56 protein-coding genes (1 of these 56 running past the window's edge) are annotated in these 56,576 nt (G+C 57.1%); 28 read left to right on the forward strand and 28 right to left on the reverse strand.

Going from position 1 to position 56,576, the window contains the following annotated elements:
• Positions 1 to 289: 289 nt before the first annotated feature.
• The gene (locus tag AC2FIP_RS19080; RefSeq protein WP_496787740.1) at positions 290 to 1,033 is read left to right on the forward strand and encodes a LytTR family DNA-binding domain-containing protein; all 744 of its coding nucleotides are present in this window, start codon (positions 290 to 292) and stop codon (positions 1,031 to 1,033) included.
• Between the two features lie 6 nt (positions 1,034 to 1,039).
• On the opposite strand, the gene pdeM is transcribed toward AC2FIP_RS19080, so the two are convergent.
• From pdeM to AC2FIP_RS19155, 15 genes are all read right to left on the reverse strand, one after another.
• Positions 1,040 to 1,702: a ligase-associated DNA damage response endonuclease PdeM gene (gene pdeM / locus AC2FIP_RS19085; protein WP_496787742.1), complete on the reverse strand. Its 663-nt coding sequence runs from the start codon at positions 1,700 to 1,702 to the stop codon at positions 1,040 to 1,042.
• A gap of 42 nt (positions 1,703 to 1,744) precedes the next feature.
• Positions 1,745 to 4,156, reverse strand: coding sequence for a ligase-associated DNA damage response DEXH box helicase (locus AC2FIP_RS19090; RefSeq protein ID WP_496787744.1), 2,412 nt, complete (start codon positions 4,154 to 4,156; stop codon positions 1,745 to 1,747).
• A 40-nt stretch (positions 4,157 to 4,196) separates the two neighbouring features.
• Entirely contained in the window at positions 4,197 to 5,504 is a 1,308-nt protein-coding gene (locus tag AC2FIP_RS19095) for a DUF8689 domain-containing protein (RefSeq protein ID WP_142637954.1), read from the reverse strand.
• 118 nt (positions 5,505 to 5,622) lie between these two features.
• Entirely contained in the window at positions 5,623 to 6,159 is a 537-nt protein-coding gene (locus AC2FIP_RS19100; protein ID WP_142637956.1) for a prepilin peptidase, read from the reverse strand.
• A 3-nt stretch (positions 6,160 to 6,162) separates the two neighbouring features.
• Positions 6,163 to 7,014, reverse strand: a complete 852-nt coding sequence (locus tag AC2FIP_RS19105; protein WP_496787746.1) for a tetratricopeptide repeat protein — start codon at positions 7,012 to 7,014, stop codon at positions 6,163 to 6,165.
• 29 nt (positions 7,015 to 7,043) lie between these two features.
• Positions 7,044 to 7,625 (reverse strand): tetratricopeptide repeat protein, encoded by a 582-nt coding sequence (locus tag AC2FIP_RS19110; RefSeq protein ID WP_185956705.1) that lies wholly within the window; start codon positions 7,623 to 7,625, stop codon positions 7,044 to 7,046.
• Between the two features lie 6 nt (positions 7,626 to 7,631).
• Positions 7,632 to 8,609, reverse strand: a complete 978-nt coding sequence (locus tag AC2FIP_RS19115; RefSeq protein WP_142637960.1) for a type II secretion system F family protein — start codon at positions 8,607 to 8,609, stop codon at positions 7,632 to 7,634.
• Between the two features lie 10 nt (positions 8,610 to 8,619).
• Positions 8,620 to 9,588: a type II secretion system F family protein gene (locus tag AC2FIP_RS19120; protein WP_142637962.1), complete on the reverse strand. Its 969-nt coding sequence runs from the start codon at positions 9,586 to 9,588 to the stop codon at positions 8,620 to 8,622.
• A gap of 11 nt (positions 9,589 to 9,599) precedes the next feature.
• Complete coding sequence (locus AC2FIP_RS19125; protein ID WP_282022130.1) at positions 9,600 to 11,042, reverse strand: TadA family conjugal transfer-associated ATPase; 1,443 nt, start codon at positions 11,040 to 11,042, stop codon at positions 9,600 to 9,602.
• A 24-nt stretch (positions 11,043 to 11,066) separates the two neighbouring features.
• Positions 11,067 to 12,302 carry a CpaE/TadZ family protein gene (locus tag AC2FIP_RS19130; RefSeq protein ID WP_281973278.1) on the reverse strand — a complete coding sequence of 412 codons (1,236 nt, stop codon included), beginning with the start codon at positions 12,300 to 12,302 and terminating at the stop codon, positions 11,067 to 11,069.
• A gap of 194 nt (positions 12,303 to 12,496) precedes the next feature.
• Positions 12,497 to 13,126: an OmpA family protein gene (locus AC2FIP_RS19135; protein WP_496697995.1), complete on the reverse strand. Its 630-nt coding sequence runs from the start codon at positions 13,124 to 13,126 to the stop codon at positions 12,497 to 12,499.
• 17 nt (positions 13,127 to 13,143) lie between these two features.
• Complete coding sequence (locus AC2FIP_RS19140) at positions 13,144 to 14,550, reverse strand: type II and III secretion system protein family protein (RefSeq protein ID WP_496697997.1); 1,407 nt, start codon at positions 14,548 to 14,550, stop codon at positions 13,144 to 13,146.
• Between the two features lie 194 nt (positions 14,551 to 14,744).
• Positions 14,745 to 15,626 (reverse strand): Flp pilus assembly protein CpaB, encoded by an 882-nt coding sequence (gene cpaB / locus AC2FIP_RS19145; RefSeq protein WP_496787749.1) that lies wholly within the window; start codon positions 15,624 to 15,626, stop codon positions 14,745 to 14,747.
• 143 nt (positions 15,627 to 15,769) lie between these two features.
• The gene (locus AC2FIP_RS19150) at positions 15,770 to 15,979 is read right to left on the reverse strand and encodes a hypothetical protein (RefSeq protein ID WP_496750772.1); all 210 of its coding nucleotides are present in this window, start codon (positions 15,977 to 15,979) and stop codon (positions 15,770 to 15,772) included.
• A gap of 81 nt (positions 15,980 to 16,060) precedes the next feature.
• Positions 16,061 to 16,264 (reverse strand): hypothetical protein, encoded by a 204-nt coding sequence (locus tag AC2FIP_RS19155; protein ID WP_496697999.1) that lies wholly within the window; start codon positions 16,262 to 16,264, stop codon positions 16,061 to 16,063.
• 352 nt (positions 16,265 to 16,616) lie between these two features.
• On the opposite strand from AC2FIP_RS19155, the gene AC2FIP_RS19160 reads away from it, so the two are divergent.
• Positions 16,617 to 17,486, forward strand: a complete 870-nt coding sequence (locus AC2FIP_RS19160; RefSeq protein ID WP_496787751.1) for a lytic transglycosylase domain-containing protein — start codon at positions 16,617 to 16,619, stop codon at positions 17,484 to 17,486.
• A 43-nt stretch (positions 17,487 to 17,529) separates the two neighbouring features.
• Here AC2FIP_RS19160 and AC2FIP_RS19165 read toward each other — a convergent pair whose 3' ends face one another.
• The 5 genes from AC2FIP_RS19165 to tldD form a co-directional block, all read right to left on the reverse strand.
• Positions 17,530 to 18,156, reverse strand: coding sequence for a CoA transferase subunit B (locus AC2FIP_RS19165; RefSeq protein WP_496698003.1), 627 nt, complete (start codon positions 18,154 to 18,156; stop codon positions 17,530 to 17,532).
• Entirely contained in the window at positions 18,156 to 18,860 is a 705-nt protein-coding gene (locus AC2FIP_RS19170; RefSeq protein WP_142637982.1) for a CoA transferase subunit A, read from the reverse strand. Before AC2FIP_RS19170 ends, AC2FIP_RS19165 begins: the two co-directional genes overlap by 1 nt.
• 91 nt (positions 18,861 to 18,951) lie before the next feature.
• The gene (gene topA, locus AC2FIP_RS19175) at positions 18,952 to 21,585 is read right to left on the reverse strand and encodes a type I DNA topoisomerase (protein ID WP_496787752.1); all 2,634 of its coding nucleotides are present in this window, start codon (positions 21,583 to 21,585) and stop codon (positions 18,952 to 18,954) included.
• A gap of 150 nt (positions 21,586 to 21,735) precedes the next feature.
• Positions 21,736 to 22,866 carry a DNA-processing protein DprA gene (gene dprA, locus AC2FIP_RS19180; protein ID WP_496787753.1) on the reverse strand — a complete coding sequence of 377 codons (1,131 nt, stop codon included), beginning with the start codon at positions 22,864 to 22,866 and terminating at the stop codon, positions 21,736 to 21,738.
• A 239-nt stretch (positions 22,867 to 23,105) separates the two neighbouring features.
• Positions 23,106 to 24,527 carry a metalloprotease TldD gene (tldD, locus tag AC2FIP_RS19185; protein WP_142637988.1) on the reverse strand — a complete coding sequence of 474 codons (1,422 nt, stop codon included), beginning with the start codon at positions 24,525 to 24,527 and terminating at the stop codon, positions 23,106 to 23,108.
• 176 nt (positions 24,528 to 24,703) lie between these two features.
• Between tldD and coxB the strand changes: the two genes are divergently transcribed.
• From coxB to AC2FIP_RS19240, 11 genes are all read left to right on the forward strand, one after another.
• A complete protein-coding gene (coxB, locus tag AC2FIP_RS19190) occupies positions 24,704 to 25,615 on the forward strand; it encodes a cytochrome c oxidase subunit II (protein ID WP_142637990.1) in 912 nt (303 codons plus the stop codon).
• Positions 25,616 to 25,702: 87 nt separating this feature from the next.
• Complete coding sequence (cyoE, locus tag AC2FIP_RS19195) at positions 25,703 to 26,659, forward strand: heme o synthase (protein WP_496787755.1); 957 nt, start codon at positions 25,703 to 25,705, stop codon at positions 26,657 to 26,659.
• The gene (locus AC2FIP_RS19200; RefSeq protein WP_185956706.1) at positions 26,656 to 26,817 is read left to right on the forward strand and encodes a cytochrome c oxidase system small membrane protein; all 162 of its coding nucleotides are present in this window, start codon (positions 26,656 to 26,658) and stop codon (positions 26,815 to 26,817) included. Before cyoE ends, AC2FIP_RS19200 begins: the two co-directional genes overlap by 4 nt.
• A complete protein-coding gene (locus AC2FIP_RS19205) occupies positions 26,817 to 27,392 on the forward strand; it encodes a cytochrome c oxidase assembly protein (RefSeq protein ID WP_142637994.1) in 576 nt (191 codons plus the stop codon). Before AC2FIP_RS19200 ends, AC2FIP_RS19205 begins: the two co-directional genes overlap by 1 nt.
• 22 nt (positions 27,393 to 27,414) lie before the next feature.
• Entirely contained in the window at positions 27,415 to 28,230 is an 816-nt protein-coding gene (locus AC2FIP_RS19210; protein ID WP_142637996.1) for a cytochrome c oxidase subunit 3, read from the forward strand.
• Between the two features lie 155 nt (positions 28,231 to 28,385).
• Positions 28,386 to 29,063, forward strand: a complete 678-nt coding sequence (locus tag AC2FIP_RS19215; protein ID WP_496703998.1) for an SURF1 family protein — start codon at positions 28,386 to 28,388, stop codon at positions 29,061 to 29,063.
• The gene (gene thrC, locus AC2FIP_RS19220) at positions 29,060 to 30,448 is read left to right on the forward strand and encodes a threonine synthase (protein ID WP_496787758.1); all 1,389 of its coding nucleotides are present in this window, start codon (positions 29,060 to 29,062) and stop codon (positions 30,446 to 30,448) included. The genes AC2FIP_RS19215 and thrC overlap by 4 nt, the downstream gene beginning before the upstream one ends.
• Positions 30,445 to 31,707: a M16 family metallopeptidase gene (locus AC2FIP_RS19225; protein ID WP_142638002.1), complete on the forward strand. Its 1,263-nt coding sequence runs from the start codon at positions 30,445 to 30,447 to the stop codon at positions 31,705 to 31,707. The genes thrC and AC2FIP_RS19225 overlap by 4 nt, the downstream gene beginning before the upstream one ends.
• Entirely contained in the window at positions 31,707 to 32,291 is a 585-nt protein-coding gene (locus AC2FIP_RS19230) for a GNAT family N-acetyltransferase (RefSeq protein ID WP_496787759.1), read from the forward strand. Before AC2FIP_RS19225 ends, AC2FIP_RS19230 begins: the two co-directional genes overlap by 1 nt.
• A 104-nt stretch (positions 32,292 to 32,395) precedes the next feature.
• Positions 32,396 to 33,214, forward strand: a complete 819-nt coding sequence (locus AC2FIP_RS19235; RefSeq protein ID WP_496787814.1) for an MBL fold metallo-hydrolase — start codon at positions 32,396 to 32,398, stop codon at positions 33,212 to 33,214.
• A 38-nt stretch (positions 33,215 to 33,252) separates the two neighbouring features.
• Positions 33,253 to 34,668: an FAD-binding oxidoreductase gene (locus AC2FIP_RS19240; RefSeq protein WP_496787761.1), complete on the forward strand. Its 1,416-nt coding sequence runs from the start codon at positions 33,253 to 33,255 to the stop codon at positions 34,666 to 34,668.
• 12 nt (positions 34,669 to 34,680) lie between these two features.
• Here the strand turns inward: AC2FIP_RS19240 and AC2FIP_RS19245 are convergent, their stop codons facing one another.
• The gene (locus AC2FIP_RS19245) at positions 34,681 to 35,220 is read right to left on the reverse strand and encodes an adenine phosphoribosyltransferase (protein ID WP_142638010.1); all 540 of its coding nucleotides are present in this window, start codon (positions 35,218 to 35,220) and stop codon (positions 34,681 to 34,683) included.
• A gap of 310 nt (positions 35,221 to 35,530) precedes the next feature.
• Here AC2FIP_RS19245 and AC2FIP_RS19250 point away from each other — a divergent pair, with 310 nt between their 5' ends.
• Complete coding sequence (locus AC2FIP_RS19250) at positions 35,531 to 35,704, forward strand: hypothetical protein (protein WP_281995766.1); 174 nt, start codon at positions 35,531 to 35,533, stop codon at positions 35,702 to 35,704.
• A gap of 4 nt (positions 35,705 to 35,708) precedes the next feature.
• On the opposite strand, the gene AC2FIP_RS19255 is transcribed toward AC2FIP_RS19250, so the two are convergent.
• The 3 genes from AC2FIP_RS19255 to AC2FIP_RS19265 all read right to left on the reverse strand — a co-directional run bounded on the left by AC2FIP_RS19255 (position 35,709) and on the right by AC2FIP_RS19265 (position 38,379).
• Complete coding sequence (locus tag AC2FIP_RS19255; RefSeq protein WP_496787762.1) at positions 35,709 to 36,338, reverse strand: LysE family translocator; 630 nt, start codon at positions 36,336 to 36,338, stop codon at positions 35,709 to 35,711.
• A gap of 51 nt (positions 36,339 to 36,389) precedes the next feature.
• Positions 36,390 to 37,406, reverse strand: coding sequence for a DUF418 domain-containing protein (locus AC2FIP_RS19260; protein ID WP_496787764.1), 1,017 nt, complete (start codon positions 37,404 to 37,406; stop codon positions 36,390 to 36,392).
• A 100-nt stretch (positions 37,407 to 37,506) separates the two neighbouring features.
• A complete protein-coding gene (locus tag AC2FIP_RS19265) occupies positions 37,507 to 38,379 on the reverse strand; it encodes an S-methyl-5'-thioadenosine phosphorylase (RefSeq protein ID WP_496692881.1) in 873 nt (290 codons plus the stop codon).
• Between the two features lie 302 nt (positions 38,380 to 38,681).
• Here AC2FIP_RS19265 and AC2FIP_RS19270 point away from each other — a divergent pair, with 302 nt between their 5' ends.
• Positions 38,682 to 40,316 carry a SulP family inorganic anion transporter gene (locus tag AC2FIP_RS19270; protein WP_496787765.1) on the forward strand — a complete coding sequence of 545 codons (1,635 nt, stop codon included), beginning with the start codon at positions 38,682 to 38,684 and terminating at the stop codon, positions 40,314 to 40,316.
• A 31-nt stretch (positions 40,317 to 40,347) separates the two neighbouring features.
• On the opposite strand, the gene AC2FIP_RS19275 is transcribed toward AC2FIP_RS19270, so the two are convergent.
• On the reverse strand, positions 40,348 to 40,986 hold the full coding sequence (locus AC2FIP_RS19275) for a CatB-related O-acetyltransferase (RefSeq protein ID WP_496787766.1): 639 nt from the start codon (positions 40,984 to 40,986) through the stop codon (positions 40,348 to 40,350).
• Positions 40,986 to 41,591, reverse strand: coding sequence for a flavin reductase family protein (locus tag AC2FIP_RS19280; protein WP_496707607.1), 606 nt, complete (start codon positions 41,589 to 41,591; stop codon positions 40,986 to 40,988). Before AC2FIP_RS19280 ends, AC2FIP_RS19275 begins: the two co-directional genes overlap by 1 nt.
• Positions 41,592 to 41,662: 71 nt before the next feature.
• Between AC2FIP_RS19280 and AC2FIP_RS19285 the strand changes: the two genes are divergently transcribed.
• The 5 genes from AC2FIP_RS19285 to AC2FIP_RS19305 all read left to right on the forward strand — a co-directional run bounded on the left by AC2FIP_RS19285 (position 41,663) and on the right by AC2FIP_RS19305 (position 44,693).
• Positions 41,663 to 42,157 (forward strand): GNAT family N-acetyltransferase, encoded by a 495-nt coding sequence (locus AC2FIP_RS19285; protein WP_142638024.1) that lies wholly within the window; start codon positions 41,663 to 41,665, stop codon positions 42,155 to 42,157.
• Positions 42,158 to 42,210: 53 nt separating this feature from the next.
• Positions 42,211 to 42,969, forward strand: coding sequence for an EcsC family protein (locus AC2FIP_RS19290; RefSeq protein ID WP_496750758.1), 759 nt, complete (start codon positions 42,211 to 42,213; stop codon positions 42,967 to 42,969).
• A gap of 96 nt (positions 42,970 to 43,065) precedes the next feature.
• Positions 43,066 to 43,524 (forward strand): NUDIX hydrolase, encoded by a 459-nt coding sequence (locus AC2FIP_RS19295; protein ID WP_496750756.1) that lies wholly within the window; start codon positions 43,066 to 43,068, stop codon positions 43,522 to 43,524.
• A 71-nt stretch (positions 43,525 to 43,595) separates the two neighbouring features.
• Positions 43,596 to 44,051 (forward strand): DUF1178 family protein, encoded by a 456-nt coding sequence (locus AC2FIP_RS19300; RefSeq protein ID WP_496787768.1) that lies wholly within the window; start codon positions 43,596 to 43,598, stop codon positions 44,049 to 44,051.
• Between the two features lie 3 nt (positions 44,052 to 44,054).
• A complete protein-coding gene (locus AC2FIP_RS19305; protein WP_496787769.1) occupies positions 44,055 to 44,693 on the forward strand; it encodes an SDR family NAD(P)-dependent oxidoreductase in 639 nt (212 codons plus the stop codon).
• Here AC2FIP_RS19305 and AC2FIP_RS19310 read toward each other — a convergent pair.
• On the reverse strand, positions 44,687 to 45,043 hold the full coding sequence (locus AC2FIP_RS19310; RefSeq protein WP_496787771.1) for a hypothetical protein: 357 nt from the start codon (positions 45,041 to 45,043) through the stop codon (positions 44,687 to 44,689). The two genes, AC2FIP_RS19305 and AC2FIP_RS19310, sit on opposite strands and share 7 nt — an antisense overlap.
• 164 nt (positions 45,044 to 45,207) lie before the next feature.
• On the opposite strand from AC2FIP_RS19310, the gene AC2FIP_RS19315 reads away from it, so the two are divergent.
• The 6 genes from AC2FIP_RS19315 (at position 45,208) to AC2FIP_RS19340 (ending at position 54,007) form a co-directional block, all read left to right on the forward strand.
• Positions 45,208 to 46,446, forward strand: a complete 1,239-nt coding sequence (locus AC2FIP_RS19315; RefSeq protein WP_496787772.1) for an aspartate kinase — start codon at positions 45,208 to 45,210, stop codon at positions 46,444 to 46,446.
• 46 nt (positions 46,447 to 46,492) lie between these two features.
• Positions 46,493 to 48,736: a phosphoenolpyruvate--protein phosphotransferase gene (ptsP, locus tag AC2FIP_RS19320; RefSeq protein WP_142638037.1), complete on the forward strand. Its 2,244-nt coding sequence runs from the start codon at positions 46,493 to 46,495 to the stop codon at positions 48,734 to 48,736.
• 138 nt (positions 48,737 to 48,874) lie between these two features.
• Complete coding sequence (gene zwf / locus AC2FIP_RS19325; protein ID WP_496787774.1) at positions 48,875 to 50,320, forward strand: glucose-6-phosphate dehydrogenase; 1,446 nt, start codon at positions 48,875 to 48,877, stop codon at positions 50,318 to 50,320.
• A gap of 2 nt (positions 50,321 to 50,322) precedes the next feature.
• Entirely contained in the window at positions 50,323 to 52,128 is a 1,806-nt protein-coding gene (gene edd / locus AC2FIP_RS19330) for a phosphogluconate dehydratase (RefSeq protein ID WP_496787775.1), read from the forward strand.
• 5 nt (positions 52,129 to 52,133) lie between these two features.
• Positions 52,134 to 52,766 (forward strand): bifunctional 4-hydroxy-2-oxoglutarate aldolase/2-dehydro-3-deoxy-phosphogluconate aldolase, encoded by a 633-nt coding sequence (locus AC2FIP_RS19335; protein WP_496787777.1) that lies wholly within the window; start codon positions 52,134 to 52,136, stop codon positions 52,764 to 52,766.
• Positions 52,767 to 52,816: 50 nt separating this feature from the next.
• The gene (locus AC2FIP_RS19340) at positions 52,817 to 54,007 is read left to right on the forward strand and encodes a pyridoxal-phosphate-dependent aminotransferase family protein (RefSeq protein WP_496787778.1); all 1,191 of its coding nucleotides are present in this window, start codon (positions 52,817 to 52,819) and stop codon (positions 54,005 to 54,007) included.
• Between the two features lie 126 nt (positions 54,008 to 54,133).
• Here the strand turns inward: AC2FIP_RS19340 and AC2FIP_RS19345 are convergent, their stop codons facing one another.
• Positions 54,134 to 55,249 (reverse strand): pyridoxal phosphate-dependent aminotransferase, encoded by a 1,116-nt coding sequence (locus AC2FIP_RS19345; protein WP_496787815.1) that lies wholly within the window; start codon positions 55,247 to 55,249, stop codon positions 54,134 to 54,136.
• A gap of 93 nt (positions 55,250 to 55,342) precedes the next feature.
• Between AC2FIP_RS19345 and AC2FIP_RS19350 the strand changes: the two genes are divergently transcribed.
• Both AC2FIP_RS19350 and AC2FIP_RS19355 read left to right on the forward strand, forming a co-directional pair.
• A complete protein-coding gene (locus tag AC2FIP_RS19350; RefSeq protein WP_496787779.1) occupies positions 55,343 to 56,413 on the forward strand; it encodes an SMP-30/gluconolactonase/LRE family protein in 1,071 nt (356 codons plus the stop codon).
• 66 nt (positions 56,414 to 56,479) lie between these two features.
• Positions 56,480 to 56,576, forward strand: the 5' end (the start) of a protein-coding gene (locus AC2FIP_RS19355) for a crotonase/enoyl-CoA hydratase family protein (RefSeq protein ID WP_496787781.1). 686 nt of this gene lie beyond the right edge of the window; 97 of the gene's 783 nt are visible here — the first part of the coding sequence; the start codon lies at positions 56,480 to 56,482; its stop codon lies off the right edge, out of view.

Consider the following 56,576-nt stretch of genomic DNA (forward strand, 5'->3'; position numbering starts at 1 on the left):
ACAATCGCATGCCTGCTGGCCAACACCCTGACCGCCGCATGCCGCGCAAACAAACTCCCAGAACCAGAAGGCCTGACTGTGTGACCCATAGCGGACAGTCGTGCATGTAGATTTTCAGGGCCGGGGTACTCTCCGGCCTAAAATTTGTTAATATGTAAACTAAGTGTGAGATTACGGGCATTGAATGTGCCTGTATTGGTGATAAACTTTCTATTCCAGCCGGTTACGTTGTAATATGGCAAGTCCCCGGTAGTATTGGCTGGACCCGGAGAGTTGTTGTCGAGTGTTTATGTTCACGAAACTGCGCCCAGTTTTCGCCGAAATAGTAGGGTACCGGTTGATTGCCGGACTGGTTTTCCTTCTGCTATTGTCCTTCGTATTCCAACCATTTCAGGCCATCGAAGTAACCTTTCCTTGGCGCTTGGCCTTCTGGATCGGGGTGATGGCGCTGGCGCTAGGAGTGACCTGCGTCGCAAGAAGATTGTTGCGTAGGTTATTCGCTGAGACCGAGTTTTCTGGGCGCGACCTTGTGCTGATATCCTTGGTTTTCGTCCTTTTTGTTCCAAGCCTTTGGTTGATGGTCTGGTTGCTGTTTTCGGCCAACGGACTGCCGTGCCCGGATATGTTATCTGTAACATCTTATGGCGCCTTGCTGTCGGTGGGCTTGATCCTGGTGCGGCGTGAGGCATCGAAACCTCAATCCGAAAATGCTGAAATTCCGCTGCCGCGCATCTACAAACGGTTGCCGGGATCCTTTCAGGGTCGGGTCTATCGCCTGACGGTCCAAGACCACTATGTGGATGTGGTGACTTCTGAGGGCACGTTTACGATCCGGTCGCGTTTTACCGACGCCATAGAGGAAATGGAACCTATACCGGGCCATTGCACGCACCGATCGCATTGGGTTGTCGATGACGCCATTGCTGGGGTCGAACGTAAGGGTGGCAAGACCATGTTGCGCCTGAAGAACGACGAGCTTGTTCCGGTCAGCAGGAAATACCGCCCGTTCCTAGAAGAAGATGGCCTGATCTGAGCCGCCCTATCTGGGCATTGGGATCATTTGCGGGATTTTCCCTGTCAGGATCGCCATTGCCTGATCGCTCATCAAGGCGTCCAGAACGTGATCCGAGCTAAAGAGCCCACCAGTATAAGTCCCATAGGCAGGCAGGATCAGACGCGCCTGATCCATCAGGAAAGCGGGGCGGGTGATCGAACGACCGCGGATCCGCACGCGCGCCTTGGGGTGGTAATGTCCCGAAACCTCAGCCTTGCCCTTGGGTTGCGCAATATGACGAAAGACCAGAGGGTCAACCGCATATTCGGCCAGATGGCTTCCGCCCAGATCTACCGGGCCGGGGTCATGGTTGCCCTCGATCCAGACCCAGCGGCGACCGGCCTGCATCGCCGTAATCTGCAGCCTGTCAGGCACACTCAAGGCGTTTAGGGCATCAAGATCATCAAAACTATCCCCAAGGCAAATAACGATGTCAGGCTGAGTGTGCTCGATATCTGCGGCCAATCGGGCCAGGGTGTCCTGGCTGTCATAGGGGGGTAATGTCGTGCCGCCCCGGCGCGCCAAACGCTCGGATTTACCCAGATGCAGATCGGACACGCAAAGCACGCTTTTGTCGGGCCACCAAAGGGCACCAGACCCAAGCGCCAGCAGATTTTGCCCGGCTAAACAGATCGAAACTTCGTTCATGTTACGTTCTTTGCGACGTTCCGCTACCGCGCGCAAGAGCTTTTAGCAGGATTTCAGCCCTGCCTCTTGCAATAGGCGCGCGCTTTCTTCCGCCAGCAGGCGTTCTTCAGCAGCACCTTTGACGGGTACCTTGCCAACCTCAAGAAACAGTGGTGCAGCCAGAGGTGAAACCCGATCCAATCGCATCAGATCTATGCGTCCCCCGATCCGCTCGATCAGTGCCTCGATCCGCCCGAAATCGACGAGACCGCGCACGGCCTCTTCTCGGGTGATCTGCATTAACAGGTGATCGGGATCGTATTTCAGCAAAGTATCGTAGAGGATATCTGAGGAAAACGTGGCCTGCCGACCACTTTTGCGCTGACCGGCCATGTTCCGTTCGATCAGCCCTGCAATCGTGGCCGAGGCACGAAAGGTGCGCTTCATTACGGCATTGCCCGCCAGCCAGGTTTCCAAGCCGTTGCGCAGCTCGTCGGGCTGAAATAGCGGACGCGGGTCTATCACCGCGTCCAACCCCCAGATCAGGGTTGCATAGTCGGTGGCAACAAAGCCCAGCGGTGCAAGGTCCGTTTCTTCCATCCGTTTGGTCAGCAACAGCCCCAGCGTCTGCTGGGCGTTGCGACCCGCAAAACCATAGACACACAGGTTTTCGCGCCCATCGTTGGGGAAACTTTCGATCAGTAACCTGTCACGTTGAGGCAGGCGCGAGATATCGCGCTGCAACGCCAGCCAATCCGCGGTATGCGCGGGTAACTGGGGCCAATCGGGCTGTGCAAACAGCCGCAGGATACGGTCGCTCAGCTGCGTCGAGGTCGCAAATTTGGTGCCTGAAAACGTTGCGATCTTGGGCTTCTTATCCGCTCGGCGGCTGACTTCGACCGTCATCTCGCGCAATCCCTCATAGCGCACGATCTGGCCGCCGATCAGAAAGGTATCTCCGTGGGTCAGCGAGGCAGCAAAGGCTTCCTCGACCTCTCCCAGAGGTTTGCCCCCTCGATTGCGTTTCAGGCGGACTTTCAACGTATCTGTGTCCTGAATCGTGCCAAGGTTCATTCGGATACGCTGCGCAGCACGGGGGTCACGCAGCTGCCATTGCCCATCTGGCCGTAGCTGCAGCCTTTGCCACCGATCATAGGCGCGCAGGGCATAGCCCCCGGTTGCACAAAAGTCCAAACAGGCGTCGAACTCTGCTCGGGTCAACTCGGCATAGGGGCCCGCTGCGGTCATTTGCCGGAACAGGTCATCGGCCAAGAATGGCCCGGATGCTGCGGCAATCAGGATATGTTGACACAACACATCGCGTGGACCTGCGCCGCGGGGATCACCGTCCAGATCATGAGCTTTCACAGCCTCAAGTGCCGCTATGCATTCCACAACTTCGAAGCGGTTTGCGGGCACTAACAATGCTTTGGAGGGGGCGTTGTATCTGTGATTTGCGCGCCCGATGCGCTGAACCAGCCTTTTGACGTTTTTGGGCGCTCCGATCTGAATGACCAGGTCGACATCGCCCCAATCAATACCAAGATCCAAGCTGCCAGTGCAGACAATCGCGCGGAGCTCACCGCGAACCATTGCGGCCTCGACACGTTCGCGTTGCTGCCTGTCCAGACTGCCGTGATGAATGCCAATCGGCAGCCCGTCTTCGTTGGCAAGCCAGAGGTTGTGAAAGAAAATCTCGGCCTGTGCGCGGGTGTTGTGAAAGATAAGCGTCGTCTTATGCTTCCGGATCTGGTCCAGAACGGCAGGGATGGAATAGGCCGCGCCACCGCCCGACCACGGAGGCATTTCCGGCGTTTCCAACATTTGGATATCGGGGTCAGGCCCAGGATCGGCCTCAACGATCCGGCAGGGATCAGGGTGACGTGCCAGAAATCGGGCAATCGCGCTGGGGTCTTCAACCGTTGCAGACAGGCCCACCCTGCGCAGGTCCGGGCAGAGCCCCTGCAGACGGGCCAGCGCCAGCATCAGCTGGTCGCCACGCTTGCTCTCGGCCAGGGCGTGGATTTCATCGACAACCACCCGTTGCACGCCCTGAAACATCCGCCCGGCGTCTTCATAAGAGGTCAGCAGGGCCAGGCTTTCAGGTGTAGTCAAAAGGATCTGCGGTGGGTCAACCCGCTGACGCTTTTTCTGTGTGGCTGAGGTATCTCCGGTGCGGTCCTCAATCCGGACAGCCAGGCCCATTTCCTCGGCTGGGCCACGCAGGTTTCGCCGGATATCTGCCGCCAGCGCCTTGAGAGGGGAGACGTAGATTGTATGCAGGCCATCATGGTCCCGCTCTGCCAGATCGGCCAGCGTGGGCAGAAATCCGGCCATTGTCTTGCCCCCGCCGGTGGGGGCGATCAGCAACGTCGCCGGTTCAAGGGCCCGGTCGTACATGTCCTGCTGATGCGGGTGGATGGACCAACCTTTGTCGTCAAACCAGTCAGTAATCCGGGCGGGAATCTGCGTCATAAAGGCAGATTACCCGGCCCGTCAGCGAAATGGCATTAGGTTATTTGACGATTTTCTCATCTTTGACGAACATGTTGGCCCAAGCGCGTTCAATTAGATCGGGGCTCATCTGATAGGGGATGCCCTCGAATTCGCAGATCGAGATCATCTGATCAATCAGGAATATCGGCTGATAGTTCGCATAGATGTTGTCGATGGTCGGGTATTTGACCTTTAGCAGGTGGACCAATGCGGCCTCGTCCAGAGGCATCCCGCGTTTGCGGGCCACCATGGCGAAGATTTTCAGGAAGTTCTCTTGGTTCGGACCGTCAATCTTGATCTTGAAGAAGATTCGGCGCAGAGCGGCTTGGTCAAAGATCTCGTTGGGGTGAAAGTTGGTCGAAAAGATGACCAGCGTGTCAAAGGGCACTTCGAATTTTTCACCCGATTGCAGGCCAAGGATATCCTTGTTCTCTTCCAGTGGAACAATCCAGCGGTTGATCAGGGCCTGTGGTGGTTCCTGCTGACGGCCAAGGTCGTCAACGATAAAGATGCCGCCCGTCGATTTCAGCTGCAGCGGGGCCTGATAGGTCCGCGCCGTAGGGTTATAAACCAGATCGAGCATGCTGAGTGACAGTTCACCGCCAGTCACAACAGTTGGTCTTTCACATTGGACATAGCGCGAATCGAACCGCTTGCGGCGGCGCAAGCTATTGGGATCATCAGCTTCTTGTTCGATGGCTGTGTGTACAATCGGGTCATACACCGTGATCACCTGACCAGCGTATTCGATGGCATATGGGACATAGACATTATCGCCCAAAGCATCCCGAATACCGTTCGAGATAGAGGATTTACCATTACCCGGAGGTCCATACATCAGGATTGATCGGCCTGCACTGACCGCGGGTCCAAGGTGGTCCAGCAGGCTGTCAGGCAGAACCAGATGGCCCATTGCCCCGGTCAACTGGTCGCGGGAAACCTGGATATTCCGGATCGACTGGCGTTTTACCTGCTCGCGGTACACATCCAGCGGGACGGGCATGGCGCCGAAATATTCGGACTGGCTCAGCGCATCCAATGCACGCGCTTTGCCCGCATCGGTCAATTGATACCCCATCTCATTGCCGCTGTTGGCGTTCAAAGTACCGGTTGCTTCCAGCAGCTTTTGTTCGCGGGCAAGGTCGATCAATTCCTGTGTGACAGAACCCGGCAAGCAGATCGCTTGGGCAACTTCGGAAACTGTATCTACGGTTTTACGAAAGATAGTTTTCAGCAGGATATCCCGCATCATAACAATAGGAAGCTGCATATCGCCCAACCCCTTTGGGGTAGGGGGGGCCATTACCGAGGTTGTCTGCATATTCATGAGCGTTGCCCGTCTAATTCAGTATTCACGCCAATAGCCCTGAAAAGGGCCCTTTGACGAAAATTTGGCCGGGCTTTGTGTCAGTTCCAAGGCGGGGACAAGGCGGACTGATGATAGTTTACGAGCCGTAAACAGTTCCAAGTATCAGGTAGATGGCCAGGGTTGCACCAAGCGCAAAACCCATTGGAAATTGTTTGTCCCGACGCCAGCTTTCCCAATCTGGGGCAATAGCTCTGAGGGCGGTATGTTTGGCCAACCGATGCGTGACAAAGGCCGCCAAGGTGGTCGACATCAGGATCAACAATACCAATGTGAAATCGCCCATCCAAACAAAGGCTGAGGCCGCGGCTATGAACTTTGCGTCTCCGGCTCCCATAATGCCGGCTGCGTTGAGCAGAATGCCGATGACCAGCATTACAACTATATGTAACAGCTGCCACAAATAGGGTGGGAGGGACACAGAAAACGGGCCGGTAATCCAACCATCCGACCAGGGCGGCAGGACAAACAAACCGATGACCGCAAATACCGAAGCCAGTGCTACTACGGCGTGATTCTTGATGAGCATGTCACGCAGGTCGGTGAAGGCCACGTAATAGCAGATCGGCAGTACGAACGGCAAAAACCAGGCCGCAGCACCCGCTGGAATATGCATGTATCAGGCTTCCTCAAGCGCGCGCAGGGATCGAACTGCTTCGTCGTAATGTTGCGGATGGGTGGCGATCGCTTCGCGGAACAGGTTCTTGGCCGTCGCCACATCACCGCGTTTCACCGCCGAGATGGCCATTGTGTTCAACAACATCGCTCGTTCGACCTGAGACATGGGAACGACAGGCATGCTGTAATTGCCCTGTGCAGCCCGGGAGAGGACCAGATTGTTCTTTGCCGTGAATAGAGAGTTATCCTGTCGAATGGCCTCGGTGAACAACCGTTCGGCTTCGTCGTACTGGCCGCGTGTCAGTTTGGAATATCCCCAGTTGTTCATCACACCACCGGGGCGGGTCGTCAGACCCACGGCGGTTTCATAGAAATGATCCGCGCGTTTCCAGTCTTTTTGTGAATCCGCGACGACGGCTTCCAGGCGGTAGCGTTTGAAAGATTCAAAAGTCGGCGGGACCGAATCCAAAGTGGACTTGGCTTTTGCCCAGTTCCCGGAACGTACCAGAGAATCTGCGTATTCGACCTTGTCTACATTGGTCGTACCGCTCATCGTGGTGACTTTTTTCCAGGCGGCGGTTGCCTCGGTCGTCCGTTTGGCGCGCGCCAGTGAAATCGCCAGCCCACGTTGCAGGTCTATACGACCTGGGTTCTTGGCGGCGGCACCCTGGAAATAGGTAACGGCTTCGTTTGGGTCGGCGGCCGACAGAAGAACGTCGTTCAGGTTGGTCTCGTCAATGACGTTCACCTCCTGAAATGTACGCTCGACCTTTTCTTCTTCGGACTCTTTTTCACAGGCTGAGAGGATCAGCCCGCAGATTGCGATAGACGGAATCAAGAATTGTTGGCGCATTTTTGCGTCCCTTACTGCTCTTGCCTATGTTACGGGAGCTTGCGCAGCATGAATTGCCCGTCGCCTTGCTGCTCCAGTGTGTATTCTTGTTCTTGAGGGGTATTATTATCAGTATTTTCCATTTTTGCGAGAGCTAACCGCAGATTGTCCCGGATTGCGTCACTTTCGCCATTATCGAGAGCATAGGCCCGGCGAAAGACCTGAGCGGCCTCGGGATATTCTCCGATTTCCATCAGCAACACACCCAGATTGTTCCAGGCGACAGACCATTCGGGGTCATCTTCAACCGCACGGCGCAGCAGTGTTTCCGCCTGTCCAAGCCTCCGAAGGCCCAGATTTGCCGTCCCCATCGAGGTCAGGATCTGCGTTGTCATTCCCTGATTGAGCGCTGCGCGGATAAAGGCATCCAACGCAAGCTCGTATTCACCCGAAGCCATCAGCCGGTTACCAACTGCGATCTGATCCTCGGCCGGGGCTTTACGATCAATGCCAGGTGCATCCAGATCCCCAGAGGACCCCGTTTCCGTGCAAGAAGCCACCGTGGCAAGAACCACGGTGGCCTGTAACACGCGGCGTATCCCCGTTTGGATGCACCTGGGTTTCAATTTCATAGGCTATTAGCCTCCGCCGAATTCAGCGATGCCTTTGGCCGAGGGTCCAACCAGAATGACCAGCAACGGTGGCACCGTCAGCATCATAGTGGCGAGTGTCATTTTGGTTGGCAACTTGTTAGCGGCCTCTTCGGCGCGCATCACGCGCTTATCTCGCATCTCGCCGGCGTAAACCCGCAAGGCTTCGGCGATGGATGTACCGAATGTTGCCGATTGGATCATCACCGTCACAAATGAGTTAACATCCTGAACGCCACAGCGCGTACCAAAATCGCGAAGAACCGTATCCTTGTCCTTACCGGCCTTCAATTCGTGGGCGACGACTTCAAATTCAAGCGAAATCTCAGGGTAGGAGGCTTTCATTTCGCGTGCGACGCGAACGATGGCCTGGTCCAGCGACTGGCCAGCCTCGACACAGACCAGCATCAGGTCAAGAGTATCGGGGAAGCCTGCGGTGATCGCTTCTTGCCGTTCTGCGACCCTTCGGGTGATCCAATAGCGCGGCAGAAAATACCCGGCGGCCGAAGGGACAAGAACTCGTATTATCATCTGCTGCGCGGTAAATTCCTGACCATCGGAAAGGACAGTGACCAGCAAAACACCAATCACAATTCCGATGATGCCCAAGGAAAATTGAGCGAAGTGGAAAAACCGAACTGCGTCCTTTGACTGGTACCCCGCCTGCCGCAGTTTCAGCTGCATGGCAGACAGTTCTTCCTTATTCTGTGGCTCAAGGAAGTTGGCAAACTTCTCAAGCTGCTCGTTTCGCCCGCTGGTTCTGAGCTTGTCCTTTTTGACCTTCTTATCCTGTCGAGGGGCTGCATTAGAACGCTGCAGTTTCTTCAGGGGATCTTCTGGCTGGCTCAGGATCAAGGGGACTGTGATCAAGATCATGAACAGTCCAAGTACACCAACCACGATCAGTGGACCGAAGGGGCCAAGGAGCTCGGTTAGAAAGTCATTTATTTGGGTCAGGATTTCCATGGTGGTGTCCTCAGACCTTGATGTCGGTTAGAATGCGCATGACGATCAGGTTCAGTGTCAGCATGATACCGACAAAGAAACAGGCAGGAATGAACCATGGGTGATCCATAACTTCGTCATAGTACCCGGGGTCGTTCACCAAAATGAATCCCAGGCAGAACAGTGGAAATCCGGATAGGAATTTTCCTGACCATTTTGCCTCGGCTGTGATGGCGTTGACGCGCCGGAAAAGTCGAAAACGGGCCCGGATCACCTTGGCCAAACCGGCCAGAATTTCGGCCAGGTTACCACCGGATTGCTGTTGGATGCCGACGGCCACTGCCAAAAACCGTAGATCCTGCATATCCAGTCGTTGTGCCAGATCTTTGAGAGATTCACCGACGTCACGGCCATAGGCACATTCATCAGCGATAACCCCGAATTCAGTGGCGAGTGGATCCTGGACTTCATTTGCGACGATTTGAATGGTGGACACAAAAGGGTTCCCGACGCGAAGCGACCGAACCATCAATTCCACAGCATCTGGCAACTGTTCTTCCAGCATTGCCATACGCTTTTTGGCCTTGTTGTTTACCCACGCATAGACACCGCCAACACCGATTGCGACCGAAATAGCGGCCCGCATTATGGTTTCCGTTCCCGTTGCAATGCTGAGCCCCATAAAGGCAAAGCCTGTCACCAACACCATAATCAGGATCAACTGACGGGGTGTGAAGGCGATGGCGGCCTTCTGAGCCTTGTCCGCCAACAGGGAATAGAGCGGAATGCTCTGGGACTTCATATGCTGCTGCATTTCCTTGCGCAGCTGTTCCAGAACTTGTTCGCGCCCGACGCCTTTATCCAGCATGTCCAGACGGCGGTTCACGCGGCTGTTCAGACTGATGGATTTTCCGAAGGCAACCAGATAGATTCCTTCCACCAACGCAAGTACGCCTACGAAGATCGCGACGTAGATCAGTGCCTCCATAGGCAGTTGCATTTCAAGATCTCCTACATAGTCGTTGGTTCGTAAATCGAAGGGGGCAGATCATAGCCCCACAGACGGAAGCGTTCGGAGTAGTGGCTGCGAACGCCGGTCGCGGTAAAATGGCCAATAATCTTGTTGTCGGGCGTTAATCCAACGCGTTGAAAACGAAAGATTTCCTGCATGGAAATCACATCGCCTTCCATACCAGTGATTTCGGTGATCGAAGTCATACGCCGCGAGCCGTCCTGCAGGCGGCTTGCCTGAACGATCAGGTTCACAGCACTGGAGATCTGGCTACGGACGGCCTTGATCGGCATTTCGATCCCGGCCATCGCGATCATGTTTTCAAGACGCGAAATCCCGTCTCGGGCCGAGTTCGCGTGGATCGTTGTCATCGAGCCATCATGGCCAGTGTTCATGGCCTGTAGCATGTCGATAACTTCCGAGCCCCGTGTCTCACCCACGATGATACGGTCGGGACGCATACGAAGGGCGTTTTTCAGACAGTCGCGGGGGCTGACTTCACCCTTGCCTTCGACGTTAGGCGGGCGGCTTTCCATCCGGCCAACATGAGACTGTTGCAGCTGGAGTTCCGCTGTATCCTCGATGGTCAGAATACGCTCGGCGTCGTCGATAAAGCTGGACAATGCGTTTAGCGTGGTTGTTTTACCGGAACCGGTACCGCCCGAAACGATCACATTTAGGCGTGTAGATACAGCAGCCTGCAGATAGGCGGCCATTTCTTCGGTGAAGGCACCAAAATTCACCAGGTCATCAATGGCCAGCTTATCTTTTTTGAACTTACGAATGGATACCAGCGAGCCGTCAACGGCAATCGGTGGCACCATGGCGTTAAAACGCGAGCCATCCGCCAGACGGGCGTCCACATAGGGGTTGGATTCGTCAACACGGCGGCCCACGGCGGATACGATCTTGTCGATGATCCGCATCAGGTGCTTTTCGTCTTTAAAGGTAACGTCGCTAATTTCTAGCTTACCGAACCGTTCAACGAAAATTTGCTGTGGGCCGTTGACCAGAATATCGCTGACAGAGTCGTCCTGAAGCAAGGTCTCGAGAGGGCCAAGACCGGTTACTTCGTCATACAGTTCTTTGTTCAGCTGCTGCCGGTCGTCGCGGTTCAGAACGATGTTGCGGGATTCCAGAACCTCACTGGCAATCGCACTGATTTCCGAGCGCAGCTCGGATTCTCCAGCTTTCTCAAGGGCCGCTAGGTTCAGGTTTTCAAGAAGCTCGCGGTGGAGTTCGATCTTGATTTCGCCCAGACGCTCTTTGCGCTTGCGTTCCTTGTCCGCCCCTACAACCTCGGCCGCCTTTTTGGGGGTGGGCCGCCGGGCAACTGCAGTAGCGGTTGATGCTTGCTCCGCTGCTGGTGCAGGTGTGGCCTCGGGCGATTTAGCCGGTGCCTGGACCGGTTGTGCTTCGGGTTTTTTATATCTTGAAAACACGGCGGCTCTCCCTGTGGGATTGTGTTATGCGGCTTCGGCGCTACTGCTGCCCAGGCTGTGCAGCGACTTCGCAAGCTTTGCGATTTCCTTGCGCAGTGGGTTCTTGGCCGCAGCGTTGGCCAATGGCAGACCGTGATCACCGCTTTGCATCACGGGTTTGCCGCCATCCGGCAGTTGAAGATCAATAGAGATGCCCAGGCTTTCACCCATGCGCTTGACCCGGCCCTTACCATTCAGATCGGTAAATTTCGGGGCGCGATTGAGAGCGAAACGCAACTTATTGAAGGGTAGTTCCTCGGCCTGTAAAGCGCGCTTGAGGCGCAATGCGTTCTGAGCCGAACGCATGTCCAGTTCTATCAGGGCAAAGTAAACATGGGCGGCCTGCAGTACAGTTTCCGACCAGTGAACCAATGTCGTTGGCATGTCGACGATCACATAATCGAAGTGTTTTCGCGCCTTTTCGATCACCCGTTCGATATCTTCTTGCGTAATCAGATCCAAAGGCACCATATCCGACGGCGCAGTTAGCACCTGCAGCTTGTCCTCATAGGACTGAAGCGCCTGGTTGAAGACGTCATCATCCATTGCCGCCGTATCAGACAGCATCTCGAATACAGTTTCTCGACGGGGAAGATCCAGATAGGTCGAAACCGTTCCGTATTGCAGGTCCAGGTCAATCAAACAAACCGAAGGGGCCTCTTTGTCAGAGACCGTTGCCAGTTCCCAAGCTAGGTTGACGGCCATAGTCGTCGACCCGACCCCACCGGCAAGTCCCTGAATCACAAACAAAGCACCCTCTTTAGAGTCGCCAGCTGCACGTGCGGCATCTGATCCCGGGGCAACGGCGACGGGTTCGGGTTTGTTCATCCGGTCGATTGCTTCTTGCAATTCACCTTCTGGAAGAGGGTAGGGGACGAATTCGTCCGCGCCCTTGCGCAACAACTGATGCAGCGAAGCCGGGGTCACGTCCTCGGCGATCAGAACTATTTTGATATTTTTGTCTTTGGCCTGTGTGATGATTTCACCCATCAGTGACAGGTTGTCTTCATCCTCACCGTCAATGGCCAACGCGACAAATTGCAGTGAATTCGCCTCGGGTTGGTTGAAAAATGTCAGGGCTTCGGCAAAGCCGAGATCGCCCCAACGCTCACCCAAAGCGCCTTCCATATCTTCTATAAGCAGATCGAAATTCTGGACATCACGACTGATCGTGCAGGCCAGAATTGCGGTCTCTTCGTTTTGCGGCGTGGCGCTTGTCATTAACACAATCCTCGTCGAAGGGTAGGCGAACCATCCTGGCCCAGAGGACAGGATTGGCTTGCTGTCACCCTATTGCGGCCATTTTCGGACGCAGGTCACCCAATTGTTGAAAATGTGGCTTGGAACTTAGGCAAGAATTAGGCGCAAAAGAACCAATTGTAGGGAATTGGGCGACGATGTCGCCCAATCACAGTTTATTGTTCGCTTGTATCGCCAATAGCGGTCTCGCGGCGCAGCTGGGTTTCATAAACGGCGCTCTCCACGTACTCACGATTGACGATGGCGGCGTATTTGCCATCGAGTAACTGGGGTGCACGATCAACGAAGCCTGATACTTCGGTCACGGTGCGCCTGTTGCGACGGTCTCGATCCGGCGTAGCCACAAGAGGTCGTGACTTACCGAATGAAACAACCGCCTCCAACCGCGAGCGAGAGATACCCTGCCGCGTAAGGAACGCAACAGCCGCATTCGCGCGCCGCTGGCCCAGGCTTTGGTTATATGCCGTTGATCCAACAGCATCCGTATGGCCATAGACCCGGAACCGTGCCTCGGGGAACTGTTTGATCCAGTTCGCCTGACGCAAGAGTACTCGCTGAGCTGTTTCGTCCAGTTGAGCGCTGTTGAAATCAAAGTTGATCTGGGTCGGCACTTCGGCTGCGAACCGTTGGCCCAGGATCTGGGCATATGTCAGTTCGCCATTCATTACTTGAATGTTATTCAGTGTCGCATTCCCGAACGCGCCCTGATCGGCTTCGTATCCGGCCTCACGCGTACATGCGGCGACAGCGACCGAAAGACCCAGTGTGATGATCCACTTCTGCATTGGTCCTATCCTCCTAATCAATCCAGGACGTAGCCGTACGAGCTACCGAAGTCCTGATTCGCGACTTCCGAAGCTGCACCGGCACCCAGACGTTCAGTCCGACCGACTTTGCCATTAACGAACAGATCAAATTCGCTGGGTGGTTTGACCCGATCCGTAGGCAGAGCCAGTGCCTCACCACGTGTCGGCGACACAAGGTGGGCTGTGATGATGATCACCAGTTCACTTTGCTGACGCTGATATTCCGCGCTGCGGAAGAGGGCGCCAAGAACCGGGACGTCACCCAACCAGGGAATTTGGTTACTCAGGTCGGTGAAGTCATCCTGGATCAGGCCTGCGATTGCAAAGCTTTCACCATCACGCAATTCAACCGTTGTACTGGTTTGGCGCGTGATAAAGGACGGGACATTATCACCCTGAATGGTGAAGTTCGAGGACCCATCGATTGCCGATACAGCTGCAGCCATTTCAAGGTTAATCAGATCACCATCCACAACGCGGGGGATAAAGTCGATTTCGACACCGAAGGCTTTGTATTCAATGGCAATTACGCCATCGTCCTGCGGTACCGGTATAGGAACTTCACCACCTGCGAGGAACGTCGCTTCCTGACCCGAAAGGGCAGACAGGTTAGGCTCAGCGAGGCTGCGTGCCAGCCCTTTTGATTCAAGGGCTTCCAGCAACAAACGCACTTGCGTTGACCCTGCGCCAAAGCCGAACAGGATCGCACCAGTATTCGTCTGTGAAACAGGAATGTTGTTGCCAAGAGCATTCGCCAGAGCAGCAGAGTTGTTCAGAGTGTTGATACCACCGGTTACGTCGCCGCCGCCAAAACCAAGCGATGCGGACAGGCTTTTAGCCACCGACCGATTCATCTCGGCAAAGCGCACTTTCAGCATGACCTGCTGAACGCCGCCAACCGACATGAGGTTCGATACGCGCTCCGGTGCATAGCGCTCTGCCAGCTCCAATGCCCGTGCCAACTTGGCAGCGCTAGAAATTGTGCCAGAAAGAACGATACCGTCATTGGCGGTGCGAACTTCGATAGGCTCGGTTGGCAAAATCTGGCGCAGACGTTCTTTAAACTCGGTAACATCCGGTGCCACACGGACCCGAACATTAGCAAGTAGATTACCTGCGCCGTCGAACAATGTCAGGGTCGTCAGGCCAGGAGCCTTACCCAAAACATAGATAGTACGATCCGAAAGCGACGAAATATCAGCGATGCCTGCATTGGCGATGCTGAGTTCGGCAAACGGTTGCTCACTTTCCACAACTATTGCGCGGTTCATTGGCACATCAAGCGTTTCCGCTGTACCCTTCTTTACCACGCGAAGTGTTTCAGCCCAGGCAGCATTGCCGACTGGGCCAACTACGAGCGCCAAGCCCAAAAGGGCTGCGCTTATCCAGGAACTTCTTTTCATGTGACCTGCCTCTCCGATCACGCCTCGTTTTTTGCGGCTACTGCCTTATGTCTGATAACACTGCGCGAATTGAGAATTTATTGCAATAATCAATGGTTTCTGGAAGTTTCCTTATGTGGACAATGCGCAACATGCGAACAAATTAGGGCCGCGCAATTCGCGCGGCCCTGATCATGTAACGCACTGATTTTCTGTTAATTTGTGCAGGGTGTTACTATTCCCGTGTCGACGATCTCGGCACCGCGGCGCGTCTTGACCGTACAGACCTCTTCCGCGATTTTGGGTGCCACGGGGACGACATCTTTAATGCCCAGAAGTTTTCTTTGGTCAACTTCGACCGCGCTGGCGATTGTGTCGTCTTGCACGCCAACCAGCGCCAATGACAGGCGGCCGGTGTTCTGAGCCTGAGCCAGCGCCGCGATTTGTTCCGGAGTAGCAGCGACCGTAACGGTGCGCGCGATCGTGGCTCCGGTCAGGTCTGACCCGGCGCTCTGGTCAACAGCGATCAACTCAATGCTGGTTTGAATCAGTCGGGTGATTTCGCCGCGCGATCCGTCGATTCCGCCACCATATGAACCGGTCCAATAAACATCGATACTGTCACCAGGGCGAAGGAAGCCGGATACGCCCGAGGCAACGTCCACGCTGATTGCAAAGGCGCGCTTACCTTTCGCGATTCGTGATGTCAGACCCGCTGCCTCGCCTGGTTTGGTTACTTTGATCTCCATCAGGGCTTCGTCTTTTTCCATGGTTCTCAGAACGAAGCGGTCGCCACTGGCGTCCTCTGGAAATAGGACGGCCATTTCAAGGAAGCTTCCTTCGGGAATTGCATCCTCAGGCCATTTCACAATCCGCACATCTTCGGCGGCCAGACGCTCACCATATTTAAGAGCACGGTTCGAAACCAGAACGTCCACCGTTGGGACGGATTTAACATTTGCCAATGCTTCCTGAGCCGCCAAACGTTCTCTGGCCAATTCCGCCTGATACTGAGAAATATAGTCCCGCGCCATATAAACGGCTCCTCCTGCCAGAGCCACCCCAACAATCAGGACAAGTCCAAATACTGCACGCATGCGCGTTCCCTCGTTTATTTGTAAGCGATGTCAGTCGTCATAGGGAATACGACTTCAACTGACTATTGATTACAGGAGAATTGTGTCGAAAAGGGGGACAATGAAGTATTTTTTTGACGCCCGTGTCCTTAGTGCCAGATTGATCAATCTGATTCCGATGCCTGTTCCTGAATTGCAGAATAGACCTCTATACCGCGAAGTGCGTTACCCGTCTCGGTATCGACGTGCTGAACCCCGCCCGTCAAGTTGAATACCGTGACTAGTCCAAGGCCGACCAGCGCAGCAGTAAGCACTACCCAATCAACGGTGATCGCGCCATGTTCCCCGGATAAGAATTTTGAAATACCCTTCATCGCAGGACCTCGTCTTTATTCTATAAAAAAGGGGGCCGCGATCTGACGAGCGCAGCCCCCTTCAAAATTCTATCTAAATTATTACGGGGTTGGGCCCGAGTTAGGTGCTGTAACAACAACGCCGGTCAAAGCGACATCAATGTCGCTGGCCAGATCGTCGACACCGTCGCTAACCTGTGTCCAAGCAACGGCGGCCAGGCCAACAACGGCTGCGGTCAGAACGACCCAGTCTACTGTTACGGCGCCGTCTTCGTCAGTGGTAAAATTCTTGATGAACTTGATCATGTTACGTCCCTCCTAAAGGATCTAAAAAGTCTAGTGAACCTCGGCGTCTTCCAGAGCTTCGTCTCTCAGTCCGCTCCCGATCGTCTCGGTATGGCATTATGTTTGCCTGTTGGGCGTGGCAGGAATTGGGCCAAACCCCAAATTTTTGTGCCTCAGCTTAACTTTTTGGTAGCTTTCCGTTTAACTAATTGAAATTAAATCAATAAAAATTCTCCCTCCGTGCGGACACCGATAAAACCCGATGCAAAATGGCGCCAAATGAGGCGAAATTGCCCCAATTCACATTGTTTTTCTGGCCTTACAGACAGATTCGGGGTTCAAATCGACGCAAAAGAGAACGTGAGGCAGGCAAATGAATCTCCGGAACGCAATAACTTGCGCCGGCTTGGCGCTGGCAGTGGTATCCGCACCTGTGTCTGTCCCCGCCAACGAGGTCGAACCGCGTGGCGTATATAAACGGATCAAAGCAGCCAAGCCTGGTCAGCGCCCGCGCATTACGGTTCAGATATCGCCTACAGAACATGCCTCAGCACCTTCGGCGCCCAGCACAGGGGCTGAGATCGTAGTTCCTGAGATTATCGCAAGGACACGTGTTACGCCTCCGGGGCTTCCGGGAATTACGCCGCAAAACAAACCTGTCGGGTCTTATAAAGCGTTCTGGGACAGGATCTCACCCGGGATAGATGAGGCCAGTTCGGGTCGTTTGCAGGACTCGATAAATGCGCTTGCCGCCATAAACGTAGCCTCGCCCCGATTGCAGACGCTTCAGAGTATTGCTCAACGGCAGGGGATCGACATTTTACGCTCGACCGTAGGGACAAATGTGTCGCCTGCGTTGGTGCTGGCCGTCATCTCGGTTGAATCGGCGGGCCGCGAAACGGTGGAAAGCTCGGCTGGGGCACAGGGATTGATGCAGCTTATGCCCGCGACCGCGAAACGATTTGGGGTCGAGGACAGCCTTCACCCGGGGCAGAACATCTCGGGCGGAGTGAAATACCTGAACTGGCTGATGGAAGAGTTTGGAAACGACCCGATCCTGGTCCTGGCCGGATATAATGCGGGCGAGGGTGCGGTTCGCAAACATGGTGGTGTACCGCCTTATGCGGAAACACGGGATTATGTGCCCAAGGTTCTCGCGGCTTTTCAGGTGGCGCGAGCGCTGTGTTCGACACCGCCCGAGTTGATTTCTGACGGGTGCGTGTTTCAAACCGCGCTCAACTGACCAAGGCCCGCACTGACGCGGGCCTTGCCGGTACATGACTAGATCAGTCGACGAGCGTCGCCTGTGTCGCGGCGCGCATCTCATCTTCGCTGACACCATCTGCGAGCTCTACGATCTTCAGGCCGCCATCGACCACATCCAGAACTCCAAAATTGGTGATGATGCGATCCACAACACCCTTGCCGGTCAGGGGCAGAGTGCATTCCTTCAGCACTTTCGATTCACCGTGTTTGTTGGTGTGATCCATAACCACGATCACACGGCCAACGCCGGCCACCAGATCCATGGCGCCGCCCATGCCTTTGACCAGCTTGCCGGGAATCATCCAGTTGGCCAGATCGCCTTTTTCATCCACTTCCATGGCACCCAGGATTGCCGCAGCGATTTTGCCGCCCCGGATCATGGCGAAAGACGTTGCGCTGTCGAAATAAGCAGTCCGAGACAGTTCGGTGATCGTCTGCTTGCCTGCGTTGATCAGGTCCGGGTCTTCGTCACCCTCGAAAGGAAAGGGACCCATACCAAGCATTCCGTTTTCGGATTGCAGGGTGATATCCTTGTCGCCAACATAATTTGCCACCAGCGTCGGGATACCGATGCCGAGGTTTACATACATGCCGTCTTCCAGCTCTTGCGCCGCGCGGGCGGCCATCTGATTCCGGTCCCAGGGCATTATGCGTCCTCCTTCTTGCGGGTGGTGCGCTGTTCGATGCGCTTTTCGTGATTGCCCTGAATGATGCGATGCACGTAAATTCCAGGTAGGTGGATCATGTCAGGGTCCAGAGAGCCACGGGGCACGATCTCTTCAACTTCGACCACACAGATCTTACCGCAAGTGGCGGCGGGTACGTTGAAGTTTCGGGCGGTCTTGCGGAACACCAGATTGCCGGTGTCGTCGGCTTTCCACGCCTTGATAATCGCCAGATCTGCAAAAATACCTTCTTCGAGAATATAGGTCTCGCCGTTGAAGTCTTTGTGTTCTTTGCCATCGGCAATAACAGTGCCTACGCCCGTTTTTGTGTAGAAACCCGGGATCCCGGCACCACCTGCGCGCATCCGTTCGGCCAGGGTGCCTTGAGGGTTGAATTCCAGTTCAAGCTCACCGCTGAGGTACTGACGCATGAATTCGGCGTTTTCGCCCACATATGAACTGATCATCTTTTTGACCTGCTTCGTTTGCAGCAGGATACCGATACCGAAATCGTCCACGCCCGCATTGTTCGAGGCAAAGGTCAGGTCTTTGGCACCCGAGGTCTTGATTGCCTCAAGCAGAAGCTCGGGAATCCCGCACAGGCCAAACCCGCCAGCGGCGATCAACATGCCATCCGAAAGCACGCCATCGAGCGCTTCGTTGGCATTGGCATAGATTTTCTTCATGGAAAACTCCCCCAATGAGATGGTGTTGGGCAGGTTGTGCCGTCACGTCACGGGGAAGTCAATGAAACCGGGCGAAGGGTGGTATTTCTACCTAACCGGCCTTCTTGGTTGTCTTCTTGGCGGCTTTTTTCTTGGGCGCCGCCTTTTTCTTGGTCCCTTTCAGGGCCGCGCGCTCATTGACCAGTTCGATGGCCATTTCCTGCGTTACGTCCTCGGGTTTGATGTCCTTGGGAATGGTCGCGTTGACCTTTTCCCACTTCACATATGGACCATAGCGCCCATCCAGAACCTGCATTGCGCCACCATCGGGATGTTCCCCCAGTTCTTTCAGCGCTTTGGCCGCAGCCCGGCGTCCGCGCCCCGGATTGGAGCGCTTTTCAGCAAGCAATTCGACGGCGCGGTTCATGCCGATCTCGAACACGTCATTGGGGTCTTTGAGGTTTGCATAAACCGGTTTGGCCTCATCCGCCAACTGGTGCATCAGATATGGTCCGAACCGCCCGAAATTCGAGCTGATCATACCGCCCTCAGGGTGCTCACCAATCTGGCGGGGCAGGGATAGCAATGTCAGCGCCTTGTCCAGATCCATATCATCCTTGCTCCAGCCACGTGGCAGCGAGGCGCGCGGAGGTTTCTTGTTCTCGGGCGTTGGCTCTCCACGTTGAACATAAGGTCCGAACCGGCCGGTCTTCAGCCAGATATCATCACCTGAATCTTCACCCAGCAGGCGCTCTTCACCCTCGGCACCTTCACCGGCGATAGGACGGGTATAGGTGCATTCGGGATAGTTGCCGCAGCCGACGAACCCGCCAGTGCGTGAAGTTTTCAGGTGCAACTGGCCCGCGCCGCATTTCGGACAGACACGCGGGTCAGATCCATCCTCGCGTGGCGGATAGAGCTGCGGTGCCAGTGCTTCGTCCAGTTTGTCCAGCACTTCGGAAATGCGCAGTTCCGATGTCTCGCCAATCGCGGCCGAGAAGTCGCGCCAGAATTTGCCCAACAGATCCTTATAGTCCCGATCACCTGCACTCACATCGTCCAGCTGTTCTTCCAGATTGGCGGTGAATTCATAACCGACATACTGACGGAAGAAGTTCAGCAGAAAAATCGTGACGATCCGCCCCTTTTCTTCGGGGATCAGCCGGTTCTTGTCCTTGCGTACATATTCCCGGTCCTGAATCGTTGTGACAATCGAGGCATAGGTCGACGGTCGCCCGATCCCCAACTCTTCCATCCGCTTGACCAACGTCGCCTCGGTATAGCGCGGCGGCGGTTGAGTGTGATGTTGCAGTGCCAGAACTGATTCATTGTCTGACAGAATGGCCTCTTTCGCGGCCCGGTCCGTGCCATCGCTTGTCGCTTTGGTGAACTGATCCCGCAACGTGGTTTTAGAGAACCGTGCAGGGTCGCCCTGCATGATCTGGGGCAGGCGTTTGTCATCCTCATCGGCGACATCATCGCGGCCTTCTTCATAGACACGCATGAACCCGTCAAACATCACCACCTGACCGGTCGCGCGCAGGCCAACCTGCCCATCTTCGCTTCCGATTTCGACAGTTGTGCGTTCCAGCCGGGCAGCGGCCATCTGGCAGGCAATGGTGCGTTTCCAGATCAGGTCATAGAGCTTGCGCTGATCGTCGTCCGTTACCTTCAGCGCTTTGGCATCGCGGGTCATATCCGTAGGCCGGATGCATTCGTGGGCTTCCTGCGCGTTCTTTGCCTTGTTCTTATAGATGCGAGGGCTGTCCGGCACATATTCCGCGCCATAGCGGTCGGCGATGGTCTCGCGCGTAGCCGCCACGGCCTCGGGGGCCATGTCGATGCCATCGGTTCGCATATAGGTAATGTAGCCGGCCTCATACAAGCGCTGTGCCACTTGCATCGCGTGACGCGCACCCATGCCGAACTTGCGGCTGGCCTCTTGCTGCAGGGTCGAGGTCATGAAGGGTGCGCTGGGATTTCGAGCGGCGGGTTTCGCCTCGACCGAAGTGACACTGAGCGCGCGGCTGGTGATCGCCTGCACCGCCAGTTCGGCCTGGGTTGAGTTGGACAGATCGTGCTTGTCCAGCTTTTTACCGGCTAGTGTGACCAGGCGTGCCTCATAGGTCTGACCACGGGGTGTTTCGAACAGGGCGCGCACCGACCAGTATTCCACCGGTTTGAACGCCTCGATTTCCATCTCTCTCTCGACGATCAGGCGCAGGCAGACAGACTGCACGCGGCCTGCGGATTTTGCACCAGGCAGTTTGCGCCACAAGACGGGCGACAGGTTGAACCCCACAAGATAATCCAGCGCACGGCGGGCCAGATAGGCCTCGACAAGTGGCATGTCCACCTGACGGGGGTTTCGCATTGCCTCGGTCACTGCGTCCTTAGTGATGGCGTTGAAGGTCACCCGGCTGACAGGCGTATCCTTATTGATCGACCGGCGTTTGGTCAGTGCTTCCTGCAAATGCCAACTGATCGCTTCACCCTCACGATCGGGGTCGGTGGCGAGGATCAGGGCGTTGTCTTCTTTCAGCGCGTCGGCGATGGCTTTGACATGTTTGCGGCTGTCGTTCCCGACCTCCCATTTCATCGCAAACTCATCCTCGGTATCGACCGAGCCATCTTTGGGCGGCAGATCTCGAACATGGCCGTAAGACGCCAGAACCGTGTAGTCCGGGCCAAGATATTTATTGATTGTTTTGGCCTTGGCAGGGGATTCTACAACAACTACAGGCATTTAAGGGGAAACCTCGCTCGACGGAATTGGCGCCTTCTATGAGTGTGCAAGATGTGTAGGGCAAGAGCGAATTGTCAATGCGTTCCTTTGAAAGCAAGGATTTATACGCGATTTCAATGGGATGCCTGTATAAGATTGGATATTCAACACTCAGGCGGTCAATGAAAGAAGACCCCCGGGTTGGCGTTGAATACGTCCGTCCAGTTCCAGATCGACCAAAACCGGGGCAATTTCACCCGCCGTTGCCTCAACATCGCGGATCAACTGGTCTTCGGCGATAGGAGAGGGGCCGAGCCGGGTCAGAATCAGGCGTTCCAGGTCATTGGTTGAGCATGGTGTGCGGGGTAAATTCTTTTGGAGCATTTGCTGGGGTTCGAATAGCTTCGCTTGCTGCGGTAGCGCTTCGATCACATCTTCTGCAGACCTTATCAAAGTAGCACCGTCGCGGATCAGCAGGTTGCAGCCAGCCGCGCGTGCGTCAAACGGGTGTCCGGGCACAGCGAGAACATCGCGCCCCTGGTCCAAGGCGTCGCGCGCTGTAATCAGGCTGCCGGATTTGGCGGCGGCTTCGACCACAATAACGGCCTTTGCCAGGCCCGAGATGATCCGGTTGCGACGCGGGAAATGGCGCGCCTGTGGCGTGATGCCCATCGGTTGTTCCGAGACGCGCAGCCCGGAACCTGCGATTTCAGCGGCAAGATCGGTGTTTTCGGCGGGGTAAACCACGTCGACCCCCCCCGCCATAACGGCGATGGTGCCTGTTTCAACCGTGGCCAGGTGCGCCGCGGTATCAATCCCGCGGGCCAGGCCAGAAACGATCACATAACCCTGTTTTCCCAGATCGGTCGCCAATCCGCGCGCCATTCGCGCGCCCAGAGATGAGCAGTTGCGGGCACCGACCATAGCGACCGAGGGGCGCTGTAAAAGAGAGAGGTCGCCGATTGCCCACAACATTGGTGGAGCATCATTCAGGTCATGCAAAGCGGATGGGAAATCGGCGGACCCTAGGCACAAAAGCCGCGCATTGGCATCTTTTGCGGCCTTGAGTTCCGCCTCAATCACGCCGGGCGGGCAGATTTCATACCCTTCTATTCCGGCAGCGCGTGCCATTTCCGGCAGCGCGGCCAGCGCATTCTGCGCCGAGCCATGTTCGCGAAGCAGCCGCCGAAACGTCGCCGGGCCCACTTTGCGAGAACGCAACAGACGAAGCCAGGAAAACCGATCCTCTTCCGTGGTGGGTGGGAGTGTGGGGTGATTGGAAGAAAGCTGCTCTTCGGTCATCCGTTGCTCCGTCTGATTGCAGAACTGGTTTACGGCTGCCAGGGTTAACAGCGTGTGAATCCCGTCAAATTTTCCGGATATATTTCGAGGCTCGGTTGTCTCAGTTGCGTAGGTTGTTGAAAAACAAAGGCAAAAAATACGGCCGAGTCGGAAGTCGGAAAACACCTCTCCGCAAAGTACCAATGCATATCCAAAGCGGGGCGTTAACCCTGCGCTTTGGAAGCAGTGACCGATTCTACTTAGGCCGCCGATCCTCCAATCGTCAGCCCATCCATCAGGACCGTAGGTTGCCCGACGCCCACGGGCACCCATTGGCCATCCTTGCCACACGTGCCCATTCCCGGATCCAAGGCCATGTCGTTGCCCAACCCGCGAACGCGTTTGAGGGCAGAGGGGCCATCGCCAATCAATGTTGCCCCTTTGACCGGCGCGCCGATTTTGCCGTTTTCAACCCGGTATGCCTCGGTGCAGGAAAACACAAACTTGCCATTGGTGATATCCACCTGGCCGCCGCCAAAGCCAACCGCCCAGATGCCATCCTTTATATCGGCTACCAAAGCGGCGGGATCGGCATCGCCACCCAGCATGATTGTATTTGTCATCCGTGGCATTGGTTTATGGGCATAGCTTTGACGCCGCCCATTCCCGGTTGGTGCAACACCCATCAGACGGGCGTTTTGGCGATCCTGCATATATCCGGTCAGGATGCCGTCTTCGATCAGCACAGTGCGCGAACTGGGTGTGCCCTCATCATCGACGCTGATTGACCCGCGCCGGTCTGCGATTGTGCCGTCATCAACGACCGTAACACCTTTGGACGCGATCTGTTGCCCCATCAGCCCGGCAAAGGCGGAGCTGCCCTTGCGGTTGAAATCCCCTTCTAGACCGTGGCCAATCGCTTCGTGCAGCAAGATGCCGGGCCAGCCAGGGCCCAGTGCGACCTCCATCACGCCCGCAGGGGCGGGAACAGCTTCGAGGTTGACCATGGCGATGCGAAGGGCCTCGCGGGCTTTATCCTGCCAGTCGGTTGGGTCGATCAGCCCGTCCAGGCCGATCCGGCCACCTCCACCGGTCGAGCCGCTCTCACGACGGCCGTTCTGTTCCACGATGACCGAGATATTCAACCGGGTCATGGGGCGGACATCGCGGACCAGAATGCCGTCAGGGCGTAGAATCTCAACCTCCTGCACCGCAGCAGCAATAGTGGCACTGACCTGTACTACACGGGGATCAAGATCACGGGCAAAGGCGTCAATCTCGCGCAATGTTTCGATTTTGACGGGGAAACTGGCAGATTCGATCGGGTCTTCGTCTGTATAGAGGCGCTTGTTGGTGGCCCGGGGGGCATCAGCTAGCGTTCCGCCACCATCACCGACCGCCAGCCGCGCGGTCTCGGCGGCCCGTTTCAGGGCAGGAATCGAGACGTCCGTTGAATGCGCATAGCCTGCCACTTCGCCCTGTACGGCGCGCAGGCCGAAACCTTCGGACGCGTCATAAGAAGCGGTCCGCAAGCGCCCGTCATCAAAGACCAGAGACTCGGATTTCCGGCGTTCAACGTACAGTTCTCCGTCCTCGGCCCCGGCGGTGGCGGATTGCAGTACCGCTAGCGCTTCGTCATGTGGAAGAGCGCTTTCAAACGGGCGAAACGGGTCGTTGGGCATCTCTTGGGACCTTTCGAGTTTGATCCAGATCAAAAATAGCGTCTGTTTGACGCAAGCATTTTGCTTTATCTACCCGCAGGAATATGGTTTTTAACGCGGCCAAAGACAACGGGTGAGGTGTGGCCGATTCACACCTTTTCGCCAGGGACGCAAAGATCAAACGATCAGGACAGAAAATGAAGAACGCTTTAAAGCTTTCGGGGCTTATGACAGCCCTCTCCAGCCTTCCCGCCATGGCTCAGGAGCTTGAGATTATTGGTCAGCCGGTTGACGGCGGCATAGGATTCCAGCCTGCAGCCACAAGCCTTGCCGAGGGGATTCATCGCCTGGATAATATGATTCTGGTGATTATCACCGCGATCTGCATATTCGTTGCGGGCCTGCTGGTTTACTGCATCATGCGTTATAACCAACGCGTCAACCCGACCCCAGCGCGATTCTCGCACTATACTCCGGTCGAGATCGTCTGGACGTTGGGTCCGATTCTGATTCTAGTATTCATCGGTGCTTTCTCTCTGCCGGTTCTGTTCAAGCAGCAGGAAATTCCCGAAGGTGATGTCGTTATCAAGGTTGTCGGCAACCAGTGGTATTGGACATATGAGTATGTCGATCACGATTTTGCATTCGACAGCTATCTGCTTGGCCATCCGGCCACGTTGGACGAAGGTACCCGCCCCGCCGATGCGGACGTGACGGCGTTTGTCCTGGATGACGCGATGCGGGCCAAGCTGGCAGACGCAGGGTATAGCGACGATGAGTGGCTGCTGGCCACCGACACAGCGGTTGTTGTCCCGGTTGGCAAGGTCATCGTGATGCAAGTGACTGCGTCCGACGTGATCCATTCCTGGACCATTCCGTCCTTCGGTGTGAAGCAGGACGGTGTACCCGGACGCCTGGCTGAGCTGTGGTTTGAGGCCGAAAAGGAAGGCATCTATTTCGGCCAGTGTTCGGAACTGTGCGGCAAAGACCATGCCTATATGCCGATCACTGTCAAAGTTGTCAGCCAAGAGGCGTATGACGCGTGGCTGAAAGGTGCGATCGACGAGTATGCGGGCCTGCCGCAGAATTATCAGGTCGCTTCGAACTGATTTCAGTAAGGGCGGGATGCGTCCCGCCTGCTACAAGATGCAGGCTGTGCGAGAGATCGCACAGCCTTCGCCCCAAAAGGACCCGAGATGAGCGACGCAAGCATCAATGCAAGCCAAACGACCGCCCAAGCGTATGCGAATGAGGCCAGCTTTGGCGATTACTTCGCCCTGCTGAAGCCGCGCGTGATGTCGCTGGTTGTATTCACGGCGCTTGTTGGTCTGCTGGCAGCGCCGGTACCGGTACATCCGTTCGTTGGGTTCTGCGCGATATTGTTCATTGCCATCGGAGGTGGCGCATCCGGCGCGCTGAACATGTGGTGGGATGCAGATATCGACCGCGTTATGAATCGCACCAAAGGTCGCCCAATACCGTCGGGCAAGGTACAAGAGGGCGAAGCGATGGCCTTGGGCCTGGCACTGTCCGGCCTGTCGGTGATCATGTTGGGTCTTGCAACCAACTGGTTCGCCGGAGCCTTTCTGGGCTTCACCATCTTCTTCTATGTCGTTGTCTACACGATGTGGCTCAAGCGCTCGACGCCACAGAACATCGTGATTGGCGGCGCAGCTGGGGCTTTCCCGCCGGTCATCGGCTGGGTCGCTGCAACCGGATCCATGTCCGTCGAACCTTGGCTGATGTTTGCCCTCACCTTCATGTGGACGCCGCCGCATTTCTGGGCGCTGGCCCTGTTTATGCGGTCGGATTACGACGATGCGGGTGTGCCGATGTTGACGGTAACCCATGGTCGGCGGGCGACGCGCTGGCATATTCTGGTCTATACCGTTCTGTTGGCAGTGCTTGCGATTGGAACCGGATTTTCGGCAATCGGCGGTCCGATCTATCTGACCGTTGCTATTGTACTGAACGCGTTGTTCCTGCGCGGAGCATGGGTAATCTCGCGTCGGAGCGAGGATGACTCCGAGGCTGATAACTTCAAAGTTGAGCGTGGCTTTTTCAAGCTCTCGCTGCTGTATCTTTTCCTGCATTTCGGCGCGATCCTTGCCGAAGCACTGCTGAAGCCTTTCGGGCTGGGAGGCTGGGCATGAGCCTGCGCAAAAGCCATGAGTTGCATCAACGTCGGTTCAGCCGAAATCTGGGCGTTGGCCTGACGCTTGCTGCATTCATCGTGCTGATCTTTGGGCTGACAATCGTCAAGGTCTCAGGGACCGATTTTAACAGGGCCATGCAAGAGGTGCAGAACTGATGGCGCTCACGGGGCCGCAAAAAACCGTCGTGCAAACCGTCGGCGTTGTTGTTCTGATGGGCAGCCTCGCCTGGGCTTCGGTACCGTTTTACGACTGGTTTTGCCGGGTCACCGGGTATGGCGGCACAACCGGAGTGGCTGAAGCCGCGCCAGAGGACATCCTTGAGCGCACTGTTACCGTTCGCTTTGACGCCTCAAAGGCGAAAGACATGGCCTGGGAATTTAAGCCGGTCGAGCGCCAGATGGAAATCCGCATCGGTGAAACGGGCCTGGCCTTCTATGAGGCATATAACCCCACGGACCGCCCGATTGCCGGTCAGGCGTCTTACAACGTTGCGCCTTATTCGGCCGGTGGGTATTTCCAGAAGATCGCCTGTTTCTGTTTTGAAGAACAGGTGTTGCAACCCGGAGAACGGGTTCAGATGCCGGTGAGCTTTTTCGTCGATCCCGAAATGGTCGAGGATCTGGAAGCCAAATATGTGCATACGATCACTCTGTCGTATACATTCTACGAAATTGACCTGCCCGAGGGCTATGCCGCCCTTGATGTTCAGGCTGATACAAACAAGAACTAACGCCTGTAGGTGAGGGACGCTGATGGCACACGCAAAAAATCATGATTACCACATTCTGACCCCTTCGATCTGGCCACTGATCGGCGCCGCGGGCGGCTTTGTGATGTTGTTCGGAGCCGTCCTCTGGATGCACGGCGTCACCTCCTACATGTTCTGGGCCGGTCTTGTCGCGGTTCTTTACACCATGTTCGCCTGGTGGTCCGAAGTGGTGGCCGAAAGCCGTGTAGGCGATCACACGCCGGTCGTGCGCATTGGCCTGCGCTATGGGTTCATCCTATTCGTGATGTCCGAGGTGATGTTCTTCTTCGCCTGGTTCTGGTCGTTCTTCAAACACCGCATGTACCCGATGTACGACTATGCGGGCACCGAGTACATCCAGCCGGATATCCACGCGGTTGACCCGTTCCACTTGCCGCTGATCAACACGCTGGTCCTGCTGCTTTCGGGCTGTGCCATCACCTGGGCGCACCACGCGCTGGTGCATGACAATGACCGCAAGGCGCTGATCAACGGCCTCGCTATTGGTATCGTTTTGGGCATCGCCTTTACCGCTCTGCAGGGCTTTGAGTACTACGAATTGCTGGCCCATGAGGGCTGGAAATTCGGTGGTGATCAGTTCTATTCGAACTTCTTCATGGCAACCGGCTTTCACGGCTTCCACGTGATTATCGGCACCATCTTCTTGTCGGTCTGTTTGATCCGGGCACTGAAGGGTGATTTCACGCCGGAAAAGCACGTCGGTTTCGAGGCCGCGGCCTGGTACTGGCACTTTGTTGACGTTGTCTGGCTGTTCCTGTTCTTCGCAGTCTATATCTGGGGACAAGCCCCTTTGATCTGACGCCGGACCGGTAACAAAATTGCAAAAGCCGCCCCCAAGGGCGGCTTTTTCTCTATCAGGGTGCAAGATTGCACCCGATACAAATGGGTGGTTGCAATTCAGTTCACACCGCCCTTAACAAGACGCCGGTTTCTGCAACAAGGTTTGACCCCGCCATGCGCCGCATAACTTTCCTGCTGATCTTCGGGCTCGCCGGTCTGGGCGTACTTGTGTCGCTGGGCGTCTGGCAGGTACAGCGGCTTGGGTGGAAACAAGACGTGTTGGCCGAGATTAACGACCGGATCTCCGCCGAACCTGTTTCCCTGCCGCAGCAGCCTTCCGAGACACGGGACAAGTACTTACCGGTTTTCGTCCAGGGTGAGATGCAGCCGGGTGAAATCCATGTTCTGGTTTCGGTGAAACAAGTAGGCGCTGGCTATCGAGTTATCCAAGCTTTCGATACTGGCGACCGGACTATTCTGGTCGATCGCGGTTTTATCCCAACCACTGCCAAACAGGTTGAAAGACAAACCGGGCAGATCGAACTGACGGGCAATCTGCACTGGCCGGATGAGATCGACGGCTATACGCCCGAACCCGATTTGTCTGCTAATATCTGGTTTGCCCGCGATGTTCCCGCTCTTGCCGCAGCTCTGGGAACCGACCCGGTTCTGCTGATCGCACGGTCCCAAACCGATCCGAATGTGACCCCTCTGCCAGTGGACACTGCGGGCATCCCGAATGATCATCTGGGATACGCGATCACATGGTTTGGCCTGGCTTTGGTCTGGGCTGCGATGACTGGTTATTTCCTGTGGCGCGGTCGCGCCCCATCAGAAAGTGAAGCGCAATGAAATATGTCTCAACCCGCGGGCAGGCGCCCGAACTGAGTTTTGAAGAGGCGATGCTGACCGGGCTGGCCCGCGACGGCGGCCTGTATCTGCCCGCCGAGATCCCGGTGATGAGCCAGGATGACATCGCTGCTTTGGCCAGCCTGTCCTATGAGGACATCGCCTTTCGCGTGATGTGGCCCTATGTCAGCGGATCATTTGGGGAAGATGAGTTCAAACAGATCATTGCCCGCGCCTATAAAGGGTTCGGCCATGACGCCCGCGCACCGTTGAAGCAGTTGAACGAGAACCACTTCCTGCTGGAGTTGTTTCACGGCCCGACACTGGCCTTCAAAGACTTCGCCATGCAGCTAATCGGTCAGTTGTTCCAGGTAGCGCTGAAGCGTCGCGGGGATCGGGTGACTATCGTGGGCGCGACCAGCGGTGATACCGGTTCTGCCGCGATTGAGGCGTTCCGGGGGCTGGATGCGGTAGACGTGTTTATCCTGTATCCGCATGGCCGTGTATCTGAGGTGCAGCGTCGTCAGATGACCACACCTGCGGACGGCAATGTGCATGCTCTGGCCGTCGACGGGGACTTTGACGACTGTCAGGCCGCGCTGAAAGATATGTTCAACGATTTCGACTTCCGTGACGGTGTGAAACTGGCGGGGGTGAACTCGATCAACTTTGCCCGCGTGCTGGCACAGATCGTCTATTACTTCTCGGCCGCCGTCAGCCTTGGCGCACCGCATCGCAAGGTCAGCTTTACCGTGCCGACAGGCAATTTCGGCGACATTTTTGCGGGCTATCTGGCCAAACGCATGGGCTTGCCGATTGACCGGTTGGTAGTGGCGACCAACCAGAATGACATTCTGCATCGGTGCCTGGCAGGCGAAGGGTATTTCAAGGGAAACACGATCCCTTCGATCAGCCCTTCGATGGATATTCAAGTCAGCTCGAACTTTGAACGGGCGCTGTATTATGCCTATGACGAGGATGGCAATTCTGTGGCTCAGCTGATGGACGAGCTGAAGACGGGCGGCTTCAATGTCAGCCAAGGCGCGATGGAAGCGTTGCGCGAAAGCTTCGACTCGGGCCGCGTGTCCGAAGAGGAAACACTGGCGACGATCACAGCCACGCTGGCCCACAGCACCGAACTGGTCTGCCCCCATACTGCCGTGGGTATCAAAGTTGCCGAGGAGCACCGCGACGCGAACGTCCCGATGATCACTTTGGCGACCGCACACCCGGCCAAGTTCCCGGCTGCGGTCGAGAAGGCGAGTGGCGTACATCCGCCTCTTCCCTCTCGCATGTCTGATCTGTATGAACGTCCGGAACGGGTGACCCGCATCGCCAATGATCTGGGCGCCCTTGAGGATCATATCAAAGGGCATATCGCCGAGTGACTGTCAGACAAGACCAACTGAAGAACGGCTTCCGTATCGTCAGTGAACATATGCCGGGGCTGCAATCTGCGGCCATAGGCATCTGGGTAACCGCCGGTGCGCGCAATGAGCGGATCGAACAGAATGGCATAGCCCATTTCCTTGAGCATATGGCGTTCAAGGGAACCAAACGGCGATCCGCGCTGCAAATTGCCGAAGCGATCGAGGATGTGGGCGGGTATATCAACGCCTATACTTCGCGCGAGGTGACGGCCTATTACGCGCGCGTTCTAAAAGACGATGTGGCGCTGGCGATGGATGTCATCGGTGACATCGTCCTGAACCCGATCTTCGATCCGCGCGAGATTGAGGTCGAACGCGGTGTGATCCTACAGGAAATCGGTCAGGCCTATGACACGCCCGACGATGTAATCTTTGATTGGCTGCAAGAGCAGAGCTATCACGACCAGCCCCTGGGCCGGACCATACTTGGCCCCACTGAACGCGTCAGCGCATTCTCGCGCGAGGATCTGTCGGGTTTCGTGGCCGAGCATTATGGCCCTGAACAGATGATCCTATCCGCTGCTGGTGCGGTTGATCATGATGCACTGATGAAAACGGCCGAAGAGATGTTTGGTCACCTGCAACCACGCAAGGGTTTGATCCCTGAAGTGGCCCGATTTACCGGTGGTGAGGCGCGGCAGGAAAAAGAACTGGAGCAAGCTCATTTCGCTTTGGCGCTGGAAAGCCCTGGCTATCGCGACGACGCGATCTATACCGCGCAGATTTATTCGACCGCGCTGGGCGGGGGTATGTCTTCGCGCTTGTTTCAGGAAGTTCGGGAAACACGCGGGCTTTGCTATACGATCTTTGCCCAGGCCGGCGCCTATGCCGACACCGGCACTACCACGATCTACGCGGGCACATCTGCGGATCAGATCGGTGAGTTGGCGACGATCACCATTGACGAAATGAAACGTGCCGCCGAGGATATGAGCCCCGAAGAGGTCGCCCGTGCTCGTGCGCAAATGAAGGCCGGAATGCTGATGGGGCTGGAAAGCCCCTCGAACCGGGCCGAGCGTCTGGCGCGTCTGGTGCAGATCTGGGGACGGGTGCCGTCGCTTGAGGATACAGTCGCCAAGATTGACGCGGTCAGCACCGAAGATGTCCGCAGCTTTGCCGAACAGATAGCAGCACAAGCGCCAGCGGCGCTGGCGCTGTATGGTCCGGTATCAGGTGCACCCACACTCGCGGACTTGCAGGAGAGGCGCGCGGCGTGATGCTTCTGGGCAGACGCAAGCTGAAACTTGAAACCGAGCGGCTCAGCTTGCGCCCGCCCGTGCACTCCGATTTTAACGACTGGGCGGCGCTGCGACGCTCGTCCAAAGACTTTCTGACCCGGTGGGAGCCGATCTGGGCCTCGGACCACTTGAGCCGGAAATCCTTTACTAACCGGGTCTACTGGGCGCAGCGCTCGGTTGCGAGTGGGACGGCGATTCCGTTATTTCTGTTCCGGCGATCTGATGACCTGCTGGTCGGTGCGATCACCCTGGACAATGTGCGCCGTGGCCCAGCACAGGCGGGGACCCTGGGCTATTGGACGGGCCAAGCCTTTGCTCGCAACGGGTATATGCGCGAGGCTATTGGCGCGGTGGTCCATCATGCCTTCACGCGTTTAGACCTGAGCCGGATCGAGGCGGCCTGCCTGCCCGAAAACAAACCCTCGCGCGGATTGCTGGAAAGCTCGGGCTTTAAATACGAAGGCGTGGCGCAGTCCTATCTGCAGATTGACGGGCGCTGGCGAACGCATGTGTTATATGCCTGTCTGCGGTCGGACCGGCGCGGGAAGACCGAAGCCGGGTAGGTGGCCTCGGTGAGGCCATTGGGGCTCTGCCCCAAACCCCGAGGTATTTTTGGCCAGATGAACTAGGGGCATGACTTGGCGGGCTCTTGCGCTACAATCACGTCATGCGCTGGGTGGTTTTTGCATTGATGGTGATCTCGGGCGGGGCTGTGGCGCAGGAGCGTCGGCCAAGCCATTGCATCGCCATTGCGGATGCGGCGCCGGGGATCGAGTACCTGCATAAAGCAGCCTGGCAGGATCCGGTGCCGGAGCATTCGGTTCGGATCAGCTATGTCGCGCATGCGTCTTTCCTGATCCAGACGCAGGGCGGGTTGAACGCCGTGACGGATTTCACCGGGTTCATCGGCGGGGCCAGTCTGATTCCCGATGTGGTGACGATGAACCACGCCCATGGCACCCATTGGACCGAATACCCTGATCCCGCCATTCCGCATGTGCTGGAGGGGTGGGGCGTGTTCGGGGAGGGGATCGAACATCATCTGGATCTGGACGAGATGCTGGTGCGCAATGTCTCGACCGATATCCGTTCTGTTTATGGCGGGGTCGAAGAACGTGGCAATTCGATCTTTGTGTTTGAGGTGGCGGGCTTGTGTATCGGGCATCTGGGTCATCTGCACCACGTCCCATCGGACGCGCAATTTGCGGCCCTTGGGCGGTTAGATGTTGTCATGGCCGCCGTTGATGGCGGGACGACCATGCCGCTGCCCGAGATGATCTCGGTTCTGAAACGATTGAAAAGCTCGGTCGTTATTCCGATGCATTGGTTTTCGGACTATTCGCTGGATCGGTTTCTGGCGGATGTCAGGGGCGATTTCCCGGTTGAGCGCGATGGCGTGTCGGAAATCACCGTATCCCTGCGCTCACTTCCGGACCGGCCAACGGTGGTTGTGTTAGAGCCGCAATACCTGATCGAGTTGGAATAGGGCTTGTCGGGACCCGTTGCCTTGGGCAAGGAATGGGCATGACCCTGAATCCCGCAGACGATCAATTCGCCCAATCAATTCGCGCCGCCTTGCCGGATGAAGTGCTGCGACCGGTCACCGCGCGATATCTCGAGGAGCCGCGCCGTCGGATTTCCGGGCAGGCGGGGGTGCTTGCGGTGCCCAGAACGGCCGAGGAGGTGGCGGTTCTGATCCGATTGGCTGCCGAGGCATCGGTCCCGGTGGTGCCATATGGGGGCGGCACTGGTGTGGTTGGCGGTCAGGTGACGTCGGACGGGCCTGCGCCTTTGCTGATCTCGCTAGAGCGGATGACAGCGATCCGGGCTGTCTATCCGACAGAGAATGTGATGATTGCAGAAGGTGGTGTGATCCTTGCAGATGTGCAGGCGGCTGCCGAAGGTGCGAACCGGTTATTTCCACTCTCCCTTGCCTCACAGGGGTCATGTAGGATCGGAGGGAACCTGTCGACAAATGCAGGGGGGGTTAACGTGTTGCGCTATGGAAACGCCCGTGACCTGTGTCTGGGCCTTGAGGCGGTTCTACCAAGCGGCGAAATCTGGCATGGGCTCAGCCGGTTGCGAAAGGACAATACCGGGTATGATCTGCGCAATCTTTTGATTGGGGCCGAAGGGACGCTAGGGATCATCACTGCGGCGGCACTCAAGCTGTTTCCCCGCCCTGAGGCGTTTGGAACGGCCATGGTTCAGGTCACCTCTGCCGAAGCGGCGGTTGATTTGCTGGCGCTGGCGCGGGACCTCATGGGGGGCAGCGTCAGCGCATTTGAACTGATTCACCAACAGGGGCTTTTGTTCCTGAGTGAGGTTCTGCCAGACACGCGGCAGGCTTTTGCCGAGCCGCCCGAATGGTCTGTACTGATCGAGATTGGCTTGTCGATGGGACAATCTCCTGAAACCGCGTTTGAGGTGCTGTACGAGGCCGCTGAGGCACGTGGGCTGGTCACCGATGCGGTGATTGCACAAAGCGAGGTGCAGCGGCAGGACATGTGGTCCGTGCGCGAGCGTATTCCGGATGCAAACCGGCTGATCGGGTCGGTCTCAAGCCACGATATCTCGGTGCCGATCTCGGCCATCCCAGAATTTATCCGGCGTGGTGCAGATGTTGTGGCCGCGCTTGGTCCGTATCGGGTGAACTGTTTTGGGCATCTGGGCGACGGGAACCTACATTACAATGTGTTTCCGCCAAACGGGCATTCCCGGTCAGAGTATGACGCCGAAAGTGCGAAGGTAAAAAGGGCCGTTCATGACCTTGTGCATGAGTTTCAGGGATCCGTCAGCGCAGAGCACGGTATCGGGCGATTGAAGACCAATGATTTGGAACGATATGGCGATCCGGTCAAATTGAGCGCGATGCGGGCGATCAAATCGGCGTTGGACCCCAAAGGGATCATGAACCCCGGCGCGGTCCTGCGGCTGTAACTGTGGGATCGATCAGAGTCCTTCGAATTCGCACAGGACATGAACATCCATGCCCATCTCTTCCAGAACCTTGCGCCCGCCCAGTTCTGGCAGGTCAATGATGAAGGAACATGACACGATCTCGCCGCCCAGCCGTTCGATCAGTTTGATCCCGGCGGCGGCGGTGCCTCCGGTGGCCAGCAGGTCATCCACGACGAGAATTTTCTCACCCGGTTGGATGGCATCATCGTGAATCTCGACGATAGCCTCGCCGTATTCCAGCGTGTAATCTTGGCTGATTGTTGTGCCGGGCAGCTTGCCCTTTTTGCGGATGGGGACGAAACCGACGCTCAGCTGATGAGCGATGGCGCCGCCCAAAATGAAACCGCGCGCCTCAAGCCCCACGACCTTGTCGATCTGTTCGCCAGCATAGGGGTGCAACATCTGGTCAATCGCCATGCGAAACCCGCGCGGGTCCGCAAACAAGGTGGTGACATCCCGAAACATGATCCCTTCGTGCGGAAAATCGACGATGGTTCGGATGTAATCCTTGACCGACTTGTTTCTTGACATGACCAACCCCTTCTGGCGTCAAAACACGCTGGGTTGTTTGGCCCATCGGGGACGGTCATGCAAGAACAGAATGAATGGCTGGCTTGCAATCTTCCTAGAACGTGCGATTGCCTATCTCACCGAAAAACCAGATAGGTTTCCCAAGACGTCGTCTTTTTTAGCCAATGCGTTGGTTCCGAAAAAGAATTACCTGAATTGAACACAGGCTACTTGCAAAGATTCCGCAAGGTTGTTAGCTGCCCATCATATGTTTTCTATATACTTAGTATATACGTTTCATTCCTTCTGAAGTCTTTTGGAGACAAAGTGCATGTCAGGGACAGATCGTAAGGTTTCAGCCAAAAAGGACAGCCAGCTGGTTCTGCGGCTGGATCGTGGCGAGCGCGATGCTTTTGTAGAGCTGTGCAGGGAACTCGACACGTCGGCGGCGCGAGAAATCAGGCGGTTTATTCGCGGATTTATGAATGATCACACTGCAGAATAGGCCCTCAGGCCGGGCGACGCAGGATTGATGTGGCGATCCCCATACCGATCAGGGTCAGCCCCCCGAAACGCGTCAATGCGCGAATGGTGCTTGCGCGGCCGATCATATGGCGCAGCCGATCTGCCAAAAGGGCATAGGCCAATGCGTTCAACCAGGCCAGCCCAACGAAAGTGCCTATCAGGATCGCGAATTGAGGGCCCAAAGGTTCGGTAGGGCGCAGGAATTGCGGCACGAAGGCGATAAAGAACGCAATCGATTTGGGGTTCAGGGCGGTTACAGCGGCCGCGTGACCAAAGACGCCTCGCGCAGTGATATCTGCGCCGGGTTCAACCGCCTGCAGCCCCGCCGACGGTGCGCTGCGCAGTAACTTGATGCCCAGCCAGACCAGATAGGCCGCGCCGACCCACTTTAGGGCAGAAAACAACGTAGCTGAGGCCAGAACCAATGCCCCCAATCCCAGCAATGAGGCCGTCATGGCCACCAAATCGCCAACCGCCACCCCGGTGGCCGAGGCTACGGCAACGCTGCGGCCTTTGGACAGCGCATAGCTGAGCACCAGCAGCACAGTGGGGCCGGGGATCAGCAGCAAAGCGGTGGATGCGGCCACAAAGGCCAGCCAGATGTCAAAGGGCATGTGATCTCCGAATAAGATACGCGGGTATCAAGCTTTGGTGACGAGCAAAGGTCAAGCCCCTGAGGGCCGGGTCACGCGGTGCATCAACGCCTCAAGTGGTCCGCGTCTGAAGCGCAGGAACCATAGCAGCGCAAATCCTGAGGACAGCACGCAGAAACCCAAGGCGTAGCCAACGATCTGTGGCGCGCTGAGCGATCCGTCCAGCAGGCCGGCCTCTTCCAGAATGCCCATCCCGATTACGATATGCGCAATATAAAGCGTCAGGCTTTGCCGTCCGGGCGCAGTCAGCGCCATCGCGGCGCCCAGCCCTTGAATCCGCGGCCAGAGCTTTAGCAACAGGCCGATCACCACGCAGGCGGATCCAGCCCCGGCCAAAATGTAAAACGGCCCGGGAGGGATGGATTGAGTGCCCAGATAGGCCACCAGGTCAGGATCGGTTGCCAGCTTTTGTGGAAACAGGGCCAGAACCGCTGCGCCAAATCCCCACATGATCAACCGGTGCTGAACACAGACCGTCTGTAGTTGCGATCGCCCAATCGCCATACCGATCAGCAAGAACGCTGCCCAAGGTAGAACGGGGTGCCAACCATTGAACAGCAAGTTTCGTACAAAGCCCGGTATCGTCCACAGGTCGGTATGGGTCAGGGAAACCCAGTCCCATCCCTGATCATAGTCAAAGATAAGATTGGCGAGAACGGCCAGGACAACGACACTGCATGCGCCAAGCCACAAACCAAAGATGGACGAGGACAGAAACGCCGCGCCGACAACAAAATACAATGCATAGAAATGCAGGATATCGGCCTCAAACATGGTCATGTTGATCAGGCCAAGTACGAACAGAAATGCAGCCCGTCGTGACAGAATTCCAGCAGAAGGGCTGGACAGGCTAATACCGATCCCGGCCAGAATGACAAACAATGCAGCAGCACGACCTTCCAGTGCATCGACAAGCGCCGATGCCCAGTCATCTGTCGGTTTGACCTGCGCCGCGATGCGAAAGTTCACCAGCACCATGCCGCAAAATGCCAGAAAGCGTGCGGCGTCCAGGGCCTCGAGCCGTTTCATTCCTATCCTCTTCGTTCCCTGCCGCCCGTACCGAACTTAAAAGGCTGCCTTTCGGTTAAGTACTGATGCGGCCGACCGGAATAGGCGCTGATACCAATCGCTAGAGCACCCGCCCCGCGACTGCGTCCAGTTTCGTCAGCAGCGCCGGATCACGTTTTTCTGGCGCGGTCAGGATCGCGTATTCCAGCGCCCGGTCACACCCGTGCGGGCAGGGCAGGCGCTCTGCCCCCAGCAACTCTGGCAAGCCCTTGACCAGGGCCCGGCCTTTTTCGGCGTTCCCGGTCAGGGTGGCGATAATGGCGGTCACGTCGACCTCTCCATGGTCCGGGTGCCAACTGTCATAGTCGGTGACCATCGCGATCGAAGCATAACAAAGCTCGGCCTCTCGGGCGAGTTTAGCCTCGGGCATGTTGGTCATTCCGATCACATCGCAGCCCCAATGCTCGCGGTACATTTTGGATTCCGCCAGTGTCGAGAATTGCGGCCCCTCCATCGCCAGATAGGTGCCGTCGCGATGAATGGTGATGCCGGCGGCCTTGCCAGCAGTCTCACAAGCATCTGACAAACGCGGGCAGGTTGGGTGTGCAACGCTGACATGGGCCACGCAGCCAGAGCCAAAAAAGCTCTTGTCCCGCGCAAAGGTGCGATCGATGAACTGGTCGACGACAACAAAATCTCCGGGCGCCATATGCTCGCGGAACGATCCGCAGGCCGAGATCGAGATCACATCCGTAACCCCCAGACGTTTCAGCGCGTCGATGTTGGCGCGATAGGGCACGTCCGTCGGCGAATGAATGTGGCCACGCCCGTGGCGAGGCAGGAACGCCATCTCGATGCCGTTCAGCGCGCCGGTCAGTATTTGGTCCGAAGGCTTACCCCAAGGCGTTTCAACCGAGACCCATTGCGCATTCTCCAATCCGTCGATGTCGTAAATGCCTGATCCGCCGATGACGGCAATCTTGGTCTGGGTCACTGGTTTTCTCCGATTTTGGTGCCTGTTCAGCGATTTGTGCGCTGCGCTGCATGGTTTGACAAGGGTGATCGCCCGGTGGTTCTATCACTTTTTTCGCAGGGATTCGGGTCGTTGCTATCCGAGCCAGGCAGAGCATCAAGCCAAGGTGTGACGGCAACGAACCGACATCAATTCACCTATTCGCGAGATATGTGCTATGCGTGCTGCGCATATCAGCCTCCCGCCTGATGCGGTGGCTCAAAAACCGGTTCACAGATAGAAGTCCCTTTTTCGCGCGAACCCATAAACCAACAGGACGCCCTATGCCCCGAGCTATGCTGGCAAGCTTTGCCAATCGTATCGCCAAACCTGATCTTCGTTGGGTTCCGGATGAGGGCCTGACCGTCTCGCGCCTTCGGATCGAGCTGCTGTCCGGCCTGACGGTTGCACTTGCTTTGGTCCCTGAGGCGGTGGCCTTTGCGTTTGTCGCGGGCGTGCATCCTCTGGTTGGTTTGTATGCTGCGTTCATGGTGGGGCTGATCACTGCACTGATTGGTGGCCGTCCGGGTATGATTTCGGGCGCAACCGGGGCGCTGGCCGTGGTGATGGTTGCCTTGGTGGCAGAACATGGGGTCGAATACCTCTTCGCTACAGTGGTTTTGATGGGAATACTGCAGCTGATCGCAGGGGCGATGCACTGGGGGCGTTTTATCAGGCTGGTACCACATCCAGTGATGCTGGGGTTTGTGAACGGATTGGCCATCGTGATTTTTCTGGCCCAGATGGGCCAGTTCAAAGTTCCCGGCAGCATGGAAAACACGGGCCATGGCATGAGCGGTGGCGAATGGCTTTCCGGTATTCAGCTTTTTACTATGTTGGGTCTGGTCGGCCTGACTATGGCGGTGATCCTTATCGTGCCGCGCATTACACGCATTGTCCCGGCGCCTTTGGCAGGGATCATGGTCGTCGCAGCATTGGTGATTGGTTTTGGACTGGACGTCCCACGGGTGGGCGATCTTGCCTCGATCGAAGGTGGCTTGCCGCCGTTCCACATCCCGATGGTGCCGCTGAACTGGGAGACGTTTGAGATCATCCTGCCATACGCCGTCATATTGGCAGCGATCGGCATGATCGAGTCGCTTCTGACGCTGAACCTTGTTGGCGAAATCACCGGCAAACGTGGTGGTGCCTCGCAAGAATGTATCGCCCAAGGGTTTGCCAATGTGGCCACTGGCTTTTTCGGAGGCATGGGCGGCTGTGCCATGATAGGTCAGTCCATGATCAACGTGAAATCAGGTGGGCGCACGCGCATTGCCGGTATCGCAGCGGCGCTGTTCCTGTTGGTATTCATCCTGTTCGCCTCCCCGCTGATTGAGCAGATTCCATTGGCCGCTTTGGTCGGGGTCATGTTCATGGTGGTGATCGGGACCTTCGCCTGGAACTCGTTCAAGATCATGCGCAAAGTGCCCTTGATGGACGCGTTTGTCATCGTGCTGGTGACTGTCGTGACCGTGATGGAGGACCTGGCGGTAGCGGTTGTTGTTGGTGTGATCGTCTCGGCCCTGGCTTATGCTTGGAATAACGCCAAGCGTATCCATGCAATTACCCGCGATTCACTGACGGAAAAAGGCGCAAAGGTCTACGAGATTCAAGGGCCGCTGTTCTTTGGTTCGTCCGAGGGATTTGTTGAGATATTCGACGTTTCAAACGACCCGGAAACCGTGATTGTCGATTTTGCCGAAAGCCGTGTGGTGGATCAGTCGGCATTGCAGGCCATCGAGAACATCGCTTCGAAATATGAAGCCGCAGGAAAGCGCGTCATGCTCCGTCACCTCAGTCGTGACTGTCACAAACTGCTGAACAAGGCAGGCCATTTGATGGTCGACAGCGACGATGACCCCGATTACGCGCTGGCGGTCGATTATTCTGTTCGCACCGGCATTCTGGGTGGGCACTGATTGTGAAAGGCGGCCAAATGGGCCGCCTTTTTTAGGGGGCTAAACGCTCCAGCATATCGACGTTTCCGGACAGCAGAGCACTTTCGGCTTCGGTAATCAGATCAGTTGGCCAATCCCACCACTTCAAAGCAAGCAGCCGGTCGATTGTACCGGCCTCAAACCGATACCGTCGTACTTCTGCAGGATTGCCTGTCACGATTGCATAAGGCGGTACTGTTCCGCGCACGACGGATCCTGCACCGATAATGGCGCCATCTCCGATTTTAGCGCCAGGCATGATCAAGGCACCGTATGCGATCCAAACGTCATTTCCGATCACGGTATCGCGCCTGTCAGGTTGATATTCCAACAGCTTTTCGGAATCGAAAACGGGAAAAGGATAGCATGTCGCCCCGCTCATGGCGTGATTGGCCGATGAAGTGATGAACCGGACGCCGTGGGCGATTTGACAGAATCTACCCAAGACAAGTTTTTCGCGGGAAAACGGGAATAGATAAGGGGCAAGGCGTTGCGCCCAATCCTCTGGTGCGTCGAAATCCGACGCATAGCTGTATTCACCGGCTTCTATTCTGGGGTGGTCGATAGCCTGAGATAGGAAGACCGTTCCCGGGTGGTCCGAGCCGTCAGGCAATGTGATTGGGTATCGGCGCGATGCGTCAGGTAAAGGCATTAGTCATCCGGTCTTGAAAGGCTGAACAGCTCGGACGCGACCGAATAATCCCGGTAGCCAAGCCGTGCCAGTGGTTTGAAAGACGTCACATCGAATTTGCCATCCCGCATATGGTCGTCGTGCAGATGCACTCCTGTCACTTCGCCGAACACAACCCGGTTCGCCTGTCCGGGCAGGGTCACGATCTCCGTGAGCTTGCATTCCAATGCGGCTGGGGCACCTTCGACACGGGCGCAGGGGATGGTCTCGCATTCGATTGCGGTAAGGCCGGCGTGTTTGAACTCGTCGACATGTTTGGGTAGCGCGGCTGAACTGGCGTTCATTGCGTCGCGGTGGGCGTGGGCGACAACGTTCACGCAGAATACGCCTGTTGCCTCGATATTGGCGATGCTGTCCTTTCCACCGTCCTGATCGGCCTTGGTTCCGGTCGAGGCAAACATGACCTGCGGGGGTGTGTAGGCCACACCATTAAAGAACGAATAGGGCGCGAGGTTGTTGGTCCCATCCGCGCCACGGGTTGATATCCAGCCGATCGGGCGCGGGGTGATAATGGCGTTGAACGGATTGTGTGGCAGGCCGTGGCCGTCTTCTGGGCGATAGAACATAAGGTCTCCAAGCGTTTGCCCAAGGCGTAACGAAGTGCTAGGGCGAATTCCAGCTAGGAAAAGAGGGCAGGGTGCAGCAATTCGTAATCAGGCCGGAGGAGCCGGACGATTGGTGGGAAGTCGAGGCTTTGTACGATTTGTGTTTTGCGCCCGGGCGCGAAGCGCTGTCTTCGTATCGCCTGCGCGATGATGTTCCGCCAATGTCAGGCTTGTCACAGGTGGTGCGGGACGGCCAGGATATCCTGGCCGGTGCAATAAGATTCTGGCCCGTGCATGTTGGCGATCAGGACGCGCTGCTTTTGGGCCCTGTGGCCGTCCACCCGACCCATCAAGGTGAAGGACTGGGTGGATTTTTGATCCACGAAGGATTGCGGGCCGGGCGAACCAAGGGTTGGGACAGGGTCATGTTGGTCGGGGATGCCCCCTATTATGCTCGGTTTGGATTCACCCGTCTGACCGGGGTCGAGATGCCCCCGCCAACCAACCCGGATCGGGTTCTTGGCGTGGACCTGATACCCGGCGGATGGGACGGAATAACTGGTCCGGTAACCCGCTGGAGCCGCTGAGCTATTGAAACCGTTGCGGTAAGTGCCGATGTTCTAGGGGCAGGAGGGTACTTATGCAGGACATGGTTCTTGTCGGAAAACTCAATGCCGAAGCGGAATTGGACCGTTTGGCCGGATACTACCAATCCGCCGGAGGGCCGGGCGTCAAGTTGTTGAACAGTGTCGGTGGCTCGGCAGAGTCGTTGCTTGAACAGCTGCCGCCATCTGTGCGCGAAGCCTTAACCGGGGCGACAGAAAAGGCGCTTTGGATTGCGATGAACGCGGCTGAAGGGTCGCGTAGGGCGGTGCCCGATCAGTTGCCATGGGTCAATACGGCCCTGACGACAGCAATGGGAGCTGCAGGCGGTATCGGTGGCGTTCCGACCGCATTGATGGAGTTACCGGCAACCACGACCATGCTGCTGCGTTCAATTCAGGGCGCTGCGGCGCGCGAAGGGTTTGACCCTTCTGAGGATGGTGTCAAATTCGACTGTGTCCGGGTATTATCAGCCGCTGGTCCGATGTCTTTCGATGACGGCGCGGATCTGGGTTTCTTTTCGGCGCGCCTGACCCTGACAGGCCCAGCTTTGCAAAAGCTGATATCTGCCGTTGCCCCGAAACTGGCGGTGGTTTTGGGGCAAAAACTGGCTGCGCAATCTGTGCCTGTGTTGGGCGCCATAGCCGGCGGCGGTACGAATTATGTCTATACACGCTATTACCAACAGATCGCCCGCGTCCATTTTGGCCTGAGGCGGCTGTCAGTAGATGCCGATATTCCGCATGAGGTTCTGATCCGCAAACTTGAGGCGCGGATGCAAGGGATTGAAAAATAACGCTTCATATGGCATTCTTCAGGCGCAGGTCCGATAAATAAGCGCAAAAGCGCACCGGGCAGGCGGATAAAACGTTCCCTGGAGAGGCAGCAGGACGTGATCGAGCAAAGGCAACTCAACCTGCATCAAGCGGGCACTGTACGAGTCGTACGGCAATCGGCAGCTCTGTGCTATCGTGTCCAACGCGGCACGCCTCAGGTGTTGCTCATTACAACGCGTGGTTCCGGTCGTTGGATAATACCCAAGGGGAATTTGATCGAAGGCCTCTCACCCTCCGGGACAGCCAGTCAAGAAGCCTGGGAAGAGGCGGGTGTGACCGGTACTTGCACTCCAAATGCCTTTGGGCAGTTCCTGCATTACAAGCGGCGGTACAAGAAAGGATCAGCGGTTTATCTGGTCGATGTCTATCCGCTGGTGGTCAAATCCTTGGCAGTGCGATACCCTGAAAGCCAAGAGCGTAAGCGCAGGTGGTTTCCGTTAGGAGATGCCGCATCTCGGGTTAATTCACCCGATCTTGCATCATTGTTACGCAATGTAGAGCATTTGTACCACTGATGTACCCCTCGGGGGGCTTGCCATTGCAATAGTGGTTGGTATCTATTTGGCAACCGACCTTTGGACAGAACATGATTCAATATGCGTTGAAATGCAGCAGTGGCCACAGCTTTGACAGCTGGTTTCAGTCAGCCGGTGCTTACGACAAACTTGCCGCCGCAGGCATGGTGACGTGCGCCGTGTGCGGTGATCCGCAAGTTGAAAAAGCAATCATGACCCCGCGCGTCCGCCCCGCACGTGCGGTCGAATCTCGTACCACGGCTCCGGCATCTCGGGATGAGGTCGTCAACATGGCAACGCCAAGCGTTGATGTCGAGAAAGCCCTTTCCGAGCTGCGGCGCAAAGTCGAGGACAACTCGGATTACGTTGGCAAGGATTTTGCCAAAGAGGCCCGCAAGATACATTTGGGCGACGCGCCGGAACGTGCGATCTATGGCGAGGCCAAGCCAGAAGAAGCCAGGGCATTGATCGATGACGGCGTACCTGTTGCTCCGCTGCCTTTCGTACCTTCGCGCAAGACGAACTAGCCCATGCATGTTGTTATCACCGGTGCTGGGCGGGGGATCGGAAAGGTTCTGGCGGACAGGTATCGTGCGCAAGGATGCGACGTAACGGGCACGGCTCGGGATGGCAGCGCAGAGGTGGCGCTGGATGTAACAGACCCGAAACAACATCAAGCGATGGCGGAAAAACTGGCAATGCGCCATGTTGATCTGCTGGTCTGCAACGCCGGTGTATATCTGGATAAATCCCAAACCATCGATGGCTACCCCGCCGAAATGTGGGCGCAGAGTTTCGCTGCCAATGTGACGGGGGTCTTTCTGACAGTTCAGGCCTTGTTGCCCAATCTGCGCGCGGCACAGGGCAAGATTGCGATTTTATCCTCGCAGATGGCCTCGCACACGCGGGCACCTGGTGGCAGCTATATCTACCGCTCGTCCAAGGCGGCGGTTCTGAACCTAGGGCGCAATCTGGCTGTGGACCTGCGCGGCGACGGCATTTCAGTAGGCATTTACCATCCCGGCTGGGTGCAGACGGATATGGGTGGGACCGGGGCTGATATCACGGTTGATAAGGCTGTTCAGGGCCTGATCAACCGTTTCGATACTCTGTCACTTGAAAATACTGGGTGCTTTGAAACCTATGAAGGCCAGTCGCACCCTTACTGACGGACAAGAGCGACTTTAGGGATCTCATATACCTCACCGGGATCAACGAAAATCACCATAACATCGCCTCGGTTTTCATAGGTGATCTTAGCTGCCGAATTTGTCGAATCCGGGATGCCATCGGTGAAATAGATGTTGCGGACTTCGCCATTTCCCATCGCAACCGCAAGCGTAGAGCTGCCGTCGTCACGGCGCCGCATTTCGGCGTTGCAAGTGCGCATCGCCTCGCCTGGGCTGGTCGCACAGGGTACTTTCCCCAAGGCGTTTTGACCGTCGGTGCCGGTCAGCGAGGCGACTTGCGCCGCTGCAGGTGTGGAAAATAGGGCAAGGACAAGGGCAAGACGGTGCATTGAATACCTCGTAGTGAATTTGATGCGTCAGGCTTACACCGTCATACGCGGTTGTAAAGCGATGCTAGGCCCCGACTGATGCGGTATTGCACTCTTGCTCTTGCGGCCCCCCTCGCATAAGACGCACGGGATCTGAATTCCAAGGCGCGGAGACATCAGCCCCCATGCCCGTACTCGTGATGAAATTCGGCGGCACATCCGTCGCAAATCTGGACCGTATCCGCCGTGCTGCAAAGCGCATCGGCGTTGAGGTGGCCAAGGGTTATGACGTGATCGTCATCGTCTCGGCCATGTCGGGCAAGACCAACGAGCTGGTGGGTTGGGTCAACGAAACCTCGCCACTGTTTGATGCGCGCGAATATGACGCCGTGGTGTCTTCGGGGGAAAACGTCACCGCCGGCCTTATGGCGCTGACATTGCAAGAGATGGACATACCAGCCCGCAGTTGGCAGGGCTGGCAGGTGCCGCTGCTGACCACCAGCGCCCACAGCCAGGCGCGGATCGAGGATATCCCGACCGACAACCTGAACCAGAAATTCGGCGAGGGCATGAAAGTGGCCGTTGTCGCGGGTTTCCAGGGTCTCAGCCCTGAAGGCCGTATCACGACACTTGGCCGTGGCGGGTCGGATACCACTGCGGTGGCCTTTGCTGCCTCATTCGGGGCCGAGCGCTGCGACATCTATACCGATGTAGACGGTGTTTACACGACCGACCCGCGCATCTGCCAAAAAGCGCGTAAGCTGGATCGAATCTCATTCGAAGAAATGCTGGAACTGGCCTCGCTTGGGGCTAAGGTGCTGCAAACCCGCTCGGTTGAGCTGGCGATGCGATATAAAGTGAAATTGCGCGTTCTCTCAAGTTTTGAAGAACAATCCGACGAGGCCGGTACGCTGGTCTGCGACGAGGAGGATATCATGGAATCCAATGTTGTGGCCGGTGTGGCCTATTCTCGTGACGAGGCCAAGATGACCGTCGTTTCCGTGGCGGACCGCCCCGGTATCGCCTCGATCATCTTCACGGCGCTTAGCGACGCGGGCGTGAATGTGGATATGATCGTTCAGAACATCTCGGACGAAGGGCGCACGGATATGACCTTTTCCTGCCCTACGGATCAGGTGACGCGCGCCGAAAAGGCGCTTTTGGCTGTGAAAGACCGGGGAGAGCTGAACTATGCCGACCTGGTCGCAGATAATGATGTCTGCAAGGTTTCTGTGGTCGGGATTGGAATGCGTTCGCAATCGGGTGTTGCGGCCAAAATGTTCAAGATACTCTCGGATGAGGGTATCAACATCAAGGTCATTACAACCTCTGAGATAAAAATTTCCGTCTTGGTAGACAGGAAATACATGGAACTTGCGGTTCAGGCACTGCATGATGCCTTTGAATTGGACAAGGCGGCCTGAGCAATTCAGCCAAGGGTCACGCCTGAAACCTTAGACTGGTTGGGCTATGGCAGACGGCACTGAAACAGAATCCCGTAAGCTGCTGGGGCGGCTGCGTGAAGAGATGGCGAGCGAAGCTGCCGGTCAGGAACGTCTTGACCGGATCACTCACCTGATCGCAGACAGTATCCGGGCCGAGGTCTGCTCGATCTATCTGTTCCGCGACGAAGAAACCCTGGAACTTTGTGCGACCGAAGGCCTGTCGCCCGAGGCCGTTCATAAGACCCGTATGCGCATGGGCGAAGGACTGGTGGGGCGCGTCGCGAAATCCGGCAAAATCGTGAATACGCCCGATGCGCCGTCAGCCAAGGGCTTTCGCTATATGCCGGAAACGGGCGAGGAGCGTTTCTCGTCTTTTCTGGGTGTACCGATTCAGCGGCTGGGTGAAAAGCTTGGCGTTCTGGTTGTTCAGTCCCGCAACGCGCGCGAATATTCTGCGGACGAAGTTTATGCGCTGGAAGTGGTTGCAATGGTTCTGGCCGAAATGGCTGAACTGGGAGCATTCGTTGGCGAGGGCGCGGCCCTGTCGCCACGCCACCAGCAACCGGTTCAGTTTACAGGCGGCCCAGCACAAGAGGGCTCGGCCGAAGGCCATGTCTGGCTGCACGAACCGCGCGTTGTTGTTACCAACCCGATTGCCGATGACCCGCATCGCGAACAGGAACGTCTGACCGAGGCGGTCGAAGAATTGCGCGTCGGTGTCGACAAGATGCTCGAGATATCCAAGAACGGCGACAAGGAACAGCTACAGGTTCTGGAAGCCTATCGCATGTTCGCCAACTCCAAAGGCTGGATGCGCCGGATGGAGGAGGACATTGCACTTGGGCTTAGCGCCGAAGCTGCGGTGGAAAAGGAACAATCCCAGGCGCGCGCGCGCATGAGCCAAGTCTCCGACCCCTATCTGCGCGAGCGATTGGCGGATTTGGACGATCTCAGCAACCGTCTGCTGCGCATTTTGACCGGGCAAGGGCAGACAAACAGTGCCGACCTGCCACCGGACCCAATCCTGGTTGCCCGGAATATCGGTCCAGGTGACCTGCTGGAATATGGCCGGTCCTTGAAAGGCATCGTGCTCGAAGAGGGCTCGGTCGGAAGCCATGCCACCATTGTTGCCCGTGCTTTGGCCATACCACTGGTGGTCCATGTTGGGCGCATTACGACCGAGGCCCTGAACGGAGACCATATCCTGGTTGATGGCGATCAGGGCACTGTGCAGCTCAGACCAGAAGATACCGTGGTCAGCGCGTTCCGTGATAAGGTCGCGATGCAGGCCAAGGCGCAGGAACGCTATGCCTCGATCCGCGAAACGCCAACGGTGACGCGGGATGGAGAGCGGATCAATCTGGTGATGAACGCGGGTCTGATGGCGGACCTGCCTTCGCTGAACAACTCCGGTGCCGAAGGCGTGGGCCTGTTTCGTACCGAGCTCCAGTTCCTGATCCGCAATAAGATGCCCAAGCGTTCCGAGCTTGTGACGCAATATCAGCGGGTTCTGGATGCGGCCGATAAAAAGCGCGTGGTATTTCGCACGCTGGATATCGGGTCCGACAAAGTTCTGCCCTACATGAAACATATCGAGGAGCCGAACCCGGCCTTAGGCTGGCGCGCAATTCGGGTTGGCCTGGATAAGCGCGGCGTGATGCGGATGCAGCTGCAGGCTCTGATCCGGGCCGCCAATGGTCGTCCGTTGACGGTCATGTTCCCATTCGTGGCACAAGCGGAAGAGTATTACGAAGCGCGATGGGAAGTGAATAAGACCATCGACCGCGAGAAACGTCTGGGCCATGCCCTGCCTGAAAGTATTGAAGTCGGAGCGATGTTGGAAACACCCTCACTCGCTTTTGCACCGCAGAAGTTTTTTGACGAAGTCGATTTCATTTCGATTGGTGGCAATGATCTGAAACAGTTCTTCTTTGCTGCCGACCGTGAAAACGAGTTGGTCCGCCGCCGCTATGACTCGCTGAATGTCAGTTTCCTGACTTTTATCGAACGGATCGTAGAACGCTGCAACATCTCGGATACGCCACTCAGCTTCTGCGGTGAAGACGCAGGACGCCCGGTCGAGGCGCTGTGTCTGGCCGCGATGGGAATCCGGACGTTGTCGATGCGCCCGGCGTCGATTGGGCCGGTCAAAAGCGTATTGTTGCGGGCAGATCTGCAAGCAGTGCGCAAGATCATATCGGACGCTCGCCATCGCGGAGAGCAATCCGTGCGACCAGCTGTGATGGAATGGTTGCGCAGCCAGGGGTAGTGCGTCAAATCCACCCTTGCTTTCTTTTCTCGCTTTGCCTAAGGAAATAGTGAATGTTAGCGATAACATTTTCTATTCACCGGCGCTGTTAGCTTTAAGTGCTATTGTGGTTCAGCAGAGGATTGAAGGAGCCCGACGATGGTTTCACGCGTAATTCCCGTTAACCCGTTCGATCTGGTGCTGTTTGGCGCGACCGGTGATCTGGCGCAGCGAAAAATCCTGCCGGGTTTGTGTCATCGTTTCGAAGTCGGCCAGATGCCAGACGAAGCCCGGATTATCGGGTCTGCCCGATCCGCCATTGATAGCGACGCGTTTCGGGATCAGATACGCGCCTCGATGAAAGAGTTCGCGCCGGAATTCAAAAAAGACGTTCTGGACCGCTTTCTGTCACGCGTGGAATATGTACAGGTTGATGCCTTGGGTGATGCGGGCTGGGACAATCTGGCCAAGTCATTGCGCCCAGACGTTGTGCGAGCGTTTTACCTTTCTGTCGGCCCAAGCTTGTTCTCGGGCATTGCGAAACGGCTGAACGATCACGATCTTGCAACGCCTGACAGTCGTATCGTTGTGGAAAAGCCGTTTGGTCATGATTTGGCCTCGGCCAAAGCGCTGAACGAAGGGCTGCGCGCCTGTTTCGAAGAACATCAGATCTATAGGATCGACCACTATTTGGGCAAAGAGACCGTGCAGAACCTGATGGCCCTGCGCTTTGCCAATTCCCTGTTCGAGCCGTTGTGGAACGCAACACATGTCGACCACGTCCAGATCACCGTGGCTGAAACCGTCGGCGTCGAGGGGCGCGGGGTCTATTACGATCAGTCGGGTGCAATGCGGGATATGATCCAGAACCACTTGGTACAGCTGCTGTGCCTGACAGCGATGGAGCCGCCGTCCAAGTTCTCTCCCAACGCGGTTCGCGATGAAAAGGTCAAAGTGATCGAGGCGCTTGAGCCGGTGATGCCTGCGGATATCGCCCGCGGTCAATACCGCACGGGTGAGGGCGGTGACGGGTATCTGGACCATGTCGGCAACCCTGCAAGCCGGACAGAAAGCTATATTGCGCTAAAGGTTCATTTGGGTAACTGGCGTTGGGCTGGGGTGCCTTTTTATCTGCGCACCGGAAAACGTTTGCGTGCGCGCGAGTCGGAAATCGCCGTCTACTTCAAGGATCCTCCACACACTATCTTCCCCAATGTAGGGCCATTGCATGGAAATGTGCTGGTGATCCGTCTGCAACCGGACGAAGGGATCACCCTGCGCACCACCATCAAAGATCCCGGTCCGGGCGGGTTCCGCCTGTCGGATGTGTCGCTGGATATGAGCTTTGCCGAGGCGCTGGGCGCAGATGCGCGGGCTCAGGACGCTTATGAACGGCTGGTGATGGATGTGATCCGCGGTGACCAGACCCTGTTCATGCGTGGCGACGAGGCCGAAGCCGCCTGGGCGTGGGTTGACCCTATTATTCAGGGTTGGGAAAACCGGGGCGACCGGCCATCGAAATATGATCAGGGCAGTTCCGGGCCCGAAGAAGCTCTGATGCTGATGCATCGCGACGGGCGCCGCTGGCGTCAGATCGGAGGTTAGACATGGTTAACTCAGTTATCACCGACGTCACGCAACGGATTATAGCGCGCAGCGCCGATTTGCGTGGCCCGCATCTCGAGCGGATGGAACAGGCTCGGTCCAAAGGCCCGGCGCGGGCGCATCTGTCCTGCAGCGGTCAGGCCCACGCTTATGCCGGCGCAGGCGATGACCAACAATCGATGGCCACTGGCACGGCGGGCAATCTGGGCATAGTCACCGCCTATAACGACATGCTGTCAGCCCATCAGCCGTTCGAGCGCTATCCCGGCCTGATCCGCGATGCGATCCGCACCGCAGGTGGAACCGCGCAAGTGGCAGGTGGCGTACCGGCAATGTGTGACGGCGTCACGCAGGGCGAGGCGGGGATGGAACTGTCGCTGTTCTCGCGCGATGTGATCGCATTGGCTACAGGCGTGGCGCTGAGCCACAACACTTATGACGCTGCCGTGTTTCTGGGGGTCTGCGACAAGATCGTGCCCGGCCTTGTGATCGGCGCGCAGGCGTTCGGCCATCTGCCAGCTGTATTCCTGCCCGCAGGCCCGATGACCAGCGGTTTGCCAAATGACGAAAAGGCCAAGATCCGCCAGAAATTCGCCGCCGGAGAGATCAACCGCGCCGAGCTCATGGCCGCCGAGATGGCCGCCTATCATGGCCCCGGCACCTGCACCTTTTATGGCACCGCCAATACCAACCAGATGCTGATGGAGTTCATGGGCCTGCACCTTCCGGGATCCAGCTTTGTCAATCCAAACACACCGCTGCGCGATGCGCTGACAGAAGAAGGTGCGCGCCGTGCTCTGTCGCTCAGTGCGCTGGGCAACAACTATGCGCCGGTCTGCCAGATACTTGACGAACGTGCCTTTGTGAACGGCATCGTCGGTCTGATGGCCACTGGCGGGTCGACAAACCTGCTGATCCACCTGATCGCGATGGCGCGCGCGGGCGGTATCGTGCTGGATTGGCAGGATTTTTCCGAAATCTCCGCCGTGGTGCCTTTGGTTGCGAGGGTCTACCCCAACGGACTGGCCGATGTGAACCATTTCCACGCCGCGGGCGGGCTGGGCTATTGCATTGGCACGCTGCTCGAAGACGGGTTGCTGCACCCCGACACGCTGACCGTCGCGGGGCAGGGGCTGCACAATTATACCAAAGAACCCAAGCTGAAAGACGGCGATCTGACCTGGGAGGACGGCGCAGGCCAAAGCCTGAATGACAAGATATTGCGCCCCGCCAAAGACCCGTTCCAACCTACAGGAGGTCTCTCGCGGCTCAGCGGCAATCTGGGTACCGGAGTGATGAAGGTTTCGGCGGTTGCCCCCGAGCATCAGGTGGTCGAGGCCCCGGTACGGGTGTTTCAAACTCAGGATGCGGTCAAGGCGGCGTTCAAAGCCGGAGAGTTCACGGATGACGTCATCGTCGTTGTGCGCTTTCAGGGACCCAAGGCGAATGGCATGCCCGAATTGCATTCATTGACGCCGATGCTGTCGATCCTTCAGGGCCGGGGGCAAAAGGTGGCGCTGGTGACCGATGGCCGTATGTCCGGTGCATCTGGCAAGGTTCCTGCTGCCATTCATATCTGCCCCGAGGCTCTGGATGGCGGCGCGATCGCCTATTTGCAGGATGGCGACATTCTACGCGTGGATGCCATAAACGGTGCGCTCGAAATCCTCACCCCAGGTGTGCTTGACCGCACTCCGGCCACGGCTGACCTTTCTGCCAACCAACATGGTGTCGGGCGCGATCTGTTCGGCGCGTTTCGCAACGCTGTCGGCACCGCGGATACCGGCGCCAGCATCTTCGGAGTGTAAGACCTATGTACAAGACACAACGTACCCGTGAAATCTGTGCCCTTGCCCCGATTGTCCCGGTTCTTGTAATTGACGACGCCACCAGCGCACGACCTCTGGCCGAAGCTCTGGTCGCGGGCGGTCTTCCTGCGCTCGAAGTCACTTTGCGCACCCCGGCAGCGCTCGATGCGATCCGGGCGATGGCGCAGGTTCCCGGTGGCGTCGTCGGTGCGGGTACATTGATCACGCCTGATGACGTGCGCGCCGCGAAAGAGGCTGGCGCGCAGTTTGGCGTCTCGCCCGGTGCCACTGACGCCTTGATCGCCGCATGCGAAGCCCAAGACCTGCCTCTGCTGCCCGGCGCCGCAACCGCCACCGAGGCGATGGCCCTGCTGGAAAAAGGCTATGACATGCTGAAATTCTTCCCGGCCGAGGCCTCGGGCGGGGCGCCTGCGCTCAAGGCTATCGGCGCGCCCTTGCCGCAAATCACCTTCTGCCCAACGGGCGGTGTATCGCCTTCAAATGCCCGAGATTACCTGTCTTTGTCCAACGTGATCTGTGCGGGCGGCAGCTGGGTAGCACCCAAACAGATGGTCGCAGAAGGCAACTGGTCCGGGATCGAAACGCTTGCCCGGGATGCCGCCAAGCTGATGGATTGACGCCGAAATTGGCCACGTTAGGGTAGGGCCAATTCAAACAGGTTGATCCCATGACACATCCAATCTCCCTCGCGCGTGGGCGCGAGTATCTGGCCATTCCAGGCCCCTCGGTCATGCCAGACGCTGTGCTGCAGGCGATGCACCGACCGTCACCAAATATCTACGACGGCGAATTGATCGAGATGATGCCCGATCTGATCCGCGATCTGCGTCGCGTCGCCCGCACGGCCCATAAACTGGCCATCTACATTGCCAACGGCCATGGCACGTGGGAGGCGGCACTGTCGAACACCATCGCGCCAGGTGAGACAGTGCTTGCCCCCGCATCGGGGCGGTTTACCCATGGATGGGCCGAAATGGCCGAAGGGATCGGCGCCAAGGTGGATGTGATTGATTTCGGAACCAGCTCGGTCTGGGATTTCGATCGCATTGCAGAGGTGCTACGTGCTGATTCATCGCATGATATCAAGGCTATACTTGCAGTTCACGTGGATACCTCGAGCTCAATTCGCAACAACCTCCCGGCGCTGCGCGCGTTGCTGGATGATCTGGGTCACCCGGCACTGGTGATGGCGGACTGCATCGCCTCGCTGGGATGTGAGCAATTCGAGATGGATGCCTGGGGTGTCGACGTGACTGTTACCGCCTGTCAAAAAGGGCTGATGACCCCACCGGGCATGGGGTTTGTATTCTTCAACGACAAGGCGCAGGCAAAACGGGCAGCAATGCCGCGTGTTTCCCGGTATTGGGACTGGCAACCACGAGCCAATCCCGAGCTATTCTACCAATACTTCGATGGTACCGCACCGACCCATCATCTCTATGGGCTGCGGGCGGCGCTCGACCTGATCCACGCGGAAGGGATCGAAAATGTCTGGGCGCGCCATCAACGCCTCGCTCAGGCAATTTGGACCGCCTGCGAAATCTGGGCACAGGGCGGTGCGCTGTCGTTGAACGTAGCTGACCGCGCAGACCGAAGTCATGCGGTCACCGCGCTGCGCCTGAGTGGAGGGCTCGGAACCCCATTGCGGTCCTATACCGAACAATCGCTGGGCCTGACTTTGGGAATAGGCCTCGGGATGGAAGATTGGGACGGCTGTTTTCGCCTGGGCCATATGGGTCACATCAATGCACAGATGGTCATGGCGATGCTTGGCGGCGTGGAAACTGCCATGGCCGCCCTTGATATTCCGCGCGGCACGGGTGCGTTAGAAGCCGCCGCCACCGCGCTTGTGACCTGAGACCAGCCCCCGATCTCAGTGCTAATCTGTATCTTCATCTGACTCAAAATACTTTCGGGGGGAATCGCGCAAACGGCGCGATGGGGGCAGACAGCCCCCCCGTCCCGATGGCCATAAGCGAGAGCTTCAGACGTTCAGCGCCCGGGCGTCAGCAAGCGCTTTTGGCAAAGAGGCGGCAAAAGCCCCTAGATTGGAGGCATCGCCGCAGCTCACTCGAATGCACCTGTTCTGAGGCGCGGCAAAGGGCATCCGAACGAAAACCCCCTGCGCCACCAGCGACTCCAGAACAGCCTTGGCAAACACCCCATCCTGACCGCAATCGATGGCCACGAAATTGGTGGCTGAGGGTAAAGGGTGCAGCCCGTTCTCCAACGCAATCGCGTTGATCCGCTCGCGCGCATCTGAGATGCGGGCACGGATTTGTAACAGCCAAACTTCATCCTGCAGCGCAGCCAACGCGCCTGCTTGTGCAGCCTTGTTCATACCGAAATGGTTGCGCACCTTGTTGAACGCCGAGATCAGGCCTGGCGCCCCAATGGCATAGCCGACACGCGCGCCGGCCATTCCGTACACTTTGGAAAACGTGCGCATCCGGATCACACGCGGGTCATCTGCGGCAACCGGCGCTGCAGTCCCGTCGGGGGCGCATTCCACATATGCCTCGTCCAGAACCAGCAAACAGCCATCGGGCAGCGCATCCAATACAGCCACGATATCAGTGCCCGAATGCCAGCTGCCCATAGGGTTGTCAGGATTGGCCAGATAGACCAGCTTAGCCTTGACCTCAGCGGCCTTGGTAAAGAGTGCATGAGGGTCTTCGTGATCGTCGCGATAGGGAACCGTATGAATCACCCCGCCAAACCCGGCGACGTGATAGTTGAAGGTCGGATAGGCCCCGTCCGAGGTCACAACCGTATCTCCTTGCACAACCAGCAGGCGCACCAGATAGCCCAGCAACCCATCAATGCCTTCGCCAACCACGATATTTTCGGGTGAGACGGAGTGGTACTCAGCCAGGGCGCGGCGCAGGTTGTGGTTTTCTGGATCAGCATACATCCAGATATCGCCAGTTGCCTGCCGCATGGCCTCGATAGCGCGCGGCGAAGGGCCAAAGACATTCTCATTCGCACCCAGACGGGCCACAAATGGTGCACCGCGCTGTCGTTCCTGTGTTTCAGGGCCGACAAAAGGCACAGAAGCAGGAAGAGATTGGGCAAGCGGGGTATAGCGTGGATTGGTCATGCAGACAGATAAACGCAAGGTCATCCGACAGGCAACCTTGCTTTGCCTGCACAGTGCCCACAGTCTGGCATCAACAAAAACAAAGGAGTGTCCATGCGCATCGCGATTGGTTTGGCTTTTGTGGGGCTTGCCTATTTGATATTTTGGCCTGTTGGCGTGGACCCAGTGGCCTGGGAGCCGCCCGAAGCTCCGGGCTTTACCGGCGCGTTTGCCGAGAACAACGCTTTGGACAGCCTCGAACTAGTCTCTTTGCCGGATGGCGAGGAAGGCCCGGAAGACATCGCGATCATGCCGGATGGCACGATCTACACGACATCCATGTCCGGCGCGCTTTATCGGATCGACGGCGACAGCCCGGTCAAGATCGACGACCTGGGTGGGCGCCCTTTGGGTCTGCAAGCTGGGCCGGACGGCGCGCTATATATCGCAGATAGCTACCGGGGGCTGATGCGCTGGACCGGGCCCGGCACGCTGGTATCCCTTGTGTCCGAGATTGGCGGGTCTCCGGTGGTCTATGCCAATCAGTTGGACGTGGCTCCGGACGGTACGGTCTATTTCTCGAACTCGTCTGATCGGTTCGATCCCGAAACCATGGGCGGTACCAAAGCCACCTCGGTCCTGACCATCTGGGAGCAGTCGGATACGGGATACGTGGCCCGCTATTCCCCTGATGGCACAACAAAAAAGGTGGCCGAGGGCTTTGTCTATACCAATGGTGTAGCGCTTTCCCCGCAGACGGATTTTCTGCTGATCGCCGAAACTGGTCGTGCGCGGGTGCACAAGCTCTGGCTAACTGGGCCGAGTGCTGGGCAGCGCGAGGTGTTGATGGAAAACCTGCCGGGATACCCCGATAACCTCACGGCGCAGGGCGACGGCACTTATTGGATGGCCTTCGCCAGCCCACGGGTGCCGAGTGAAGCTTTGATGCCCTATCCCTTTTTGCGCAAGGTGATCTGGCGGCTGGGTCCCTTGGTGCGACCGGCGCCGATTCATCGCGGCATGATCGTCCAATTCGACGGGGATGGCACAATCCTGCAAACCTTGCAGGACCCCGGCGGGCGGCTGGGCATCACCACGGCGGGTCAGGTCGTTGGTGACCTGTTCTATGTCATGACGCTGGATTCGCCGTGGTATGGCCGGATGCCCGTCGCTGATTTGCCCTGACGTCGTGGTGGCACTGTCCTCATCTTGCTGGCATGGTTGACGCAACACTGATTTCCGGAGGGACCAATGTCTCGCGTTTCCATCGAATACAAAGACCATATCGCCCATGTCACGCTAACCCGTGGCGACAAGATGAACGCGCTGGACGAAGCCATGATCAAGG

It is taken from the genome of Ruegeria sp. CDSB114 (assembly GCF_059611025.1).

Bases quoted from the DNA above. Each gene is read 5' to 3' on its own strand.
- cpaB (WP_496787749.1), bottom strand. From the start codon at position 15,626: ATGCGTGCAGTATTTGGACTTGTCCTGATTGTTGGGGTGGCTCTGGCA.
- AC2FIP_RS19280 (WP_496707607.1), bottom strand. From the start codon at position 41,591: ATGTTCTATCGCCCAGAAGACGGCCACGGCCTGCCACACAATCCGTTC.
- AC2FIP_RS19210 (WP_142637996.1), top strand. From the start codon at position 27,415: ATGGCACACGCAAAAAATCATGATTACCACATTCTGACCCCTTCGATC.
- AC2FIP_RS19155 (WP_496697999.1), bottom strand. From the start codon at position 16,264: ATGATCAAGTTCATCAAGAATTTTACCACTGACGAAGACGGCGCCGTA.
- AC2FIP_RS19315 (WP_496787772.1), top strand. From the start codon at position 45,208: ATGCCCGTACTCGTGATGAAATTCGGCGGCACATCCGTCGCAAATCTG.
- AC2FIP_RS19100 (WP_142637956.1), bottom strand. From the start codon at position 6,159: ATGCATATTCCAGCGGGTGCTGCGGCCTGGTTTTTGCCGTTCGTACTG.
- AC2FIP_RS19300 (WP_496787768.1), top strand. From the start codon at position 43,596: ATGATTCAATATGCGTTGAAATGCAGCAGTGGCCACAGCTTTGACAGC.
- AC2FIP_RS19110 (WP_185956705.1), bottom strand. From the start codon at position 7,625: ATGAAATTGAAACCCAGGTGCATCCAAACGGGGATACGCCGCGTGTTA.
- AC2FIP_RS19350 (WP_496787779.1), top strand. From the start codon at position 55,343: ATGCGCATCGCGATTGGTTTGGCTTTTGTGGGGCTTGCCTATTTGATA.
- AC2FIP_RS19255 (WP_496787762.1), bottom strand. From the start codon at position 36,338: ATGCCCTTTGACATCTGGCTGGCCTTTGTGGCCGCATCCACCGCTTTG.
- ptsP (WP_142638037.1), top strand. From the start codon at position 46,493: ATGGCAGACGGCACTGAAACAGAATCCCGTAAGCTGCTGGGGCGGCTG.
- AC2FIP_RS19215 (WP_496703998.1), top strand. From the start codon at position 28,386: ATGCGCCGCATAACTTTCCTGCTGATCTTCGGGCTCGCCGGTCTGGGC.
- pdeM (WP_496787742.1), bottom strand. From the start codon at position 1,702: ATGAACGAAGTTTCGATCTGTTTAGCCGGGCAAAATCTGCTGGCGCTT.
- AC2FIP_RS19205 (WP_142637994.1), top strand. From the start codon at position 26,817: ATGGCGCTCACGGGGCCGCAAAAAACCGTCGTGCAAACCGTCGGCGTT.
- AC2FIP_RS19260 (WP_496787764.1), bottom strand. From the start codon at position 37,406: ATGAAACGGCTCGAGGCCCTGGACGCCGCACGCTTTCTGGCATTTTGC.
- AC2FIP_RS19230 (WP_496787759.1), top strand. From the start codon at position 31,707: ATGCTTCTGGGCAGACGCAAGCTGAAACTTGAAACCGAGCGGCTCAGC.
- AC2FIP_RS19095 (WP_142637954.1), bottom strand. From the start codon at position 5,504: ATGAATATGCAGACAACCTCGGTAATGGCCCCCCCTACCCCAAAGGGG.
- AC2FIP_RS19115 (WP_142637960.1), bottom strand. From the start codon at position 8,609: ATGGAAATCCTGACCCAAATAAATGACTTTCTAACCGAGCTCCTTGGC.
- topA (WP_496787752.1), bottom strand. From the start codon at position 21,585: ATGCCTGTAGTTGTTGTAGAATCCCCTGCCAAGGCCAAAACAATCAAT.
- AC2FIP_RS19340 (WP_496787778.1), top strand. From the start codon at position 52,817: ATGACACATCCAATCTCCCTCGCGCGTGGGCGCGAGTATCTGGCCATT.
- AC2FIP_RS19135 (WP_496697995.1), bottom strand. From the start codon at position 13,126: ATGCAGAAGTGGATCATCACACTGGGTCTTTCGGTCGCTGTCGCCGCA.
- AC2FIP_RS19150 (WP_496750772.1), bottom strand. From the start codon at position 15,979: ATGAAGGGTATTTCAAAATTCTTATCCGGGGAACATGGCGCGATCACC.
- AC2FIP_RS19165 (WP_496698003.1), bottom strand. From the start codon at position 18,156: ATGCCCTGGGACCGGAATCAGATGGCCGCCCGCGCGGCGCAAGAGCTG.
- AC2FIP_RS19235 (WP_496787814.1), top strand. From the start codon at position 32,396: ATGCGCTGGGTGGTTTTTGCATTGATGGTGATCTCGGGCGGGGCTGTG.
- dprA (WP_496787753.1), bottom strand. From the start codon at position 22,866: ATGACCGAAGAGCAGCTTTCTTCCAATCACCCCACACTCCCACCCACC.
- AC2FIP_RS19345 (WP_496787815.1), bottom strand. From the start codon at position 55,249: ATGACCAATCCACGCTATACCCCGCTTGCCCAATCTCTTCCTGCTTCT.
- AC2FIP_RS19245 (WP_142638010.1), bottom strand. From the start codon at position 35,220: ATGTCAAGAAACAAGTCGGTCAAGGATTACATCCGAACCATCGTCGAT.
- AC2FIP_RS19080 (WP_496787740.1), top strand. From the start codon at position 290: ATGTTCACGAAACTGCGCCCAGTTTTCGCCGAAATAGTAGGGTACCGG.
- AC2FIP_RS19140 (WP_496697997.1), bottom strand. From the start codon at position 14,550: ATGAAAAGAAGTTCCTGGATAAGCGCAGCCCTTTTGGGCTTGGCGCTC.
- AC2FIP_RS19130 (WP_281973278.1), bottom strand. From the start codon at position 12,302: ATGACAAGCGCCACGCCGCAAAACGAAGAGACCGCAATTCTGGCCTGC.
- AC2FIP_RS19240 (WP_496787761.1), top strand. From the start codon at position 33,253: ATGACCCTGAATCCCGCAGACGATCAATTCGCCCAATCAATTCGCGCC.
- AC2FIP_RS19250 (WP_281995766.1), top strand. From the start codon at position 35,531: ATGTCAGGGACAGATCGTAAGGTTTCAGCCAAAAAGGACAGCCAGCTG.
- AC2FIP_RS19270 (WP_496787765.1), top strand. From the start codon at position 38,682: ATGCCCCGAGCTATGCTGGCAAGCTTTGCCAATCGTATCGCCAAACCT.
- AC2FIP_RS19305 (WP_496787769.1), top strand. From the start codon at position 44,055: ATGCATGTTGTTATCACCGGTGCTGGGCGGGGGATCGGAAAGGTTCTG.
- AC2FIP_RS19160 (WP_496787751.1), top strand. From the start codon at position 16,617: ATGAATCTCCGGAACGCAATAACTTGCGCCGGCTTGGCGCTGGCAGTG.
- AC2FIP_RS19120 (WP_142637962.1), bottom strand. From the start codon at position 9,588: ATGCAACTGCCTATGGAGGCACTGATCTACGTCGCGATCTTCGTAGGC.
- AC2FIP_RS19200 (WP_185956706.1), top strand. From the start codon at position 26,656: ATGAGCCTGCGCAAAAGCCATGAGTTGCATCAACGTCGGTTCAGCCGA.
- tldD (WP_142637988.1), bottom strand. From the start codon at position 24,527: ATGCCCAACGACCCGTTTCGCCCGTTTGAAAGCGCTCTTCCACATGAC.
- AC2FIP_RS19290 (WP_496750758.1), top strand. From the start codon at position 42,211: ATGCAGGACATGGTTCTTGTCGGAAAACTCAATGCCGAAGCGGAATTG.
- zwf (WP_496787774.1), top strand. From the start codon at position 48,875: ATGGTTTCACGCGTAATTCCCGTTAACCCGTTCGATCTGGTGCTGTTT.
- coxB (WP_142637990.1), top strand. From the start codon at position 24,704: ATGAAGAACGCTTTAAAGCTTTCGGGGCTTATGACAGCCCTCTCCAGC.
- AC2FIP_RS19335 (WP_496787777.1), top strand. From the start codon at position 52,134: ATGTACAAGACACAACGTACCCGTGAAATCTGTGCCCTTGCCCCGATT.
- thrC (WP_496787758.1), top strand. From the start codon at position 29,060: ATGAAATATGTCTCAACCCGCGGGCAGGCGCCCGAACTGAGTTTTGAA.
- AC2FIP_RS19170 (WP_142637982.1), bottom strand. From the start codon at position 18,860: ATGAAGAAAATCTATGCCAATGCCAACGAAGCGCTCGATGGCGTGCTT.
- AC2FIP_RS19275 (WP_496787766.1), bottom strand. From the start codon at position 40,986: ATGCCTTTACCTGACGCATCGCGCCGATACCCAATCACATTGCCTGAC.
- AC2FIP_RS19105 (WP_496787746.1), bottom strand. From the start codon at position 7,014: ATGCGCCAACAATTCTTGATTCCGTCTATCGCAATCTGCGGGCTGATC.
- AC2FIP_RS19090 (WP_496787744.1), bottom strand. From the start codon at position 4,156: ATGACGCAGATTCCCGCCCGGATTACTGACTGGTTTGACGACAAAGGT.
- edd (WP_496787775.1), top strand. From the start codon at position 50,323: ATGGTTAACTCAGTTATCACCGACGTCACGCAACGGATTATAGCGCGC.
- AC2FIP_RS19310 (WP_496787771.1), bottom strand. From the start codon at position 45,043: ATGCACCGTCTTGCCCTTGTCCTTGCCCTATTTTCCACACCTGCAGCG.
- cyoE (WP_496787755.1), top strand. From the start codon at position 25,703: ATGAGCGACGCAAGCATCAATGCAAGCCAAACGACCGCCCAAGCGTAT.